The sequence below is a fragment of the Pseudomonas sp. RIT-To-2 genome, assembly GCF_029623465.1.
In the GTDB taxonomy this organism is placed as follows: Bacteria; Pseudomonadota; Gammaproteobacteria; order Pseudomonadales; family Pseudomonadaceae; genus Aquipseudomonas; species Aquipseudomonas silvicola.
The window spans coordinates 1-55,608 of the sequence record NZ_JAPYKM010000010.1; the positions used below are offsets into that span (position 1 = coordinate 1).

Genomic DNA, 55,608 nt, shown 5'->3' on the forward strand with positions numbered 1-55,608 from the left:
GAGGATGGCGGCGGTGGTGGGAATTACCTTGTGGGACCGGGCGAAGCTCGGGAAGGCCGCGCCGCGTTCCACCTGACGTGCCGCAGCGCCCGGTCCTGACGGTACAGCCACTCAGCCGCCAGGCGTGATATCGCGCTCCAGCGGCGCCGGGCTGGGGTCGAAGCCTTGCGGGTACTTTCCCTTCAGGTTCCACGCAAACGCGATGATCTCGGCAATGGTGCGGTATAGCGCCTCGGGAATGCTGTCGCCCAGCTCCAGCCGCGCCAGCAGTTTCACCAGCTCGGCATTCTCATAGATAGGCACTTCGTATTCGCGGGCCATGGCCAGGATGGCTTCGGCCAGTTCGTCGTCGCCCTTGGCACTCAACGTGGGGGCCTGCTGGCCGTCGTAGGTCAGGGCGATGGCTTGGCGGGGGGCTTTGTCGGTCATGCGGTTTCATCCACCCAGCGTTGCTCCAACTGTGTGCGTGGCCCCTGGGGCGGCGTGCCTTGCTTGCATTGCAGGTCGGTCACCTCCAGGCCCTGGGCCAGCAGGCGCTGGCGCAGGCTGTCGAGCTGGCTGTCGATCAGCCGCGCGGTGTGCGGCCATTCGGCCCACAACTGGCCGCTGAGGCTGCCGCGCAGCAGTTGTGCCTGAATTTGCAGCGGCCCCAGCGGATCGAGGTCGAATGCCAGTTCCACCCGCCAGAGTGGGTCTCGTTGCTCCGGGGTTGGCGGGTGCTGTTCCTTGGGTTCGTCTTCGCGCTGTACCCTTACCTGCAATGGCACGATGTCCTGCTGGTTGCGCATGGGAATTTCCAGCTGCCAGGTGGTGAGGAGCTTGCCGTCCTCACTCATGCCGCTCTGCTCCAGGCTCGACAGTTGGTGGCTCTGCAAGCGCGATACCGCCGCCGACGCCAGGCGCAGCAGTTGCTGCAAGTCGTTGTCGCCGTCCAGCCCGCCCAGCAGCCGCGAGGGCAGTGGAAAGTTGCTGGTGGCCGGTTTCTCACCCACCTGGCCCAAGGTGCCCAGGGCGCTGCGCACGTAGCCTGGCAGGGCGCTGGCCAGGGCCTTGGCGGCCTCGGCAGGGTTGAAGGGTGCGCTGCCCGGCAGGTTTGGCAGAATTTGCGCCACCAGGCGCAACAGGCTGCTTTTCAAATCATCGGGCAGCGCGCCGGCCTGGGGCGTCAACAGTTGGGCCTCCATGAACAGGCCGCTGGCATTCAGCGCCTGGGCCACGCCGCGAGCGTCGGTCAGTTGGCGTATGTCCGGCAGGCTGGCCAGCAGGCGGTTGGCACTGGCGCGCAAGTCATCACCCACCTCGCTGCTGTCTCCCAGGTTCTGCAGGGCCGCCAGCAAACCTTCCAGGGAACCCTGGCGGCTTTGCTGGCTCTGCAACTGCTGGTTCACGGCCAACTGTTCCAGGCGGCCGCTCAAGGGTACGAAGTTCAGGCTCTGGGCGCCCTGGACCTGGGCGCTGAGCAGGCTGCCGACCCTTAACGGGCCCGGGCTGTCGATTTCCAGGGTACTGCCGGCCATGGCGGTGTTCAGCAGGGTCACCAGCGAACGGTAGCTGGCGCCCTGGTTCACCAGCTCACTGCTCAGCACCTTGCCTTGTACCAACGTGCCCACGGGCAATTGGCGCATATCCAGTTGGGTGAGGGTGGCCACGGCGTTGGCTTTGCCCTGTTGCACCGCGACACCGACGGTGCCCGAGGGCAGTTGCGTGAGCGTCACCTGGGTGCCCTGGGGCAGGGCCTGCTTGCTGCTGGCCACCACCGTGGCCTGTTCGCCGCTGGCGGTGGTCAGGGCCAGCACCACCTGGAAGGGCTGCCCTGGCCCGCCGGCCTTGCTCGACAGCACTTGCCCCGAGGCGCTGTCCCCCACGTTCAGCAGACCTTCCAGCGAGGTCAGCAGCTTGAGCGTATCCGCACCGCTGGCCGCGGGGCGCAGCGCGGCCGGCGTGGGCTGCAGGGTAGAGACGCTGGTGATGTCAGGGGTCATGAACGGGCCTGTGGAAATTGCCATGATGGCAACGGGAGTCGGTATGTATAATGCCGCACCAACTTTATCAAAACTCGTATACAGAGTGGGCAGGCCTGCAACCGCTGCAAGACGTACGCCATTGCCAGCATAACGGCAAACCGCGCGTCGACTTGAGCCGTCGTCGCTACCCTTCATCCGAATGATTAAGGCCTTCGATTGACTCCTCATCTCCAAGCCCAGGCGCTGGCGTGCGAGCGTGACTGGCGGATGCTGTTCGAGCAGCTCGACGTGAGTGTGCGCCCTGGCGACATGCTGCAGGTCAGTGGCCCCAATGGCAGCGGCAAGACCAGCCTGCTGCGCTTGCTGGCCGGGCTGATGCAGCCTACCGCCGGCCAGGTGCTGCTGGGCGGCCAGCCGCTGGCGGGGCAGGGCACGGCGCTGGCGCGCATGCTCCTGTGGATCGGCCACGCGGCGGGTATCAAGGATGTGCTCACCGCCGAGGAAAACCTCACCTGGCTGTGCGCCTTGCACCAGCCGGCTTCGCGGGAGGCAATCTGGCAGGCACTGGCGGCAGTCGGCCTGCACGGTTTCGAAGACGTCCCTTGCCATACCTTGTCGGCCGGCCAGCAGCGTCGGGTGGCCCTGGCGAGGCTGTACCTGCCGGCGCCCCCCTTGTGGGTTCTCGACGAACCCTTCACCGCGCTGGACAAGCATGGCGTGGCGCAACTGGAAGGCCACCTGGCGGCCCATTGCGAAAACGGCGGCATGGTTGTGCTCACGACCCACCATGCACTGACCACGATGCCTTCCGGCTACCGTGAACTGGACCTGGCGCGGTGGGCGGCATGAGCGGCGTTTTCACCACCCTGATCAAGCGCGAAGCGCGATTGCTGGTACGCCGCCCCGCCGAACTGGCCAATCCACTGGTATTCTTTGCCATCGTCATCGCCCTTTTCCCCCTGGCGGTCGGCCCCGAGGCGCAATTGCTGCGGACCTTGTCGCCGGGGCTGGTGTGGGTGGCGGCGCTGTTGTCGGTGCTGCTGTCCCTGGACGGCCTGTTTCGCAGCGATTTCGAAGACGGCTCCCTGGAACAGTGGGTGCTGTCCCCGCACCCGTTGCCCTTGCTGGTGCTGGCCAAGGTACTGGCGCACTGGTCGTTTTCCGGCCTGTCGCTGGTGGTGCTGTCGCCCTTGCTGGCGCTGATGCTGGGCTTGCCCGTGGCGTGCCTGCCGGTGCTGCTGGCGTCGCTGTTGCTGGGCACGCCGGTGCTCAGCCTGTTGGGCGCGGTGGGCGCGGCCCTTACCGTGGGGCTCAAGCGCGGCGGCCTGTTGCTGGCGCTGGTGATACTGCCGTTGTACATACCGGTGTTGATTCTTGGCAGCGGCGCCCTGCAGGCTGCCCTGCAAGGCATGCCGACCGCCGGTTACCTGTTGTGGCTGGGTAGCCTGACCGCGCTTGCGGTCACCCTGACACCTTTTGCGATAGCCGCTGGCCTGAAGATCAGTGTCGGCGAATAATGAGGCCAGCCCCCATGAGGGCTGGCGATGATTCAGGATGTACCGTGATGAATAGCAGCGTGATCAGTTGGACGTGGTTTCACAAGCTCGGCTCGCCGAAGTGGTTCTATGGCATCAGCGGCCGCCTGCTGCCCTGGCTTGGCATCGCCGCTGCGCTGTTGCTGACCGTGGGCGTGGTCTGGGGCCTGGCGTTCGCACCGCCGGACTACCAGCAGGGCAATAGCTTCCGCATCATCTATATCCATGTACCGGCGGCCATGCTGGCCCAGTCGTGCTACGTCATGATCGCCGTCGCCGGCCTGATAGGCCTGGTGTGGAAAATGAAGATCGCCGACATCGCCTTGCAGTGCGGCGCGCGCATCGGGGCGTGGATGACCGCCCTGGCACTGCTCACCGGCTCCATCTGGGGCAAACCGACCTGGGGCACGTTCTGGGTGTGGGACGCTCGCCTGACCTCGATGCTGATTTTGCTGTTCCTCTACGTGGGCCTGATTGCCCTGGGCCATGCCATCACCAACCGCGACAGCGCCGCCAAGGCCTGTGCGGTGCTGGCGCTGGTGGGCGTGGTGAACATCCCGATCATCAAGTACTCGGTACAGTGGTGGAGCACCCTGCACCAGGGCGCTACCTTCAGCCTCACGGAAAAACCGGCCATGCCTGCCGAAATGTGGCTGCCGCTGGTGTTCACCGCTTTGGGTTTCTACTGTTTCTTCGGCGCCGTGCTGCTGATGCGCATGCGCCTGGAAGTGCTCAAGCGTGAGGCGCGCAGCAGTTGGGCCAAGGCCGAAGTGGCCCAGGCGCTGGGCCGGGAGGCAGGCGCATGAATTTCGCTTCATTCGGTGATTTCATCGCCATGGGCCATCATGGCGCTTACGTCTGGTCGGCCTACGGCATCTGCCTGGTAGTGCTGGTGAACAATATCGCCGCGCCGCTGCTGGCCCGTCGACGCTATCTGCAGGAAGAGGCGCGCCGTCTGCGCCGGGAGAAAGGCAAGTGAATCCGCTGCGCAAGAAACGTCTGTTGATCATCGTCGGCCTGCTGGCCGGCCTGGGCGTGGCCGTCGGCCTGGCGCTGAGCGCGCTGCAGGAAAACATCAACCTGTTCTACACCCCCACCCAGATCGCCAACGGCGAAGCCCCGCCCGGCACCCGCATCCGCGCTGGCGGCATGGTGGAAAAGGGCTCGCTGGTACGCTCGGCCGACTCGCTGGACGTGCGCTTCGTGGTCACCGACTTCAACAAGAACGTGACCATCACTTACCGCGGCATTCTTCCGGACCTGTTCCGCGAGGGCCAGGGCATCGTTGCCCTCGGCAAGCTCAATGCCGATGGCGTGGTGGTGGCTGACCAGATCCTGGCCAAGCACGACGAGAAATACATGCCGCCCGAGGTCACCAAGGCCCTCAAGGATAGCGGCCAGTCCGCTTCCGGTGCCGGGCCCGCGCCCATCAAGGAAGGTTGAAGCAATGATTCCCGAACTCGGCCACCTGGCCATGATCCTGGCCCTGTGCTTTGCCCTGGTACAGGCCACTGTCCCGCTGTTTGGCGCCTGGCGCGGCGACCGGCAGTGGATGGGCCTGGCCCAGCCCGCGGCCTGGGGGCAATTCGCCTTCCTGCTGTTCGCGTTTGGCGGCCTGACCTACAGCTTCATGACTGACGATTTTTCCGTCGGCTACGTGGCGAACAACTCCAACAGTGCCTTGCCCTGGTACTACAAATTCAGCGCGGTATGGGGCGCCCATGAAGGTTCACTGCTGTTGTGGGCACTGATCCTGGGGGGCTGGACCTTCGCGGTGTCGGTGTTTTCCCGGCAACTGCCGCAAGTGATGCTGGCCCGCGTACTGGCGGTGATGGGCATGATCAGCACCGGCTTTTTGCTGTTCCTGATCCTGACGTCCAACCCCTTCGCACGCATACTGCCGCAAGTGCCGGCCAACGGCGCTGACCTCAACCCATTGCTGCAGGACCCGGGCCTGATCATTCACCCGCCCATGCTGTACATGGGCTACGTGGGCTTCTCGGTGGCCTTTGCCTTCGCCATCGCTGCCTTGCTGGGTGGCCGGCTGGACGCGGCCTGGGCGCGCTGGTCGCGGCCCTGGACCATCGTTGCCTGGAGCTTCCTGGGTTTCGGTATCACCCTGGGGTCGTGGTGGGCTTACTACGAACTGGGCTGGGGTGGCTGGTGGTTCTGGGACCCGGTGGAGAACGCCTCCTTCATGCCGTGGCTGGTGGGCACCGCGCTGATTCATTCCCTGGCCGTCACCGAAAAACGTGGCGTGTTCAAGAGCTGGACCGTGTTGCTGGCCATCGCTGCTTTCTCCCTGAGCCTGCTGGGTACCTTCCTGGTGCGCTCCGGCGTGCTGACCTCGGTACACGCCTTCGCCTCCGACCCGGCGCGAGGGGTGTTCATCCTGATCTTCCTGCTGTGCGTGGTGGGCGGCTCGCTGACCCTGTTCGCCGTGCGCGCCCCGGTGGTCAAGAGCCACGTAGGCTTCGGGCTGTGGTCGCGCGAAACCCTGCTGCTGGGCAATAACCTGGTGCTGGTGGTGGCCGCCTCGATGATTCTGCTGGGCACCCTGTACCCACTGGTGCTGGACGCCATCAGCGGCGCCAAGCTATCGGTGGGCCCGCCGTACTTCAACGCGCTGTTCGTGCCACTGATGGGCATCCTCATGGTGGTGATGGCGGTAGGCGTGCTGGTGCGCTGGAAAGACACGCCGCTGCAGTGGTTGCGCGGCATGCTCACCCCGGTGCTGATCGGCGCCGTGGTGCTGGCGCCCATTGGCGGGCTGCTGGTGGCCAATTTCGACTGGGCCATTCTCACCGTGTTCGCCCTCGCGGCCTGGGTGCTGCTGGCCGGCGTGCGCGACCTGTTCGACAAGACCCGCCACAAAGGCCTGGTCAAGGGGGCACGAGGCCTGACCCGCAGCTACTGGGGCATGCACGTGGCCCACCTGGGTATCGCGGTGTGCGCCCTGGGCGTGGTGCTGTCCAGCAGCCACAGTGCCCAGCGCGACCTGCGCATGGCGCCGGGCGAGTCCATGGACCTGGCCGGTTACCACTTCATTTTCGACGGGGCGCAGCACTACCGCGGCCCGAACTTCACCTCCGACCGCGGCACCATGCGTGTCAGCAAGGACGGCCGTGACGTGACCGTGCTGTACCCGGAAAAACGCCTGTATACCGTGCAGCAGTCGATGATGACGGAAGCGGGCATCGACGCCGGTTTCACCCGCGATTTGTATGTCGCGCTGGGTGAGCCGCTGGAAAACGGTGCCTGGGCGGTTCGCGTGCACGTCAAACCGTTCGTGCGCTGGATCTGGTTCGGCGGCCTGTTGACCGCCCTGGGCGGCGCATTGGCGGCGACCGACCGGCGCTATCGGGTCAAGGTGCGCGCCAAGGTGCGTGATGTGTTGGGTCTGGATGGAGCAGCGGCATGAAGCGCTGGATGTTGTTGGTGCCCCTGGCACTGTTTCTGGTAGTGGCGGTGTTCCTCTACCGTGGCTTGTACCTTGACCCGTCCGAGCTGCCCTCGGCGATGATCGGCAAGCCCTTCCCGGCGTTCTCGCTGCCCTCGGTACAGGATGGCAAGCCCCTGACCGAGGCCGACCTCAAGGGCAAGCCGGCGTTGGTCAACGTATGGGGCACCTGGTGCATTTCCTGCCGCGTCGAGCACCCGGTGCTGACCCGGCTGGCCCAGCAGGGCGTGGTGATCTACGGGGTCAACTACAAGGATGACAACGGTGCCGCGCTGAAGTGGCTGCAGGACTTCCACAACCCCTACCAGATCAACATCAATGACGAGCAGGGTGGCCTGGGCCTGAACCTGGGCGTGTACGGCGCGCCGGAAACCTTCCTGATCGATGCCAAGGGTGTGATCCGCTACAAGCATGTGGGCGTGATCGACGACACGGTGTGGCGCGAGCAGTTGGCCAGCCAGTACCAGGGCCTGGTCGACGAGGCCCGGCCATGAGGCGCTGGCTGGCAGCGGTCGGCCTGGCCCTGGGCCTGGCCGGCGTGGCCCAGGCGGCCATCGACACCTACCAGTTCGCCAACGACGCCGAGCGCGACCGTTACCGCGAACTGACCCAGGAACTGCGGTGCCCCAAGTGCCAGAACCAGGACATCGCCGACTCCAATGCGCCGATTGCCGCCGACCTGCGCCGGGAAATTTTCCGCATGCTGGGTGAAGGCAAGACCAACCCGCAGATCGTCGAGTTCATGGTCGACCGTTATGGCGAGTTCGTGCGCTACAAGCCCGCGCTGACCGCCCGTACCTGGTTGCTGTGGTTCGGCCCCGGCGTATTGCTGGTGGGCGGTGTGGGCGTGATCTTGCTGATCGTGCGCCGCCGCAAGCACACCGGCCTTGCCGCTGAACCTGATCTGTCCCCCGAAGAGCGCGCGCGCCTCGCTACCCTGCTGGATAAAGACCACCCATGATTGATTTCTGGCTCGCCGTAGGGCTGCTGTTGCTGGTTGCCCTGGGCTTTTTGCTGATACCCGTGGTGCGCGGCCGTCGTGCCCAACAGGAAGAAGACCGTACCGCCCTGAACGTGGCCCTGTACCAGGAACGCATCGCCGAACTGGCGGCGCAACGGGAAGAGGGCGTGCTCAGCGCCGAACAACTGGAGGCGGGCCGCGCCGAGGCCGGCCGGGAATTGCTGGCCGATACCGAAGGTGCCGACCAGGGCCGGGTGTCACGCCTGGGCCGGCCACTGCCGTTGCTGGCGGCCGTGCTGGTACCCGTGGCGGCCCTGGGCCTGTACCTGCATTTCGGTGCAAGCGACAAGGTCGAGCTGACCCGTGAATTCGCCACGCCGCCCGCTTCCATGGCCGAGATGACCAGCCGCCTGGAACGCGCCGTGGCTGCCCAGCCAGACTCCGCCGAAGGCCTGTTCTTCCTTGGCCGCACCTACATGTCGCAGAACCGCCCGGCCGACGCCGCGCGCATTTTCCAGCGTACCCTGGCCGTGGCCGGGCGTCAGCCGGAACTGCTGGGGCAACTGGCCCAGGCCGAGTATTTCGCCAGCGACAAGCAGTGGTCGCCCGAGATCCAGGCCCTCACCGATGAAGCCCTCAAGGCCGACCCCAAGGAAGTGACCAGCCTGGGCTTGCGCGGCATTGCCGCGTTCGAGGGCCAGCGCTACCAGGAAGCGGTGGACTACTGGCAACGCCTGCTGGCCTTGCTGCCGGCCGACGACCCGTCCCGTGCGGCCCTGCAAGGTGGCATCCAGCGCGCGGCCGAGCGCATCACCGCCAGCGGCGGCAGTCTTGCCGCTGCCCCTGTGGTGAAAAGCGCGGCGCTGCTCAAGGTCAATGTCGACCTGGGTGCTGGCCTCAAGGCCAAGGTGCAGCCGGGTGACAGCGTGTTCGTGTTTGCCCGTGCGTCGTCCGGGCCGCCCATGCCCCTGGCGGTCAAACGCCTGACCGTGGCTGATCTGCCCGCCAGTGTCGAGCTCAGCGACAGCGATGCGATGATGCCGCAGCTGAAACTGTCCAACTTCCCCGAGGTCCAACTGGTGGCGCGCGTGTCCCGTGCCGGCCAGCCGACCAAGGGCGAATGGGTTGGCCGCAGCCAGCCCCTGGCCAGCAGCACCAGCGCGCCGCAAAACCTGACCATCGACAGCCCGGATCTCTGATCATGCACGCCATTGCCCGTGTTTCCCTGTTAAGCCTGGTGCTGGGCCTCAGTGCCTGCGCGGTGCACCACCCGCAGCCGCAGCCCACGGCGCCGACCATCCCGTCGCTGCCCCAGACCGCACCGCCAAGCCCCGGCAAGCCGTTACCGGTGACCCCGGGTACCCCGGCGAGCAAACCCATGCCGCGCACCTCGGCCAGCTTCGCCCCGCCGCCGGGCGGTGCCAGCCACTGGGACCCGAAACTGGGCGTGTATGTCCTGGAAGGGCAGGCGGACACCTACTACCGTCAGCGCACCTACTACCGCTGGGACGGCAACTGGACCTGGGCCACCAGCCTGAGCGGGCCGTGGCAGAGCACCGACACCGGTGGCGTGCCGCCGGGGTTGGGGCGCTTGCATAGCCAGTGACCTTGCGGCGCCCGTGACGCGGCCAGGTCCGCTGCTACACCCTTTGGCAGCGGGCCTGGCCGGGTTCCAGGCGCCCCGGTCTTTCACCCGCGAACGCCAATTTTCCATAAAGAATCAAACACTTCAGCCGATACGCCAGCACGCCCCTGGACATTTCGGCTGGTACCCATGAAGCAATTCTTCAACAAACCCTACCTGTTACCCACGCTGATTTCCCTGGTGCTGCTGGGGGTGGTCAGCGCTTGGCTGAGCCCTGCGTTCGACCTTTTCGCCCTGGCCCATGACCTGCGCTGGTTGGCCGTGGCGGCGCTGTTCCTGTATTGCCTGTTCTGCTGGCTGTGCATTTCCCTGGGCCGCTGGGGCGAGGTGGCGTGGAAGCGCGCCGACTACCTGTGGCTGGGCTGCGTGGCACTGGCGTTGGTGGTGCAGGCGGCGGGGGAGAGTAGCCTGCGCTGGGTGGCCACTGCCTTGTTGCTGGTGTTGGCCTTGTCGCTGCGGGCGGCCAAGGTCAACGCCGAGATCCTGCTCAAGACCCCGCGCCGCCAAGCCCTGTGGCTGATCTTCAACCAGCGCCTGGAAGTGCCCAGCGAGGGCCGGCTGGACATGAAGGCCCAACGCGCCAAAGTGCGGCTCACCCAACTGCTGCGCGACTGGCGCGTAGGGCAGTTGCCTTTGGCCCATGTGCGGGTCGGTAGCGGCCAATCCAGTGCGCAACCGAGCGCGGTGATCGAGGTGAAGCCACGCTTCAGCGAACCGGAATTCACCCACGACTTCCAGGACTCGCTGGAAGCCACCGCCCTGGGCCGCTGGGTGCTGGAGCAGCCGGTGGACACCCTGTACCTGTTCGGCGAGATCAACTCGCTGTTGCTGGCGCAACTGCTGCGCTGGGGTACGGACCACGGCCTGGAAGTGATCGTTGACGGCGGTGTCACCCTGTTGAATGAAGAACGCGAGGCCGCCTGACCCTTCTCGATGAATGAGTGGTACAGTCGGGATAGATCGCTAGCTAACTATCCGCACGCTGGCCCGCTCATCAAAGGAGTGTTCGTGATGCCAATGAAACGCCTGTTCTGCGCTTCCACCTTGGCCCTGGCGGTGTTTGCCAGTGCCGGGCTGCAGGCCGCCGATGCCCCGCCCTCGGGCGTGCGCGGCGCCATCACCGCGGTCAACGGTGACGACCTGCAAGTCAAGACCAACCGTGGCGAAGACGTGGTGGTACACCTCACCGCCGACACCCAGGTGCGTGGTGTGACGTTGGCCAATATCGCTGACATCAAGCCCGGCAGTTACGTAGGTTCCGCGGCCGTGCCCCAGGCCGACGGCACCCTCAAGGCCCTGGAAGTGCATGTGTTCCCGCCGTCCATGGCCGGCACTGGTGATGGCCACCGCGCCTTCGACCTGGCCAGCAACAGCAGCATGACCAACGGCAGCGTCGGCGACCTGGTGGTGGCGAACGGGCGAACCATCACGGTGAAGTACAAGGGCGGCGAGCAGAAGATCCTGGTGCCGGATGACGTACCGGTGGTGAACCTGGTGCCGGCTGATCGCAGCTTGCTGAAGCCTGGGGTGAAGGTCGTGCTGTTTGCGCAGAAAGCGGCGGATGGCAGCTACACGGCCAAGGCTATTTCCGCGGGCGAGAATGGCTTGAAGCCGCCGATGTAGGCCTCGCGTCGCGCCGTTCCCGCAGGGTTCGTTTACCCTGTGGGACCCGGCGAAGCGCGGGAAAAGCGCGACACGACTCTCACGTCAGGTTATTGCTGGCTATAGATCTGATCAAACACCCCACCATCGGCAAAGTGGGTTTTCTGCACGGTGCGCCAGTCGCCAAAGGTCTTTTCCACCGACAGGAAGTCGACCTTGGGGAAGCGGTCCTGGTATTTGGCCAACACCGCCGGGTCACGCGGGCGCAAGTAGTTCTGCGCGGCAATGTCCTGGCCCTCCGGCGACCACAGGTACTTCAGGTAGGCCTCGGCCAGGGCCCGGCTGCCTTTCTTGTCCACCACCTTGTCGACCACGGCCACGGGCGGTTCGGCTTCGGCGGAGACGCTGGGGTAGATCACCTCGAACTTGTCACGGCCAAATTCGCGGGCAATCATTTCCGCTTCGTTCTCGAAGGTCACCAGCACGTCGCCGATCTGGTTGGTCATGAAGGTGGTGGTGGCGCCACGGCCACCGGTGTCCAGCACCGGCACGTGCTTGAACAGCTGGCCGACGAACGCCTTGGCCTTGTTCTCGTCACCGCCGTTCTTCAGCGCGTAGCCCCAGGCCGACAGGTAGGTGTAGCGGCCGTTGCCGCTGGTCTTGGGGTTGGGCACGATCACTTGCACGCCATCCTTGACCAGGTCGTTCCAGTCCTTCAGACCCTTGGGGTTGCCCTTGCGCACGATGAATACCGTGGCAGAGGTAAAGGGCGCGCTGTTATTGGGCAGGCGTGTCACCCAGTTGTCGGGCACCAGCTTGCCATTATCGGCCAGGGCATTGATGTCGGTGGCCATGTTCATGGTGATGACGTCGGCGGGCAGGCCGTCGATCACCGCGCGCGCCTGTTTGCTGGAACCACCGAAGGACATCTGCACGGTGACCTTGTCGTCGGCGTGCTCGGCCTGCCAGTGTTTCTGGAACGCAGCGTTGTAGTCCTTGTAGAAGTCGCGCATCACGTCGTAGGAAACGTTCAGCAGCGGCGGCGCCGCCTGGGCCAGGCCGGCCAGCCCCAGGCCGGCGGCGAGCAACGAAGCGCTCAAGAGTTTATGCATGGCAGATGTCCTGTTGTTGTCGTTGAAAGCATTTGGCCAGCAACTATAGCCGGGCCGTCAGGCGCCCCGAAAGATCTAAAAGTGGGGTGCTTATTCTCTTTTCCGGAACAAGGCGTTACCGCAGCGCGAGCAGAATGCTGCCTCGCTGTCATGGTCGGCCTTGGCGCACACCGGGCAGGGGCGTTGCTGGCGCTCGCCCCGCATGGCATTGGCCAGTTCAGCGGTGAAGATGCCGGTGGGCACGGCGATAATCGAGTAACCGGTGATCATCACCAGCGCGGAAATGATCTGCCCCACCGGGGTCTTGGGCACGATGTCGCCGAAGCCCACGGTGGTCAGGGTAACGATGGCCCAGTAGATGCCCATGGGAATGCTGGTGAACCCGTGTTCCGGGCCTTCGATCACGTACATCAGCGTGCCGAACACCGTTACCAGGGTGGACACGGTGAGCAGGAACACGATGATTTTCTGCCGGCTGCCGCGCAGCGCCGACAACAGGTAATTGGCCTGGCTCAGGTAGGGCCGCAGCTTGAGCACCCGGAAGATGCGCAGCATGCGTATCACCCGCACGATCATCAGGTATTGGGCGTCGCTGTAGTAGATGGCGAGGATGCCCGGCACGATGGCCAGCAGGTCCACCAGGCCATAGAAACTGAACGCGTAGCGCACCGGCTTGGGGGAGCAGTACAGGCGCAGCAGGTACTCCACGGCGAATATCGTGGTCAGGCCCCATTCGATGTAGGCGAACAGGTCGGCGTATTGGCGGTGGACGCTCTCGATGCTGTCGACCACCACCAGCACCAGGCTGGCGAGGATGATCAGCAGCACGGTGGTGTCGAAGCGTCGGCCGGCGCGGGTGTCGCTTTCGAAGATGACGGTGTAGAGCTTTTCGCGCAGGGTACGTGGGTTTTCCATAAGGGCTCGGGTCCAGAAGATGGACAGAGCCTAGGGGGTTTGCCTTTGCCTGTGCAAGGCCGGTTCGCCGTGCAGCAAGCGCGCGCTGGCCTGTACCAGCCAGCAGGCGAGGATGAAGGGGGCGGTCAGGGCGGGTAACGGCAGGCTGGCGAAGCCCGGTTGCAGCAGTAATGCCAGCACCAGGGCGGTGGCGGCGCGCAAGGGCTGGGCGCTGAAAGCCAGGGCAGCGAGGGCGGCGTTGAAGCCGTAAAGGCCCGGCAGGGGTGGTTCGCCTTGCAGCCAGGCAAACGCCAGCCCCGTGGCGGAACCCGCCAGGGCCCACAGGGCCGCGCGGCGGTTCGCCAGCCACAGGCCCAGCAGCACCAGGGCGCCCGCCACGGGACTGGCGAGTAAAAATACCTGGCCTAGCCCCGTGAGCGCATCGCTGAGTGCGAAGGGCTGTGGCGTACTCCCCTCCGGTGCCACGGCCCACCCCAGGGCCCAGCCAGCCCAGCCAGTGAGCACGAACGGTGCGGTATAGGCGGGCAGGCAGGTAGGCCGCGCGCAGACCGCCAGCCAGCGTGCTACCAGCAGGCTGCTCAGGCCGCTGGCGGCGATGATCAGCAAAGGCAGGGTCAGGTTCAATGGCAGCCAGTGGCTGAACAGCAGGCCAATGAGCACACCGTTGTAGCTGAACAAGCCTGCCTGGCGGTGTTCGCGCGGGTAGCCGCGGCGTTGGGCAGTGAGCAGGCCGGTGGCGGCGCCCAGCAGCGCGCCACCGAGTGATTGGGGGGCGCACAGCAGGATGGCCAGCAGGCAACACAGGCCGCAGAGCGGGTGCCGTTGCAGCAGCACCTGGCTGAAGCCGTTGAGCAGGGCGGTGGCCCAGTCGGGGCAGAAGGGCTTGGACACGGTCGTTGTTATCGTTGTTGTTTTATACGCGCCGCCGGCTTGTAGCACGCGGCCCGGGCACGCCGCGTGTACCGAGGACGTGGCCAGGTCCGCTGCAAGGACGGTGGTCAGTTGTCGCGAATGCTGAAGTTGGCCATGTGTTCCAGGCCCTTGATCAGCGCCGAATGGTCCCAGCCGCTGCCGCCCAGGGCCGCGCAGGTGCTGAACACCTGTTGGGCGTTGGCGGTGTTGGGCAGGTTCACGCCCAGTTCGCGGGCGCCCTGCAGGGCCAGGTTGAGGTCCTTCTGGTGCAGGCTGATGCGGAAGCCCGGGTCGAAGGTGCCCTTGATCATGCGCTCGCCGTGTACTTCCAGAATCTTCGACGAAGCAAACCCTCCCATCAGCGCTTCGCGCACCTTGGCCGGGTCGGCGCCGTTTTTCGCCGCGAACAGCAACGCTTCGGCCACTGCCTGAATGTTCAGGGCGACGATGATCTGGTTGGCCACCTTGGCGGTCTGGCCGTCGCCGTTGCCGCCTACCCGGGTGATGTTCTTGCCCATGCTCTGGAACAGCGGCAGGGCGCGGTCGAAGGCGTCCTGGTCGCCGCCGACCATGATGCTCAGCGTCGCTGCCCTGGCGCCCACCTCGCCCCCCGATACCGGTGCGTCCAGATACTGGGCGCCACGCTCGTTCACTTTGGCGGCGAAGGCCTTGGTGGCCGACGGCGAGATGGAGCTCATGTCGATGACCACCTTGCCCTTGCTCAGCCCTTTGGCGATGCCCTGGTCACGGAACAGCACGTCCTCGACCTGGGGGGTGTCGGGCACCATGATGATGATGAACTCGGCTTCCTGCGCCACTTCGCGCGGGTTGGCCAGGGCCAGCGCGCCGGCAGCCACGAGGTCGGCAGGGGGAGCGTCGTGGTGGGCGGACAGGAACAGCTGGTGGCCGGCTTTCTGCAGGTTCTGCGCCATGGGATGGCCCATGATGCCAGTGCCGATGAATCCGATTTTTGCCATGGTGGTGGTCCCTTATTGTTGGATGATGAATGTCCGCAGGGCCTGGGGAGGCGCGGGGACAGCCGCTGCCTGGTGTCCAGGCATGCGCGGCATGGTCTTCCCGAGCGTCTCCCGGTCCTGCGGTGGGTTAGATGGCGTTGTGGGTCTTTAGCCAACCCAGGCCGGCCTCGGTGGTGGTCAGCGGTTTGTATTCACAGCCCACCCAGCCCTGGTAGCCAAGGGTGTCCAGGTGCTCGAACAGGAATCGGTAATTGATCTCGCCCGTGCCCGGCTCGTGGCGCCCGGGGTTGTCGGCCAGTTGCACGTGGTTGATCTTGCCCAGGTGCGCCGACAGCGTGGGGGCCAGGTCACCCTCCATGATCTGCATGTGGTAGATGTCGTACTGCAACGCCAGGTTGTCGCTGCCTACCTTGGCCTGAATGTCCAGTGCCTGGTCGGTGGTGGTCAGGTAGAAACCGGGGATGTCGCGGGTGTTGATCATCTCCATCACCAGGCGGATGCCGGCCGCTTGCAGTCTGTCGGCGGCGTAGCGCAGGTTGCTGACGAAGGTGGTTTCCACCGTGGCGCAGGCCACGCCCTGGGGGCGAATGCCGGCCAGGCAGTTGACCTGGGTGTTGCCCAGCACCTGGGCGTAGGCGATGGCCAGGTCGACCCCGGCGCGGAATTCTTCGACCCGGTCGGGGTGGCAGGCGATACCGCGCTCACCCTTGGCCCAGTCACCGGCCGGCAGGTTGAACAGCACCTGGGTCAGCCCATGGGCCTGTAATTGCGCTTTGAGCTCGGCAGAGGTGAATTCGTACGGGAACAGGTACTCGACACCCTCGAAGCCGGCGTCGGCAGCGGCCTTGAAGCGGGCGAGGAAGTCCTGCTCGGTGAACAGCATCGACAGGTTGGCGGCGAAACGTGGCATACAAGCCTCCTTGAAGGGTCAGTCGAGCAGGGCGATGGCAGTAGGGGCGTCGTTGCCCACCAGGGCCAGGTCTTCGAATTCGTTGATGGCGTTGATCTCGGTGCCCATGGAAATGTTGGTCACCCGCTCCAGAATCACTTCCACCACCACCGGCACCTTGAATTCCTCGATCAGTGCCTGGGCCTTGCGCAAGGCCGGCTGGATCTGCGCGGGTTCGAACACCCGCAGCGCCTTGCAACCCAGGCCTTCGGCCACGGCCACATGGTCCACGCCGTAGCCGTTGAGCTCGGGGGCGTTGAGGTTCTCGAAGGCCAACTGCACGCAGTAGTCCATGTCGAAGCCGCGCTGGGCCTGGCGGATCAGCCCCAGGTAGGAGTTGTTCACCACCACGTGGATGTAGGGCAGGTGGAACTGCGCGCCCACGGCCAGTTCTTCGATCATGAACTGGAAGTCGTAGTCGCCCGACAGGGCCACCACCTTGCGCGACGGGTCGGCCTTGACCACGCCCAGCGCCGCCGGAATGGTCCAGCCCAAGGGGCCCGCCTGGCCGCAGTTGATCCAGTGGCGCGGCTTGTACACGTGCAGAAATTGCGCCCCGGCGATCTGGGACAGGCCGATGGTGCTGACGTAGCAGGTGTCCTGCCCGAACACCTGGTTCATTTCTTCATACACGCGCTGGGGCTTGACCGGCACATTGTCGAAGTGGGTCTTGCGCTGCAGGCTGGCCTTGCGCTGCTGGCAGTCGGCGAGCCAGGCGCTGCGGTCCTTGAGACGGCCGCTGGCTTTCCATTCCCGGGCCACTTCCAGGAAGCGGTCCAGGGCGCTGCCGGCGTCGGAGACGATGCCCAGGTCTGGGGTGAACACGCGGCCGATCTGGGTAGGTTCGATATCCACATGAATAAAGCGCCGGCCCTCGGTGTACACCTCCACCGAACCAGTGTGGCGGTTGGCCCAGCGGTTGCCGATGCCCAGTACCAGGTCGGACTTGAGCAGGGTGGCGTTGCCGTAGCGGTGCGAGGTTTGCAGGCCGACCATGCCGACCATCTGCGGGTGGTCGTCGGGGATGGTGCCCCAGCCCATCAGCGTGGGGATGACCGGGATACCGGTCAATTCGGCGAACTCCACCAGCTTGGCGCTGGCGTCGGCGTTGATTACACCGCCACCGCTCACCAGCAGCGGGCGCTCGGCCTGGTCGAGCATGGCCAGGGCTTTTTCGATCTGGGTGCGGCTGGCGGCCGGGCGGTGTACCGGCAACGGTTCGTAGGCATCGATATCGAATTCGATCTCGGCCATCTGCACGTCGAACGGCAGGTCGATCAGCACGGGGCCGGGGCGCCCGGAGCGCATTTCGAAGAAGGCTTTCTGGAAGGCATAGGGCACCTGGCCCGGCTCCAGCACGGTGGTCGCCCACTTGGTCACCGGCTTGACGATGCTGGTGATGTCCACGGCCTGGAAGTCTTCCTTGTGCAACCGGGCGCGGGGTGCCTGGCCGGTGATGCACAGAATGGGGATGGAGTCGGCCGAGGCGCTGTACAGGCCGGTGACCATGTCGGTGCCCGCCGGGCCCGACGTGCCGATGCACACACCGATGTTACCGGCGCGGGTACGGGTGTAGCCCTCGGCCATGTGCGAAGCGCCTTCCACGTGGCGCGCCAGTACATGGTCAATACCGCCGACTTTCTTGAGGGCCGAATACAGCGGGTTGATGGCAGCGCCGGGAATGCCGAAAGCGGTTTCCACACCTTCGCGGCGCATCACCAGAACGGCTGCATCGATTGCTCTCATTTTGCTCATGGTTTTGTGCCTCTTTGTGTTTTGTAATTGTATACAAGTGGCTTTTCGTTCGAGTGTATTCACGGCAGTGGCGTCTGGTCAAACCCTTTTCGCGTTTGCCGAAGAATGGCGCTTACAGGCTTTATTTTCTAGATTGTATACAATTATATTTTTGTTTGTGTTCTATTTGTCGAGTCGATTTTTCACTGAAGAGGATCTGCCGATGTCTACCCTTACCTTGGCCGCCGCCAACCGCCTCGCCGAACACGCCCTGGCCACGGGCCATGAACTCGATGCTGCACCGCTCACCGTGGCGGTGCTGGACAGTGGTGGGCATTTGATCAGCCTGCAACGCCAGGACGGTGCCAGCCTGCTGCGGCCACACGTGGCCATCGGCAAGGCCTGGGGCGCCATTGCCCTGGGCAAGGGCTCGCGATTGCTGGCCACGGACGCGCAGCAGCGCCCGGCGTTTTTCGCCGCGTTGAACGGGTTGGGGCAGGGGGGGGTAGTGCCAGCGCCGGGTGGCGTGCTGATTCGTGATCAGCAGGGCGTGGTGGTGGGAGCGGTGGGTATCAGCGGCGATGCGTCGGATGTGGATGAGCGGTGTGCGGTGAGTGCCATCGAAGCGTCGGGGTGGGTGGCGGACCCGGGCGTTTGAGCGAGCTTCGTCCGTGTAAGGTCGGACGAAGCTCTGGAAGCAGGCGGCACGGTCTTCAGTCTGGCGCGCACCCTTTGAGCACCATGCGAATGATCGTCTGTGCCGCCGCTTCGTAGTCGCTTTCGTCCAACCGCGCCTTGCCGGTGACCCCGGCGATCTGCCAGTCGAAGTCGGCGTAGGTCTGGGTCGCGGCCCAGATGCTGAACATCAGGTGGTGGGCATCGACATGGGCGATCTGGCCGCGCTCGATCCAGGTCTGGATGCACTCGATGTTGTGCTTGGCCTGGGCATTGAGCTGCTGCACCTGGTCGGGGCTCAGGTGCGGGGCGCCATGCATGATTTCGCTGGCGAAGACTTTCGACGCCGCTGGCACGTCTCGGGAAATGCGGATCTTGGAACGGATGTAACCGCTGAGCACCTCACTGGGGTCGCCGTCAGGGTTGAACGGCGTGGAGGCCGCCAGGATCGGCTCGATGATGCTCTCCAGCACTTCGCGGTAGAGGTTTTCCTTGGACTTGAAGTAGTAGTACACATTGGGCTTGGGCAGCCCGGCCTTGGCCGCGATATCGCTGGTCTTGGTGGCGGCGAAGCCCTTGTCGGCGAACTCTTCGCTGGCCGCGCGCAGGATCAGTTCTTTGTTGCGCTCGCGAATGGTGCTCATAAACCCGATGGTTCCTTGCCTGCTGGGGCGGTGGGGCATGGTAGCACCGTGCTTGCGCGCCGCTCAATGCAAGGCGAGCTGTCCGCTGCCTGAATGAAATCGGGGTTGGCCGGGTGTGTGCAAGGGGCACTGCTAGAATTTTTTGAGCGGAACAGGCTAGTGGCCATTACTCGCGGCCTGTGTTCAACGAGGTGTACTCCGGTGCCCAAGCGCAGACGTGGTCTGGTGATAGCCGTGGTCATTGCCCTGGTGTGGGTGGCCGGTGCCGTGGCCTGGCACCTGCTGGGCCATCGCGCCCCGCCCAAGCCGCCGCCTACGGGGGAGCCGGTGGCGGTGGTGGCGGTGAAACAGCAGGACGTGCCGGTGTACATCGATGCCCTGGGCACCGTGATCCCCACCCGCAGCGTCACGGTAGTGACCCAGGTGGCGGGGCTGCTGACCGACGTACCCTTCAAGGAAGGCCAGCACGTCAGCAAAGGCCAAGTGGTGGCTCGCATCGATGACCGCGCGCTGAGGGCACAACTGGCCCAGGCCCGGGGTGTGCTGTTGCACGACCAGGCGTTGTTGGCCAACGACCAGCGCGACCTGGTGCGTTTCGGCCAGTTGATCAAGGTCGGCTCGGTGAGCCAGCAGACCCTCGACACCCAGCGTTCGCTGGTCCAGCAACAGCAGGGCACCGTGGCGGCTGACCAGGGCAGCGTGCAGAACCTGGAAGTGCAGGTCAGTTACTGCACGATCTTCTCGCCGGTGGATGGCGTGGTTGGCCTGCGCCTGGTGGACCCCGGCAACTACGTGAACCCCCAGACCAGTACCGGCATCGCCGTGATCACCCAATTGCAGCCAGCCACCGTGGTGTTCGCCGTGCCCGAGGACGACCTGGGTGCCATCGACCGGGCCATGGCGAAAGGGCCGGTGGCGGTACTGGCCTATGACCGCAACAAGCATGACTTGCTGGCCACCGGGGCCTTGCTCGCGTTGGACAACCAGGTGGACACCAGCACCGGCACCGTCAAGGTCAAGGCGCAGTTCACGGCCCCCGGCACCCATCTGTTCCCCAACCAGTTCGTCAACGCCCGCCTGCAGGCCGACCTGCTCAGGCAGGTCGCGGTGGTGCCCACCCAGGCCATCCAGCACGGCAGCCAGGGCGACTTCGTCTTCGTGGCCAATGGCACCAAGGTGGCGTTGCGGGTGATCAGGCTCGGCCCCGCCATGGGTGATGTCACCGCAGTGCTCGACCAGGGCGTCAAGCCCGGCGAGCAGGTGGTCACCGAGGGCGCCGACAAACTCGACAATGGTTCGACGGTCAAGGTCGCCACGCCATGAACATTTCGCGGCCGTTCATCGAGCGGCCGGTAGCCACCGCACTGATCATGGTCGCGGTGCTGCTGGTGGGGCTGCTGGGCTACCACCTGTTGTCCGTATCGGCCTTGCCCGAGGTCGACTACCCCACCATCCAGGCTTTCACCCAATACCCCGGCGCCAGCCCCGAGGTCATCAGCTCGTCCATCACCGCGCCCCTGGAACGCCAGTTCGGCGAGATGCCGGGGCTCAAGTCGATGAACTCCACCAGTTCCGACGGGGCTTCGGTGATCACCCTGCAATTCGACCTGGCGCTGTCATTGGACGTGGCCGAGCAGGAAGTGCAGGCCGCCATCAATGCCGCCGGTACCTTCCTGCCGGCGAACCTGCCGTACCCACCGGTGTACAGCAAGGTCAACCCGGCCGATGCGCCGGTGCTGACCCTGTCACTGACTTCCGACGTACTGCCCCTGACCCGCATCCAGGACCTGGCTGACACCCGGCTGGCGCAGAAAATCTCGCAGATCACCGGTGTCGGCCTGGTGACCCTCAGCGGCGGCCAGCGACCGGCCGTGCGGGTACAGGCCAATACCTCGGCGCTGAATGCGCTGGGCCTGTCCCTGGACGACCTGCGCACCGCCCTGGGCAATGCCAACGTCAACCAGGCCAAGGGCAACATCGACGGCACTTTTCAGGCGTACTCGATCGGTGCCAACGACCAGTTGCAATCGGCCGACCAGTACCGCGACCTGGTGATTGCCTACAAGAACGGCGCGCCCATTCGGCTGGCGCAGGTCGCCGCGTCCATCCAGGGCCCGGAGAACCCGCGCCAGGCCGCGTGGACCAACAGCACCCCGTCCATCGTGGTGAACATCCAGCGCCAGCCCGGTGCCAACGTGATCCAGGTGGTGGACCGCGTGCAGCGCCTGTTGCCTTCCTTGCGTGCCAGCCTGCCGGCGACCCTCAAGGTGGACGTGCTCACCGACCGCACCCAGACCATCCGGGCCTCGGTCACGGATGTGCAGTTGGAACTGGGCGTGGCCATTGTCCTGGTGGTGATCGTCATCTACGTGTTCCTGCGGGACCTGGCCGCCACCCTGATCCCGGCGCTCACTGTACCGCTGACCCTGATCGGCACCCTGGCGGTGGCCTATGCCCTGGGCTTTTCCCTGAATAACCTGACCCTCATGGCCTTGACCATCGCCATCGGGTTCGTGGTGGACGACGCCATCGTCATGATCGAGAACATCACTCGCTACATCGAGGACGGCGAGGCGCCCTTGCAGGCGGCGTTGAAGGGGGCGGCGCAAATCGGCTTCACCATCATCTCGCTGTCGGTGGCGCTGATCGCGGTAATGATCCCGTTGCTGTTCATGGGCGACGTGGTGGGGCGGCTGTTCCGCGAATTTGCCACCACGGTGGCGGTGACCATCGTCATCTCGGCGCTGATTACCCTGACCCTCACCCCCATGCTCTGCGCGCGTTTGCTGAAGAGCCGGCACCAGGCCCGTCGCGAGGACTTTTTCGATCGCATCAATCACTGGTACGTGCGTGGCCTGGACTGGGTGCTGCTGCATCAGGCGCTGACGCTGATCTCGGTGGTCATCACCGCGCTGCTGACGCTGTGGCTGATCCTGGGCATCCCCAAGGGGTTTTTCCCCGACCAGGACACCGGGTTGATCCAGGGTATTTCCCAGGCCGCGCCCAGCGTTTCCTTCGACCGCATGCAGGCCGAGCAGCAACGCCTGGCCGCGCGCATTCTCAAGGATCCGGCGGTGGCCAGCCTGTCGTCCTTCGTGGGGATAGACCAGACCAACCCAACCCTCAACCAGGGCAACCTGCTGATCAACCTCAAACCCCGTGGCGAGCGCGACAGCAGCATGGCGGTGATCCGCCGCCTGGCCGACGCCAACAGCGACGACGCCGGCATGCGCCTGTACCTGCATGGTGTGCAGGACCTGACCCTGGATTCCACCGTGTCCACCACCCGCTACCGCCTGGGTCTGCAGGCCATCGACACCGGCGTGCTGGAGCAGTGGACCACTACCTTGATCGCCGCCATGCGCAAGGACCCGCTGTTTGCCGACGTGCAAAGCCAGGCCTTGCAGTTCGGCAACCAGGTACAGCTGACCTTCGACCGCGCCACGGCTTCGCGCCTGGGTGTCACGCCCCAGGCCATCGATGATGTGCTGTACGATGCCTTCGGCCAGCGCCAGGTGTCGACCATCTATACCCAGCTCAACCAGTACCACGTGGTGCTGGCCAGTGACCGCCAGCCCGGCAACCTCGCCGACCTGCTCACGGGCCTGTACGTGGACACCGCCAGCGGCGGGGTGGCGCCGCTGTCGAGCATGGCCACGCAACAGGTGGTGCGCGTGCCCGTCACCCTCAACCGCCAGGGCCAGTTCCCCTACGCCGATGTGTCATTCAACCTGGCGCCGGGGCAGACCCTGGGCGCGGCGGTCACGCGCCTGGCGCAGATCGAACGGCAGGTCGGCCTGCCCGCTACGGTGCAGGCACAACTGGAAGGCGCGGCGGCGACCTTTCAGTCGTCCCTGGGCAACCAGCTGTTCCTGGTGCTGGCCGCCATCGTCGTGGTGTACCTGATGCTGGGTATCCTGTACGAAAGCTTCGTGCACCCGGTGACCATTCTGTCCACCCTGCTGTCGGCGGCACTGGGGGCCTTGCTGGCGTTGTGGCTGACCGGCACCCAGTTCGACATCATCGGTTTGATCGGCATCGTGCTGCTGATCGGTATCGTCATGAAGAACGGCATCATGATGGTCGACTTCGCGCTGGAACTGCAGCGCAATGAAGGGCTGGACGCCACCGCCGCCATTCGCCAGGCGGCGCAGTTGCGCTTCCGGCCTATTCTGATGACCAGCATGGCCTCGCTGTTTGGCGCGGTGCCACTGGCCCTGGGTACGGGCATTGGTTCGGAGCTGCGCCACCCGCTGGGCATCGCCATCATCGGCGGGCTGCTGCTGAGCCAATTACTGACGCTGTTTTCCACCCCGGTGATCTTCCTGGCCATGAACAGCCTGGAGCGGCGCCTGGGCGGTGGTCGGGCGAGCCCTGAAGCGCCAGCGCCATGAATCTCTCGGCGCCGTTCATCCAGCGCCCCATCGCCACCGTCCTGTTGGCCATGGGCCTGGCGCTGTTCGGTCTGCTGGCGTTCAACCTGCTGCCGGTGGCGCCGTTGCCCGAGGTGGATTTTCCCACCATCAGCGTGCGCGCCAGCCTGCCGGGCGCCGACCCCAGCACCGTCGCCACTTCGGTGGCCACTCCGTTGGAACGCCAGTTCGGGCAGATTTCCGGCATCACCCAGATGACCTCGTCCAGCACCCTGGGGGCCACTCGCATCAACCTGCAGTTCGACCTGAACCGTGACATCGATGGCGCCGCCCGCGACGTGCAGGCGGCCATCAATGCGGCGCGGACCAACCTGCCCAGCGACCTGTCCGGCAACCCCACCTACCGCAAGGTCAACCCGGCCGATTCGCCCATTCTGATCATAAGCATGACCTCGGCCACCGCCACGCCCGGGCAAATGTACGACGTGGCCTCTACCGTGCTGCAACAGCGCCTGTTGCAGACCGCTGGCGTGGGCGACGTGATCGTCGGTGGCGGTGCCTTGCCGGCGGTGCGTGTCGAGCTCAACCCCGACCGCCTCAGCCATTACGGGGTGGGCCTGGAGCAAGTGCGCGGGGTGATCGCCGACGCCAACACCAACCTGCCCAAGGGCACCGTCGCCAGTGGCGGCAACCACTACACCCTGGGTGCCAATGACATGCTCTACCAGGCGGCGGACTACGCCACCCTGGTGGTCAAGCAGAGCAACGGCGACGTGGTGCACGTGGCGGACCTTGGCTATGTACGTGAGGACGTCGAGGACCTGCGCAATTTCGGCCTGTCCAACGGCAAGCCGGCGGTGTTGCTGGTGGTGTTCAAGCAACCGGGTGCCAACGTGCTCGACACGGTGGACGGGGTGAAGGCTTCGCTGCCGTTTCTGCAAGGCTCGTTGACCAACGGCATCAAGCTCAACCTGTTCATGGACCGCACTACCACCATCCGCTCCTCGCTGCACGATGTGGAAGTGAGCCTGGTGATCTCGGTGCTGCTGGTCACCCTGGTGACCTTCTGCTTTTTCCGCGACTGGCGCAGCACCCTGGTGCCGGCCATCGCCGTGCCGCTGTCACTGCTGGGCACCTTTGGTGCCATGTACTTTCTGGGCTACAGCCTGAACAACCTGTCGCTGATGGCGCTGACCATTTCCACCGGTTTCGTGGTGGACGACGCCATCGTGGTGGTGGAAAACATCATGCGCCACCTGGAACAGGGCGCCAGCCGCCTGCAAGCGGCGCTGGAGGGCGCCAGTGAAGTGGGCTTCACCGTGCTGACCATCAGCGTGTCGCTGGTGGCGGTGTTCATTCCGTTGCTGTTGATGGGCGGCATCGTCGGCCGGCTGTTTCGCGAGTTCTCCATCACCCTGTCGGTGGCCATCGTCATTTCCATGGTGGTGTCGCTCACCGTCACTCCCAGCCTGTGCGCGGTGCTGCTGCGTGCGCCCAAGGAGCCGGGGCAGGCAGGCGACCACCCGGACTCGCGTTTCCACCGCTTCTATGGGCGCACACTGGGGTGGGTCATCGACCATTCGCTGCTGGCCGGGCTGGTGACCTTGCTGGTGGTAGCGCTGGCAGCCGTGCTTTATGTGCTGATTCCCAAGGGCTTCTTTCCCCAGGAAGACACCGGGCGCCTGCAAGGCTCGATCCTCGCCGCCCAGAGCGTGTCCTACAGTGCCATGAAGCAGAGTTTCGACCGCATCAACGGCACGGTGATGCGCAACCCCAACATCGAGAACGTCGGCGGTTTCGTGGGCGGCAGTGGCGGTGGCAGTGGGGCGATCAACAGCGCGCAACTGTTCATCACCCTCAAGCCGCTGAACCAGCGCACCGCGGGCGCCGACGAGGTGATCGGGCAGATCCGCCGAGCCCTGGGCACCATGCCCGGCACGCGCCTGTATTTGCAGTCGGCCCAGGACATCACCGTGGGCGGCCGCCAGAGCGGTGCCCAGTACCAGTACACCCTGACCGCCGATGACCAGGCCGACCTGGACACCTGGGTGCCAAAGGTCATGGCGGTATTGAAACCTTTGGGGCAGTTGACGGACCTCAACACCGACCAGCAGGACAACAGCCTGCTCGCCAACCTCCACGTGGACCGCGACAGCGCCGCACGGCTGGGGGTGAGCGTGGCGGCCGTGGACCAGACGTTGTACGACGCTTTCGGCCAACGCCAGGTCTCCACCATTTACCGCGCGGCCAACCAGTACCATGTGGTGATGGAGTTGGCCCCGCCTTATTGGCGCGACCCGCTGGCGCTGAAATCCATCTACGTGCCCGTGGGCGCGGTGAGCGCCACCGCGCGTGGAACGGCGCCGAGCATCGCCAGTTCGGCACTGGTGCCCTTGTCGGCGATGGCCAACTACAGCATCGAGCGCACGGCCATCTCCATCAGCCACCAGGGTACTTTTCCGGCGGTGACGCTGTCGTTCAACCTGGCGCCTGGGGTGTCCATCGGCCAGGCCACGGTGCTGGTGGACAACGCCGTGGCGCAATTGCGCATGCCGGCCAGCGTCACCGGCCAGTTCGCCGGTACTGCCCAGGTGTTCCAGGCCTCGGTGGCCAGCGAGCCGCTGCTGATCGTCGCCGCACTGGTGTCGGTGTACATCGTGCTGGGTATTCTGTACGAGAACCTGGTGCACCCGCTGACCATCCTTTCGACCCTGCCGTCAGCCGGGGTAGGGGCATTGATCGCGCTGCTGGTGACCGGCACCGAGCTGTCGATCATCGCCCTGGTAGGGGTGATTCTGCTGATCGGCATCGTCAAGAAGAACGCCATCATCATGATCGACTTCGCCATCACCGAGCGCCGTGACCAGGGGCTGGCGGCCGACGAGGCCATTCGCCGCGCGTGCCTGATCCGCTTCCGGCCGATCATGATGACCACCCTGGCAGCCATTCTCGGCGCCTTGCCGCTGGTGCTCGGCCATGGCTATGGCTCGGAACTGCGCCGGCCGCTGGGCATTTCGATCATCGGCGGCCTGGTGTTCAGCCAAGTGCTGACGCTGTACACCACGCCGGTCATCTACCTGTGGCTCGACCGGGCCTCGGCGCGCCTGCGCCGGCCCGGCAAGGAGGCTTGAATGCGTACCCTGACCGCCATGGCGTTGCTGCTGGCACTGGCCGGCTGCGCGGTGGGGCCCGATTACCACCGGCCCGAACAGCCCTTGCCTCAGAGCTTCAAGGAGGGCGCGGCGTTCGAGCGGGCCGCGGCCAACCCCCAGGGGGCCCTGGGCAGCCAGTGGTGGCGCGATTACCACGACGCCACCCTCGACCGCTTGGTTGCGCAGGCGACCACGGCGAACCAGTCGATCATCGCCGCCGAGGCGGCCTATCGTCTGGCCAGGGCGCAGGTGGCCGCCAGCCGCGCCAGCCTGTGGCCGACCCTTGGCGTCGGCGTGTCCGGCACGCGCGGGGAGGGCGATACCGGTTCCTCCGGCGGCCAGGCGGCGGTGGCGGGCGGCGTCAACCAATCGGTCAGCGCCACCCTCACGGCCAGTTGGGAGCCGGACCTGTGGGGCCAGGTGCGCCGCGGCATCGAGTCCAGCAATGCCCTGGCGCAATCGTCCGATGCCTTGCTGGCCGGGGTACGGCTGTCCATCGCCGCCAACGTGGCCACCGACTATTTCGCGGTGCGCCAGCTGGACCTGGATATTCGCCTGTTGCAGCAACAGCAGGCCATCGACCAGCAGTTGCAGACCATGATCCAGGCCGAGTTTACCCAGGGCACCGCCACCAATGACCAATTGCTGGTGGCCCAGGACCAGTTGACCACGGTGGTCGCCGACCTGCAGGGCTCCCAGCGTTCGCGTGAACAATACGAGCACGCCCTGGCGGTATTGGTGGGGCAGGCGCCGGCACAGTTCACCCTGGCACCTCAGGCCGACTATACCTTCGCCGTGTTGCGCCCACCGCTGACGCTACCGTCGGGCCTGCTGCAACGGCGCCCCGATGTGGTGTCCGCCGAACGGACCGCGGCGGCGGCCAACGCGCGTATCGGCGTGGCCGAGGCGGCGTTTTACCCCAACCTGACCTTGAGCGCCGAGGGCGGCTACCGGGGCAGCGCACTGGGTGGCCTGTTTTCGCTGCCCAACCGTGTGTGGCTGCTAGGCCCGGCGTTGGCCGAGACCATTTTCGATGGCGGCGCCCGGCGCGCGGCGGTCACTGAAGCCCAGGCCACGTACGATCAGGATGCGGCCAATTATCGCAGCGCGGTGCTCACGGCGCTGCAGAACGTGGAGGACAACCTTTCGGCCCTCAACCACCTGCAAAGCCAGGCCCAGGCCTATGAGCAGATCTTTCTGCGCAACCAGCAACTGTTCGGCAGCCAGCAGGCCCAGCAGCAGGCGGGTACGGTGAGCACTCAGAACGTACTGACCCAGCAATTGGTGCTGTTGCAGGCCGAGCAGAACCTGCGCGACACCCAGGGCCAGCTCAGCCAGGGCAGCGTGGCGTTGATCCAGAGCCTGGGTGGTGGCTGGCAGGGCGGTGGGCAGTAACACGCTGACACGGTATGCTCCCACCCATTGAACATGAACGATGGGAACGATTCTTATGGCAGGAAGCAGTCTGCTGGTGTTGCTGGACGACATCGCCGCGGTGCTCGACGACGTCTCGGTAATGACCAAGGTCGCGGCCAAACAGACCACCGGGGTGCTGGGCGACGACCTGGCGCTCAACGCCCAGCAGGTTTCCGGTGTGCGCGCCGAGCGGGAACTGCCGGTGGTATGGGCGGTGGCCAAGGGCTCGTTGCGCAACAAGGTGATCCTGGTGCCAGCCGCCCTCGCCATCAGCGCCTTCGCCCCGTGGGCGGTGACACCCTTGCTGATGGTAGGCGGTGCGTACCTGTGCTTTGAAGGCTTCGAGAAGCTGGCGCATTCCTTTTTGCACCGCAAGCAGGAAGGTGATGCCGAGCACGCGGCCCTGAGCGCGGCGGCGGCCGACCCCGCCGTGGACCTGGTGGCCTACGAGAAGGACAAGATCAAGGGCGCGGTGCGCACTGACTTCATCCTCTCGGCGGAAATCATTGCCATCACCCTGGGTATCGTCGCTGATTCGCCGCTGATGCAGCAGGTGGTGGTGATGAGCATCATTGCCTTGGTGATGACCGTGGGTGTTTACGGGCTGGTGGGCGGCATCGTCAAGCTCGACGACCTGGGCCTGTGGATGACTCAGCGTAAAGGTGGCCTGACCCGCGCCGTGGGTGGCGGCATCCTGCGGGCGGCGCCGTACATGATGAAGACCCTGTCGGTGGTTGGCACGGCGGCGATGTTCCTGGTGGGTGGCGGCATTCTAGTGCACGGCATCGCACCGCTTCATCACTGGGTAGAAAGCGTCGGCGGCAGCGTGACCATGGCCCTGCTCAACGGCGTGCTGGGCGTCGCGGCGGGTGCCGTGGTGCTGGCGGTAGTGTCGGTGGCCGGCAAACTCTGGAGCCGCATGCGCGGCTGATCAGTGCCGCCAAGGCCTTTTGGCCGCAACTGACCTGTGTGGGCGCTCATCCTGCGGTGTGCCCTGTACTGCGCGGCGGCTGTGACGCGCGCGATCAGGCACACCTGCGTTCAAAGGGTCAATTCCGACCCCAGTACCATCCCCAATGCATTGCGTGCATCGTCCAGCTGCACCAGCGTGGCCTGGCGCGCCGCCAGGGCGTCGCGGTTTTCGATGGCCGTGAGGATGGCCTTGTGCCGGGGCATCGCCAGCTCATGGAGGTTCGGCCGCTGGTTGGAATGCTTCAGTGCCTCGCGCAGGGCCAGCGCCAGCATGTTGCACAGGTGGGCCAGCAGGTCGTTGTGGGTGGCCTCGGCAATGCGGCTGTGGAAGTCCAGGTCAGGCTGCAGCAGTGCTTCGGGTGTCGGCGCGGCCTCCATGCGTTCATAGGCTTCACCGATGGCCTGGAGGTCCTCGACCGTCGCATGCTGCGCCGCCAGCGCCGCGGCTGCGGGCTCGATGATCGCCCTGACACTGGTCAGCAGCGCGAAAAACTCGTTCTGCGGGCTGCTCTGCATCAGCCAGTGCAGCACGTCCGGGTCCAGCAGGTGCCAGTCGCGGCGGCCCTTGACCACCGTGCCCACCCGCGGCTTGGAATACACCAGCCCCTTGGCCACCAGCACCCGTGTCGCTTCGCGCAGCACTGGCCGGCTCACCGCGTACTCCTCGCACAGCAACGCCTCGGCGGGCAGCTTGTCATCGGGCTTCAGACGCCCGGAAACGATCTGCATGCCGATTTCCTGGACGATGCGCGCATGCATGCTTTTGCGGTCGGAGGGTTTGCGATAGTCCATGGGGCGGGAGCGAGTCCTGAACGATAATGACGGCGATCATAGCATTGCTTGGCAATGTCTCCCCACACGGGTGTGGCTTGCTTCAACCCGAAAGGCCCGGGCCAACGGCAACGGCCATCAGGGCGTGGCGGCCTGGGTGTAGCGGCGCACCAGGTCATCGATCTCGCCGGACATCTTCATGCGCAGCAGGGTGCGCAAGATGCGTTGTACCGGTACCGCCGGGTCGTTGCGCACATAGCACCCCAACCCTTGTTCTTCGACAAAGGCCACCGGGCGCAGTCGCTGGTCCGCGGGCAGCAGGTGGTTGAACCAGTCCAGCGACAGTTTGTTGGCCACGGCATAGCGATAGCGCCCCGCTTGCAGTTTATGCAGTACCTGGTCCTGGCCGCGGGCATCGTCGCGGCTCAGTTGGCCGCTGGCGAACCGCGCCTGCAGGGCGTCATAGGTGTAGCCCAGCACGGTGCCTATGGGTTGCGGGGCCAGGCCGGCAAGGTTCACGCTGGCGTCGTCCCCAGGCCGGGCCACCAGGTAGTCGCGCTGGGTGATCAGCGGCAGGCTCCAGATATAGTCACCGCTGAGGCCTGGCAGCCACGACTGGGCGGCGTAGCAGCGCACGTCGACGTCGCCGCGTTCCATGGCGGCCTGCAGGCGCAGGCGGGCGATGACATGAAACTCGGCGGGTGAGCCCACCTGGCGGGCAAGGCTGCGCATCAGGTCGTAGAGAATGCCCTGGACGGGTTGGTTGTCCTCCACCTTGACCAGTGGCATGGCCCAGCTCTCGGCGATGGAAAACCGCAAGGGGGCTTGGGCCCCCAGGCATTGGCCGGCCACCAGGACCAGCGCGGTCAGGGTCAGGCGCATCGGCTGCTCCGTGCCATGAATGGACATGCAAGCCAAAGCGTAGCCACTATCTGCCGGCCCAAGATGAAAATGCCAGCATTACCGGACACTTCCTGCCCTCTGGTGGGAATAGTCTGATGGTTTGGGTTGCCTGTGCTCTTTATAGTCGTTGGTCTCACTGCCTGGACGCGGACGGTTCCCATGTTTGACTTGAGCGAATACCTGCACGATTTCACCCTGCCAGCCTGGCAACCCTGGGCGGGCATGAGCCCCTGGGCGCTGGTGGCCGACGCCCCTGGCCTGGTGGCCGCATGGCTGGCCGGGGTTTCACCCGACCAATACCGCATCGCCGATGGCCAGGCCATTCACCGCTCGGCCACGGTCGAGCCCGGCGCGTTGCTGAAGGGGCCGCTGGTGGTCGGGCCGGGGTGTTTCATTGCCGCCGGCGCCTTGTTGCGCGGTGGCTGCTGGTTGGGCGAGGGTTGCATCATCGGGCCCGGGGCGGAACTGAAGACGTCCTTCCTCTTCGCCGGCAGCAAGCTGGCGCATTTCAATTTCGTCGGTGACTCGGTGCTGGGCCGCGACGTGAACCTGGAGGCGGGCAGTATCGTCTGCAACTACCGCAACGAGCGGGCCGACAAGCAGGTGCGGGTGAGGTTGGGCGGGGTGCTGACCGCCACCGGCAGTGACAAGTTCGGCGCGCTGATCGGCGACGGTTCGCGCCTGGGCGCCAACGCGGTACTGGCCCCGGGGGCCCTGCTGGCGGCTGGAACCGTGATCGGCCGGGCGGCGCTGTATGATGCCGAGGCGCTGTAACACAAGTTAGGCAAGCCATTGGATGCTTTTTTGCCCCTGCTCCGCTACGATTAGCGGTCTTTGGCATTCTAGTTGCGACGGTTTTCGATGAGTTATCAGGTTCTTGCACGTAAATGGCGTCCGCGCTCCTTCCGCGAAATGGTTGGCCAGACCCATGTGCTCAAGGCTCTGATCAACGCGCTGGACAACCAGCGGTTGCACCATGCCTACCTGTTTACCGGTACCCGCGGGGTAGGCAAGACCACCATCGCCCGTATCATCGCCAAGTGCGTGAACTGCGAGACCGGCATTACCTCCACCCCCTGCGGCGAGTGCTCGGTGTGCCGGGAGATCGACGAGGGGCGCTTCGTCGACCTGATCGAGATCGACGCCGCCAGCCGCACCAAGGTCGAAGACACCCGCGAACTGCTCGACAACGTGCAGTACGCACCAAGCCGCGGGCGCTTCAAGGTCTACCTGATCGACGAAGTGCACATGCTCTCCAGCCACTCGTTCAACGCCCTGCTCAAGACGCTGGAAGAGCCGCCGCCCTACGTCAAGTTCATCCTGGCGACCACCGACCCGCAGAAGCTGCCGGCAACCATTCTGTCGCGTTGCCTGCAGTTCTCGTTGAAGAACATGACCCCCGAGCGCGTGGTGGAGCACCTGAGCCATGTGCTGGGTGCCGAGAACGTGCCGTACGAAGACGACGCCCTGTGGCTGCTGGGGCGCGCCGCCGATGGCTCCATGCGCGACGCCATGAGCCTCACCGACCAGGCCATCGCCTTCGGTGAAGGCAAGGTCCTGGCCGCTGACGTGCGTGCCATGCTTGGCACCCTGGACCACGGCCAGGTGTACGGCGTGCTGCAGGCGTTGCTCGAAGGTGACGCTCGTGCCCTCCTGGAAGCCGTGCGCCACTTGGCCGAACAGGGCCCGGACTGGAACGGCGTGCTGTCGGAAATGCTCAATGTGCTGCACCGCGTGGCGGTGGCCCAGGCCCTGCCGGACGCCGTCGACAACGGCCATGGCGACCGCGACCGCGTGCTGGCGGTGGCCCAGGCGCTGCCCGCCGAAGACGTGCAATTCTATTACCAGATGGGCCTGATCGGCCGCCGCGACCTGCCACTGGCACCGGACCCGCGCAGCGGTTTCGAGATGGTGCTGCTGCGCATGCTGGCGTTCCGCCCAGCGGATACCGGCGATGCACCAAGGCCGGTGTTAAAGCCGGTGGGGACCAGCCAAGCCACGGCTGAGTCCCCGCAAGCCCCGGCTACCGCTACTGCCCCGGTGGCCATTGCCGCACCTGCGCCGGTACCGGTCGTTGCGCCAGCACCTGCCCCTGCCCCTGCACCTGCGCCGAAGCCGCCCGAGGCGGTGCCTGCGCCAGCCCCCGAGCCAACGCCGGTGGTCGAAGAGGTCGACCTGCCCTGGAACGAGCCCAAGGCGATCGAGCCGTCGCCGGCGCCGGCCGTCGAGCCCGATCCGCTGCCCGTGCCGACGGAAGAGCCGGTGCTGGACGTGGTGGCTGAACAGCCGGCCCTGACGCCGATGCCGACACCGGTGCCGGCCAGCGTGGTACCGGCGGCGCCGGAGGTCGATTTGCCGCCTGTGGAGTATGTGCCTGCCGGCATGGACCGGGACGACGAGCCGCCGCTGGATGAAGATTATTACGAGCCGGACATCGACAGCGCCTCCTACAGCTACCTGGACGACCTTGCCAGCGAAAGCGTGCCGGAGCCGACGCCGGAACCGGAGCCGCTGCCGGCCTCGATGCCGGCCACGGGCCTGGCCCTGCAATGGCTGGAACTGTTCTCGAAACTGCCGATTTCCGGCATGACCGGCAGCATTGCCGCCAACTGCAGCCTGATCGCCGTGGACGGCGACCACTGGTTGCTGCACCTGGACCCGGCGCACAGCGCGCTGTTCAACAGCACCCAGCAGCGGCGCCTGAATGACGCGCTGAACCAGTACCACGGGCGCACCCTGACGCTGACCATCGAGCTGATCCGCCCGGAACAGGAAACCCCGGCCCAGGCCGCCGCCCGTCGGCGTGCCGAGCGCCAGGGTGAGGCGGAGGCGTCGATCCACAGCGATCCGTTCATCCAGCAGATGATTCGGCAGTTCGGCGCGGTGGTGCGTGAGGATACTATTGAACCTGTCGAGGCGTTGGTCAGCCAAAGCCAGTAACCCGTTAACCACGTGCGGTACGTTGCCTCGGCGCGTACGGCACGGCAAACCAAACAACCGATGAGGTGATCCCCATGATGAAAGGTGGCATGGCCGGCCTGATGAAGCAGGCCCAGCAGATGCAGGAAAAAATGGCCAAGATGCAGGAAGAACTGGCCAACGCCGAAGTGACCGGCCAATCCGGTGCTGGCCTGGTGAGCGTGGTGATGACCGGTCGCCACGACGTCAAGCGCATCAGCCTGGATGACAGCCTGATGCAGGAAGACAAGGAAGTGCTGGAAGACCTGATCGCCGCCGCCGTCAACGACGCCGTGCGCAAGATCGAAGCTGCCAGCCAGGACAAGATGGGCGGCATGACCGCCGGCATGCAACTGCCGCCGGGCTTCAAGATGCCGTTCTAAGGCGCGTTGCGCTGCACCCCGATGCCAGGCTCATGCCTGGCATCGTCGTTTCTGCCCTTGCTGTTGACCAGGCATGCCCATGTGGCTCGGCCGCAAAAGGTTGAACGCCTTCAACCCCGTCACGGTCTGGTCTAGAGTGTTGTCCTAACCAAGGAGCCCCCCATGTCCCAGGACCTGATCCTCAACCAGCGCTTCGTGCTGGCCTCGCGCCCCAAGGGCGCGCCTACCCCCGAGAACTTCCGCCTGGAGCGCCAGGCCCTGCCTGAGCTGGAAGACGGCCAGGTGCTGCTGCGCACGCTGTACCTGTCCCTGGACCCCTACATGCGTGGGCGCATGAGCGATGCACCGTCCTACGCCGCCCCCGTGCAGATTGGCGAAGTGATGACCGGCGGCGCGGTCAGCGTGGTCGAGCAGTCGCGCCATCCCAGATTCCAACCCGGCGACCAGGTGGTCGGCAGCACTGGCTGGCAGACCCACAGCATCGCCAAGGGCGATGACCTGGTGGTACTGCCTGCCGGCATTCCTTCGCCGTCACTGGCGTTGGGCGTGTTGGGCATGCCCGGCATGACCGCCTACATGGGCCTGATGCACATTGGCCAACCACAGGCTGGCGAAACCCTGGTGGTGGCGGCGGCGTCCGGCGCCGTGGGCTCGGTGGTCGGCCAGGTGGCCAAGCTCAAGGGCCTGAAAGTGGTGGGCGTGGCCGGCGGTGCCGACAAGTGCCGCTATGTTGTGGACGAGTTGGGCTTCGATGCCTGCGTTGACCACAAGTCGCCGACCTTTGCCCAGGACCTGGCTGCGGTCTGTGACCAGGGCATCGACGTGTATTTCGAAAACGTCGGCGGTGCGGTGTTCGAAGCGGTGATGCCACTGCTCAACCCCCGCGCGCGCATTCCGGTGTGTGGCCTGATCGCTGCCTACAACGCCACCGAATTGCCCAAGGGGCCGGACCGCCTGTCGCTGTTGCCACGCTTGTTGCTGACCAAGCGTATCCGCATGCAAGGCTTCATCGTGTTCGACGATTTCGGCGACCGGCATGCCGAATTCCTGGCCGCCATGGTGCCATGGGTACGCGACGGCAAGGTGCGCTACCGCGAGCACGTGGTGGATGGGCTGGAGGCGGCGCCCGAAGCGTTCATCGGCCTGCTGCAGGGGCACAATTTCGGCAAGCTGGTGGTCAAGGTTTCAGACGCGTGAGCATTTGACGCCACCCTGGGGCGCGGGTATAAACCGCGTCTCGTTGTTTTTTGCCAGGCATTGACCCCATGAGTTTCAGCCCTTTGATCCGCCAACTGATCGACGCCCTGCGCATTTTGCCAGGCGTGGGTCAGAAAACCGCCCAGCGCATGGCGCTGCAATTGCTGGAGCGCGATCGCAGTGGCGGCACCCGGCTGGCCCAGGCCCTGAGCCAGGCCATGGAGGGGGTGGGCCACTGTCGCCAGTGCCGCACCTTGACCGAAGAAGAGCTGTGCCCGCAATGTGCCGACCATCGCCGTGACGACAGCCTGCTGTGCGTGGTGGAAGGGCCGATGGACGTTTACGCGGTGGAGCAGACCGGTTATCGCGGCCGTTACTTCGTGCTCAAGGGCCACCTGTCGCCTTTGGACGGGCTGGGGCCAGAGGCCATCGGCATTCCGCAATTGATGGCGCGTATCGAAGAGCAGGGCAGCTTCACTGAAGTGATCCTGGCCACCAACCCCACCGTGGAAGGCGAGGCAACGGCTCATTACATCGCGCAGTTGCTGACCAGCAAGGGCTTGACCGCCTCGCGCATTGCCCACGGCGTGCCGTTGGGCGGCGAACTGGAAATGGTCGATGGCGGCACCCTGGCGCATTCCTTCGCAGGCCGCAAGCCCATCTCCCTTTAATCGCGCAAACGTGACCTTGCAGCTGCGGCCTTGCGGCCGCCGCTGCGGGCACATCGCCCTTCAGGGCTACATGTCGGTCAGGGCGAAGTTGGTCAGGCAGAAGGTCGGGATGCCCATGTCTTCCAGGCGCTGGGAACCCAGCAACTCCGGCAGGTCGATGATGGCGCTGGCTTCGTGCACCCGCGCGCCCATGCGGCGCACCAGGTTGGCGGCGGCGATCAGGGTGCCGCCGGTGGCGATCAGGTCGTCGAACAGAATCACCGAGTCGCCTTCGCACAGGCTGTCGGCGTGCACTTCCAGGAACGCTTCGCCGTACTCGGTCTTGTAACCTTCGGCCAACACGTCGGCCGGCAGCTTGCCTTGCTTGCGGAACAGAATGAGCGGCTTGTTCAGTTCATGGGCCACGATGGAGCCGATCAGGAAGCCGCGCGCGTCCATGGCGCCGATGTGGCTGAAGTCGGCGTCGATGTAACGGTGCACGAAGCTGTCGATCACCATGCGCAGGGCCTTGGGCGACTGGAACAGCGGGGTGATGTCACGGAAGATGACACCCGGTTTGGGGAAGTCCACGACGGGGCGGATCAGGGATTTGAAGCTGAAGGTGTCGATAACCATCGTGGCGAGGTCCTGGCAGGCAAAATATGCCCGCCAGTATACCTGTTCGATCGGTCAGGTCGTAGTCAGGCTTCCAGCGTGCCGCCGGCCAGGGCGCACAGTTGGATAGGGTCCAGGATATGGATTTCCTTGCCTTCGGCGGCCAGCAGTTCGCTTTGCTGGAAGCGGGTGAACACCCGCGACACCGTCTCCACCGCCAGCCCCAGGTAGTTGCCGATCTCGTTGCGCGACATGCTCAGGCGGAACTGGTTGGCCGAGAAACCCCGGGCACGGAAACGCGCCGACAGGTTGACCAGGAAGGTGGCGATCCGTTCGTCGGCTGACTTCTTCGACAGCAACAGCATCATCTGCTGGTCATCACGAATTTCCCGGCTCATCACGCGCATGAGCTGGCGGCGCAGCTGCGGCAATTGCACGCTCAACTCGTCCAGGCGCTCGAACGGAATCTCGCACACCGAGGTGGTTTCCTGGGCCTGGGCCGAGACCGGGTAGGCCTCGGCGTCCATGCCCGACAGGCCCACCAGTTCGCTGGGCAGGTGGAAGCCGGTGATCTGTTCTTCACCACCGTCGCTGAGGCTGAAGGTTTTCAGCGCACCAGAGCGCACGGCGTAGACGGAGCCGAAGCGGTCCCCCTGGCGGAACAGGAACTCGCCTTTCTTCAGCGGGCGGCCGCGCTTGACGATTTCGTCCAACGCGTCCATGTCTTCGAGGTTCAACGACAGGGGCAGGCACAGGGGTGCCAGGCTGCAATCCTTGCAGTGGGCCTGAGTGACAGTGCGCAGTTTGACTGGCTCGGACATCGGTACAAATCCTTTGGTGAAACACACAATGACTGTAAGGGTACCCCTTTGATACGGATCAAACCAGCCGCGCTTTAGTCGCACCCAAAGGCTCAAGTAATTTATTTCAATGTCGATACAAAGTGAACCAGGCCCTCTGCACGGAGCACCGCGATGCTGACTTTCGACCCCCTTGGCACCCGCACGAGTGCTCAATGGCAGATTCATGACAATACGACGGAGCCCGCGTCCAGCAATGATGGCACGGGGCCTGTAGCCAGTGCAGCCGTTCACGTGACCCTGTCTGGGGCCGGGCTGACCAGGGCGGCGGCGGAAAGTAACAATCAGGACATAGAAGACAGCGGCCTGCCGGACGGTGTTCAGCAGGCGCTGAAGATGATCCGCGCGCTGAAGAAGCAACTGGAAGAGAAGCGTGCCGAGTTGCAGGCGGTGATGAACGACCAGCACCTGGACCCCCAGCAACGCCAGGCCCGCGTGGCTGCGTTGCAGAACGCCATTGCCGGCTTGAATGCCGCGCTGGTCAGTGCCAACGTCAGCCTGGCCAAGGCCATGAAAGACCTCGACCTGTCACCTGAACAGGTGCTCAAGGCCGGTACGCTGGCGGCCAGGTAATACTCAGATCACGCGGGAGAAGCGCTGGCGGTGCTGCTCGCCCAGGTGCACATCAAACAGCATGCAAACCCCGCGTACCAGCAGCCTGCCCACCGGCAGCACGCGCAGGCCGTGGGCGTCCAGGCTGATCAGGCCGTCATCGGCCATGGTCTGCAACGGCGGCCAGACCTGCGCGAAGTAACCGGCAAAATCGATATTGAAGCGCTGCTCGATAGTGGCGAAGTCCAACTCGAAATGGCAGATCAGCTGCTGGATCACTGCCCGCCGCACACGGTCATCGGCGTCGCACACCAGGCCTCGCGCCGTGGCCAGTTGCGCGTCCGCCAAGGCGTTCTGGTACTCGTTGAGGTCGCTGCTGTTCTGGCAGTACAGGTCGCCCACCTGGCTGATCGCGGACACCCCCAGGCCAATCAGGTCGCAATGCCCGTGGGTGGTATACCCCTGGAAGTTGCGCTGCAGTTCACCCTCTTCCTGGGCGATGGCCAGTTCGTCATCGGGCAGGGCGAAGTGGTCCATGCCGATGTAGCGGTAACCGGCGCGGGTCAGTTGCTCGATCGTGGTCTTGAGCATCTGCAGCTTCACCCCTGGCGGCGGCAGTTGCACGTGGTCGATGCGCCGCTGGGGCAAGAAACGTTCGGGCAGGTGGGCGTAGTTGAACACGGACAGGCGGTCGGGCTGCAACTGGATAACCTCGTCCACCGTGCGCGCGAAGCTGTCGACGCTCTGGCGAGGCAGCCCGTAGATCAGGTCCAGGTTCACTGAGCGAAATTGCAGCGTGCGTGCGGCCTCGATGATGGCGCGGGTTTCTTCCAGGCTTTGCAGGCGGTTGATGGCCCGCTGCACCTGGGGGTCGAAATCCTGCACGCCGATGCTCACCCGGTTGAAGCCCAGCTCGCGCAACAGCCCCATGGTCGACCAGTCGGCCTCGCGTGGGTCGATCTCGATACCGTAGTCACCACTGTCGTCCAGGCGCAGGTTGAAATGGCTGCGCAGGCTGGCCATCAATTGGCGCAGCTCGTCATGGCTGAGGAAGGTGGGCGTGCCGCCCCCCAGGTGCAGTTGCTCGACGCTCTGGCGTGGGTCCAGATGGCAGGCGAGCAACTGGATTTCCTGCTCCAGGCGCTGCAGGTACACCTGGCTGCGGCCGCGGTCCTTGGTGATGACCTTGTTGCAGGCGCAGTAGTAACAGATGTTGGCGCAGAACGGCACGTGCACGTACAGCGACAGGGGGCGCATGGCTTTGCGGCTGTCGCGCAGGGCGTGCAGCAGGTCGAAGGAACCTACCTGGTTGTTGAACTGGACAGCGGTTGGGTAGGAGGTATAGCGCGGGCCGGACTGATCGTGGCGGCGGATCAGGTCATCGTCCCAGGCAAGGGTATCGAGCATGCGGGTTTCCCCCGGTTGGCGTGCGTGTTTGCCAGTCTAGGGACGCGCGTGCCAAGGGGTATTGATGTGCATCAACGGTGCTTTCAGTGGCCCATCAGCCAGTGCTGGTGGGGGCCGGGCAGGGTCCACAGGCCGAACAGCACCACCAGCATGCCGCCCGCCGCGCGCACGCCACGGCGCCGTAACAACTGCCGCGTGCGCTCCGCTGCCAGGCCCGTGGCCAGCAGTATCGGCCAGGTGCCCAGGCCGAAAGCCAGCATCAGCAGTGCGCTATGGGCCGCGTTGCCCTGGCTGGCGGCCCACAGCAAGGTGCTGTAGACCAGGCCGCAGGGCAGCCAGCCCCAGAGCGCGCCCAGCAGTATCGCGCGAGGCACGCTGCGCACCGGCAACAGGCGGTTGGCCAGCGGTTGCACCCGGCGCCACAGGCCGCGGCCGGCGCGTTCAATGTAGGTGAGGCCGCTCCACCAGCCGCCCAGGTAAAGGCCCATGGCGATCAGCAGCAACGCCGCCGCCACGCGCAAGGCGGTGACCGCCGGGCTGTTGGCCAGTGCCCAGCCGGCCACGCCCAGCAGCAGGCCGGCGACGGCGTAGCTGAGGATGCGGCCCAGGTTGTAACCCAGCAGCAGGCGCAGGCGGCGGCCCCGCTGCTCGGCGGGAATGGCCAGGGTCAAGGCCCCCATCAGGCCGCCGCACATGCCCAGGCAGTGGCCGCCACCCAGCAGGCCCAGCACCAGCGCCGAGGCCAGTTGCGGGAGCAGTTCAGGCATCGGGCGGGGCCTTGTCTGCGGTGGGGGGCTGTTTCACGGCGGCCTGGTGCATAGGGTCCTGATCATCGAACAGGATGCTGTGGGCCGGGCTGTCGAGGTCATCGTACTGGCCGCTGTCCACGGCCCAGAAGAACACGTAGAGGGCGATGGCGACGATGACCAGGGCGGCGGGGATCATGATATAGAGCGCGGGCATGCTGGCTCCGGTTCGACGGCGGCAAGGGGGAGGGGCGCCAGGCGCTGCCTGGGGGTTGCCCGGGCCAGGCGCAGGGCATTGAGCACCACGGTCAGGGAGCTGACCGACATGCCCACCGCAGCCCACACCGGGGTCACCCAGCCAGCGGCGGCAAAGGGCAGCATCAGGCCATTGTACAACGCCGCCCAGGCCAGGTTCTGCATGATCACGCGGCGAGTGCGGCGGGCCAGCGCCATGGCCTGAACCAGGGTGCCCAGGCGGTTGTTCAACAGCACCGCGTCGGCACTGGTCTTGGCAAGGTCGGTGGCGCTGCCCATGGCCACGCTGATGTCGGCGGCGGCGAGCAAAGGCACGTCGTTGACGCCATCGCCCACAACAAGCACCGTGCGGCCTTCATGGCGCAGGCGTTGCAGTTCAGCCAGCTTGGCCTCGGGTGCCAGGCTGCCGCGGGCGTGGTCGATGCCCAACTCGTCAGCCACTTGCTGAACCATGGGCGAGCTGTCGCCGGACAGCAGCACGGTCTGCCAGCCCTGCACCCGGCAGGTATCCAGCAAAGCCCGGGCGTCGTCGCGCAGGCGGTCGTCCAGGCCGAACCAGGCCAGCGCCTGGTGTGGGTCGGCGAGCAGCAGCCATTGGCCGCGCGGGTCGGGTACCGGTGGCAGCGGTATACCTGCCAGCGCGCACGCCCACGCCGGGTTACCGATGCGCAGGCGCTGGCCGTCGACCACGCCTTCCAGGCCTTGGCCTGGATGGCTGATGACCTGTTCGGCCGTGTACTGGGCAATACCGAAGGCGCGTGCGATAGGGTGCTCAGAGTGGCTTTCCAGCGCGGCCGCCAGGGCCAGGCAGTGATCACTGTCGCGATGGGCCAAGGGATTAATGCTGTGCAGCTGCAGGCGGCCTTCGGTCAGCGTGCCGGTCTTGTCGAAGATTACCGTGTTGACCTGGTTCAGTCCTTCCAGCACATGGCCGCGGGTCAGCAGCAGGCCCAGGCGGTGCAGGCTCCCGGTGGCCGTGGCCAGTGCGGTGGGCGTGGCCAGCGACAGGGCGCAGGGGCAGTTGGCGACCAGCATGGCCAGCACCACCCAAAAGGCTCGGTCCGGGTCCAGGTGCCACCACCACAGGCCGACCAGCACCGCGCAGGCCAGGGAAAACAGCAGGAACCACTGGGCGGCACGGTCGGCCAATTGCGCCAGGCGCGGTTTTTCGGCCTGGGCCCGTTCCAGCAGGCGCACGATGGTGGACAGGCGCGTGTCCTGGCCCAGGGCGCTGACCCGCACGGTCAGGCTACTGTCGACGTTGAGGGTGCCGGCGGTGACGTGCTGGCCCGCCTGGCGTGGCTGGGGCAAGTATTCGCCTGTCAGCAGTGACTCGTCGACACTGGATTGCCCCTGCACGATCAGGCCGTCGGCAGGCACCACGGCGCCGGGCAATACCTGTACCTGGTCGCCCAATGCCAGCTCGCTGAGCAGGATGCGCTCGCCGATACCCCGGGCGTTCAGCCGCAGGCAGGAGGGGGGCAGCAGGTTGACCAACTGCGCGGTGGCGGCGGCGGTGCGTTCACGGGCGCGGCGTTCCAGGTAGCGGCCGCTCAGCAGGAACAGGGCGAACATGCCCACGGCGTCGAAATACAGGTCGCCGTTGCCGCTGATGGCGGTCCAGATACCGGCGGTGTAGGCGCCACCGATCGCCAGTGAGACCGAGACGTCCATGGTCAGGTGGCGGGTACGCAGGTCGCGGGCCGCGCCACGAAAGAACGGCGCGCAGCTGTAGAAGACGATGGGTGTGGTCAGGAACATCGCCACCCAGCGTAGAATGACGTGCAGTTCCGGGCTGAGGTCGAGGTTGAAGGTAGGCCAGGTGGCCATGGTCGCCATCATTGCCTGGAACCATAGCAGCCCGGCCACGCCTAGCTGACGTAGTGCCCGCCGGTTGTCGGCGGCCAGCTGTTCGGCGGCGCGGTCGGCCTGCCAGGGGTGCGCGGCATAACCAATGTGGCGCAGTTCGCCGAGCAGCGCGCTGAGGGCACGCTGGCCGGGGTGCCATTGCACGAACAGGCGGTGGTTGGACAGGTTCAGGCGGGCCTCGACTACCCCGGGCAGGGCGCGCAGGTGCTTTTCGATCAACCAGCCGCAGGCGGCACAGGTGATGCCTTCGACCATCAGGGTCGCGTCGCGCAGTTCGCCCTGGCCATGCACGAAGCGTTGCTGGACATCGTCGCGGTCGTACAGCGCCAGTTCGTCGGGCAGTTGCCGGGGCAGGGCCTGGGGGTTGGCCGACGCCTGGTCACGGTGCTGGTAATAACCTTGCAGGCCGCCAGCGACAATGGCTTCGGCCACGGCCTGGCAGCCCGGGCAGCAGAACGCGCGGGGCTGGCCGAGCACCGTGGCGGTAAAGCGCTGGCTCGCGGGAACGGGCAGGGCGCAGTGGTAACAGGTGGCAGGTGTGTTCATAGGGTTCACAGCGGGTCGCCGCTTGGCTTGCATCTCAGCGACGCAGGTCTTCGGCGCCTTGCAGCGGTTCATCGCCGAGCACCAGGGGTTTGTCGGGCGCCACCTGTTCTTCCTCGAACAAGCGCCAGGTCTGGCCATCCTGCACGCCCAGCAGCTCCACGAAACGTCGGCCCTGGACGTTGTCTACCACATGGCCTACATAGCGGCCGCCACCGGCGGTGTTGAGGTCGATGCGCCGGTCTTTCTCGGGCTGGGTGGGGGAGATCAGGTTCAGGGTCAGTTGCGCCGGCTGGCTGCGCCCGCTCAGGCGCACGTCGACCTCGCCGGTGAGGCTGTCCAGGCTGACTTCAGCGCGCTGTTGCAGGTCCTGGGCCAGGCGTTCGCGGTCAAGGGAACGGTTGATGCCCTTGCCGGCCTCGTAGTAGTTGTCATTCACCAGGTTGTCGGGGTGGCGCACGGCGATGGTCACCATCGACAGGGTCAGGGCCACCGAGCACAGCAGCATGCCGATCAGAATCCAGGGCCAGAGGTGTTTGTACCAAGGGGTAGCGGCGTTGGCCGTGGCGTTGAACATGGGGTTCCTTAGCGTACTTGGGGGCCGATGAAACGGCTTTTGGCTTGCACGTGCACATCCCCATCGTCGGCATCCCTGAGGCTGAACTGCACCTCGTTGGTGCTCGAGGGCAGATGTTCCGGCGCCACTGACAACTCGGCCGGCAAGCTGACGATATCGCCAGCCGCCACCCGCACCTCGTTCTTGCCCTGCAGGCGCAGGTCAGGCAGGCCGCTGGCCTCGATCAGGTAGGTGTGCGCGCGCTGGTCCTTGTTCATGATCTTCAGGCTATAGACGTTCTCGACGCGGCCCTCGGCATTCTCCCGGTACAGCACGCGGTCCTTGCTGACGTCGAAACCCACCAGGGTGCGGGTCATGAACGCTGCGGCCAGCACGCCGATCATCACCAGCAGCACCACGGCGTAGGCGATCAGGCGCGGGCGCAGGGGGTGAGTCTGCTGGCCGTTGAGGTTGTGCTCGGTGGTGTAGCTGATCAGCCCGCGGGGGTAATCCATCTTGTCCATGATGCTGTCGCAGGCATCGATGCACGCCGCACAGCCGATGCACTCGATCTGCAGGCCGTCGCGGATGTCGATGCCCGTAGGGCACACTTGCACGCACATCGTGCAATCGATGCAGTCGCCCAGGCCCATTGCCTGGTAGTCAGCGTCTTTCTTGCGTGGCCCGCGTTTTTCGCCCCGGCGCGGGTCGTAGGACACGATGAGGGTGTCCTTGTCGAACATCACGCTCTGGAAGCGTGCGTAAGGGCACATGTAGATACACACCTGCTCGCGCAGCCAGCCGGCGTTGCCGTAGGTGGCCAGGGTGAAAAAACCGACCCAGAAATACGCCCAGCCGTCGGCATGGCCGGTGAAGAACTGGGTAGCCAGTTCGCGAATGGGCGAGAAGTAGCCGACGAACGTCATGCCCGTGACGAAGCCAATCAGCAGCCACAGGCTGTGCTTGGCCAGCTTGCGCAGGAATTTGCTGGCGCCCAGGGGCGCCTTGTCCAGTTTGATGCGCTGGTTGCGGTCGCCTTCGGTGACCTTTTCACACCACATGAAAATCCATGTCCACACGCTTTGCGGGCAGGTGTAGCCGCACCACACCCTGCCTGCGAACACGGTGATGAAGAACAGCCCGAAGGCGCTGACGATGAGAATGCCCGACAGCAGGATGAAATCCTGGGGCCAGAACGTGGCCCCGAAAATGTAGAACTTGCGCTCTGGCAGGTTCCACCACACCGCCTGGTGGCCACCCCAGTTCAGCCACACCACGCCGAAGTACAACGCAAACAGAAACGCCCCGCCCGCCCGCCGCAGGTTGCGGAACACGCCGGTGAAGGCCCGGGTGTAGATCTTCTCCCGCGAAGCGTACAGGTCGACGCCCTCGCCCTTGGGGGGCGGTGGGGTGACGTCGTGCAGCGGAATCTGCTTGCTCATCAGTGAGCCTCACGGTGGGACGGTGTGCCGCTTCGGTACCTGCCGGAGCGGTCATTGTCGATCGGGTGCTGCGACTCGGTTGTGCTAGTCCGCTGTTTTCGCTTCCCCATGCGACAGGCTATACACATACGCCGCCAGCAAGTGCACCTTGTCCTTGCCCTGCAACAGTTCCTGCGCCGGCATCTGGCCCTGACGGCCGTAGCGGATGGTCTGTTGCAACTGGGCGAAGCTTGAGCCGTAGATGAACGCCTGCGGGTGGGTGAGGTTGGGCGCGCCCATGGCCGGGGTGCCTTTGCCTTCGGGGCCGTGGCACGCCACGCAATTGGCGGCGAAGATTTTCTGGCCGTTGGCGGCGTCGGCCTTGGCGCCTTCGGGCAGCGTGCGGCCGTCCAATTGGGCAATGACGAAGGCCGCCACGTCGGCCACACCCTGTTCACCGATCACCTCGGCCCAGGCCGGCATCACCGCATGGCGACCGCCCAGGATGGTGGTTTCGATGGTCTGCGGGTCGCCGCCCCAGCGCCAGTCTTCGTCGGTGAGGTTGGGGAAGCCGTAGGCGCCCTTGGCGTCAGAGCCGTGGCACACCGAGCAGTTGCTGGCAAACAACCGGCCCCCCATTTTCAGGGCCTGGGGATCCTTGGCCACGTCTTCGATGGGCATGGCCGCGAACTTGGCGTAGATGGGGCCGAAGCGCGCATCGGCCCGGGCCATTTCCTTTTCCCATTCGTGCACGCCGGTCCACCCGGTCTTGCCGTCGGAAAACTGCTTCCGGGTGTCGTTATCCAGATACTGGTAGCCCGGCAGCAGCCCGGTCCAGCTGCCCAGGCCGGGGTACAGGCTCAGGTAGCCGAGGGCGAAGACGATAGTGCCCACGAACAGCAGGAACCACCATTTGGGCAGCGGGTTGTCGTATTCCTCGATGCCATCGAAGGAGTGGCCCACCGTTTCCTCGGTGGCCTCGCTGCGCTGGCCGCGGCGGGTCGAGAACAGCAGCCAGGTCAGGGCCACGATAGTGCCCAGGGTCAGGAGGGTTACGTACAGGCTCCAAAACGTTGTCATTGCTTGTCACTCCTGGACGCGCGCGCTTGCGCCTGGGCTTGTTCTACCTTGGCGATGGCGTCGGGGTCGTCGGCGAACGGCAGCAAGGTGGCTTCGTCGAAGTCCTTCTTGCGCCGGCTGCTGAACACCCACAACGCCAGGCCGATGAAGGCCACCATCACCACGACGGTGCCCAGGCCTCGGATGGTTCCGATATCCATGTGCGTCACCGTTTGCTTTTGATGAGGGTGCCAAGGCCTTGCAGGTAGGCCACCAGTGCGTCCATTTCGGTCTTGCCCTTGACGGCCGCTTCGGCGCCGGCGATATCGGCGTCGGTATAGGGCACGCCCAGCTCGCGCATCACTTGCATCTTGCGCGCTGTCAGCTTGCCGTCCAGGCGGTTTTCCACCAGGAACGGGTAGGCCGGCATCACCGACTCGGGCACCACGTTGCGCGGGTTGTACAGGTGCGCGCGGTGCCAGTCATCGGAGTAGCGGCCACCCACCCGGGCCAGGTCCGGGCCAGTGCGTTTGGAGCCCCACAGGAAGGGGTGGTCCCACACGCTTTCACCGGCCACCGAGTAGTGGCCGTAACGCTCGGTCTCGGCGCGGAACGGGCGGATCATCTGCGAATGGCAGCCCACGCAGCCGTTGGCGATGAACACGTCGCGGCCTTCCAGCTCCAGGGCCGGGCGCGGCTTCATGCCTTCGATGGGCTTGTTGGTCACGTCCTGGAAAAACAGCGGGACGATCTGGGTCAGGCCGCCGATGCTCACGGCAATGACCATGAAGAAGGCCAGCAGGCCGATGTTCTTCTCCAGCGTTTCATGTTTCATCAGTGCGCCCCCACGACAGCGATGCGGGTGGCCGCCTCGGCTTCTTCAGGGGTGGCGGCACGCACGGTGCGCCACACGTTCCAGGCCATCAGCAGCATGCCGCTGGCGAAGAACGAACCGCCCAGCGCGCGTACGATGTAGCCCGGTTTGCTGGCCTGCAGGGCCTCGACGAAGGAATAGGTGAGGGTGCCGTCATCATTGATGGCACGCCACATCAGGCCCTGGGTGATGCCGTTCACCCACATGGAAGCGATGTAGAGCACGGTGCCGATGGTGGCCAGCCAGAAATGCGCGTTGATCAGGCCGATGCTGTGCATCTGCGGGCGGCCGAACAGTTTCGGGATCATGTGGTACACGGCGCCGATGGAAATCATCGCCACCCAGCCCAGCGCCCCGGCGTGCACGTGGCCGATGGTCCAGTCGGTGTAGTGCGACAGCGAGTTCACCGTCTTGATGGCCATCATCGGGCCTTCGAACGTGGACATGCCATAGAAGGCCAGCGACACCACCAGAAAGCGCAGGATCGGGTCGGTGCGCAACTTATGCCAAGCCCCCGACAGGGTCATCATGCCGTTGATCATGCCGCCCCAGCTGGGCGCCAGCAGGATGATCGACATCACCATGCCCAGCGATTGTGCCCAGTCGGGCAGGGCGGTGTAGTGCAGGTGGTGCGGGCCGGCCCAGATGTACAGGGTGATCAATGCCCAGAAGTGCACGATGGACAGTCGGTAGGAGTAGATCGGCCGCTCCGCCTGCTTGGGCACGAAGTAATACATCATGCCCAGGAAACCGGTGGTGAGGAAAAAGCCCACGGCGTTGTGGCCGTACCACCACTGGATCATCGCGTCCGTGGCGCCGGCGTACGCCGAGTAGGATTTGAACAGGCTCACAGGCAGCGAGATGTGGTTGACGATGTGCAGCATCGCGGTCACCAGGATGAACGCGCCGTAGAACCAGTTGCCCACGTAGATATGCTTGGTCTTGCGCTTGACGATGGTGCCGAAGAACGTGATGGCGTAGCACACCCAGACAATCGCCAGCAGGATGGCGATCGGCCATTCAAGCTCCGCGTATTCCTTGGTGGTGGTGTAACCCAGCGGCAGGGTGATGATGGCGCTGACGATGACAGCCTGCCAGCCCCAGAAGGTGAACGCCGCCAGGCCGTCCGAGATCAGCCGCGTCTGACAGGTTCGCTGTACCACGTAGTAGGACGTGCCGAACAGTGCGCAACCGCCGAAGGCGAAGATCACCAGGTTGGTGTGCAAGGGTCGGAGGCGACCGAAGGTGGTCCAGGGCAGGTCGAAGTTCAGTTGCGGCCAGATGAGCTGCGAGGCGATGAACACCCCCACGCCCATGCCGACAATTCCCCAGACCACCGTCATGATGGCGAACTGGCGCACCACCTTGTAGTTGTACGCAGTCGGAGCGAGTGCTGTGCTCATTGCTGGTTGTCCACGGTTCAGGTGTTGTTATTAGGGTTGTAAACCGGCGGCAGTATGGAGAATGCGTGGGGGCGATGCAAGAGTTGCTAGCAATCATGGCTAGCAATTATTGCGAGCGCTCCGAGGTCCATCTGGCGGGCCCTCCAGCGAACCGGGAGCCTTGCCGGAGTCGACGGCGCCGGTGTTTCCAACATGCGGAAACACATTCGCCGAGCCCACTTTTTCATCCGTTTGAGCTTAGTCGCTGGCGGGCGAGTTGTCCCTTGGCCCACAAGGCGCTGGCCACTCGTTATGATGGCGGATGATTCTTTTTGAGTGGGCAAAGCATGAAACACGCACAACGTTGCGACATTGACGCAGATCAGCTGGCCGCACTGGCGCAGGACCAGGGCTGGCTATGGACGCCGCCGCAGGGCCAGGCGGTGGCCTGCCTGATTCTGGCCCATGGTGCCGGGGCACCCATGGACAGCGGCTTCATGAACCTGATGGCCGGTAAGCTGTCCGCCCGTGGGGTAGGGGTGGTGCGTTTCGAATTCCCCTACATGGCCCAGCGCCGAATCGACGGCAGCAAGCGGCCGCCCAACCCCAAACCCAAGCTGCTGGAGTGCTGGCGCCAGGTGTATGAGCAGGTCGAACCCCTGGTGCAGGGCACCTTGGCGATTGGCGGCAAGTCCATGGGCGGGCGCATGGCCAGCCTGTTGGCCGATGAACTGGGCGCCAGCGCGTTGGTGTGCCTGGGGTACCCGTTCTATGCCGCCGGCAAGCCGGAGAAGCCACGTACCGAGCACTTGGCGGACTTGCGCACGCCGACGCTGATTGTTCAGGGCGAGCGGGACGCCCTGGGCAATCGGTTGGCGGTCGAGGGGTATGCATTATCCCGGCACATCGAATTGTGCTGGCTGGTGGCGGGAGACCATGACCTGAAGCCGTTGAAGGCCTCAGGGTTCAGCCATGAGCAGCACCTGGAGGCGGCGGCGGAGGCGGTGGCAGGGTTTCTGCAGTCCGACGTCAGCAGCGGCCCTGGCGGCGCACGCGGTGTATCGGATGCTTCGCGGCGCCTGTGACGCGGCCGGGTCCGCTGCTACGCGGCGGCTGTGACCCGGCAGCGTCGGTCAGCGGTTGAACCGCTCTACCAGCGAATACTGGCTATGGGCAGTGCGCGTCAGCTCCTCGCTCAGCAGCGCCGAGCTCTGCGCTTGCTCGCTGGTCTGGTCGGCCAGGTTGGCGATGGTGCTGATGTTGCGGCTGATCTCTTCGGCCACGGCAGTCTGCTCTTCGGTGGCGGCGGCGATCTGGGTGGTCATGTCGGTAATGTTGGCCACTGCCTCGCTGATGCCCACCAGCGCCTGGTCCGCTTCCAGTACCCGCGCCACGCCTTCCTCGGCCTGGCGGTGGCCGGCGTCCATGGTTTGCACGGCGTTGCTGGCGGTCTGTTGCAGCTTGGCGATCAGGGCGTGGATCTGCCCGGTGGATTCGCTGGTGCGCTGGGCCAGTTGCCGCACTTCATCGGCTACCACGGCGAAACCACGGCCCATTTCGCCGGCGCGAGCGGCCTCGATGGCAGCGTTCAGCGCCAGCAGGTTGGTCTGGTCGGCAATGCCTTTGATCACGTCGACCACACCGCCGATTTCGTCGCTGTCCTTGGCCAGTTGGGTCACCGTCTGGCCGGTTTCGCCCACCACCACCGACAGGCGCTGGATGGCTTCGCGGGTTTCCCCGGCGATGCTGCGGCCCTGGCTGGTCAACAGGTTGGCCTGCTGGGTGGCGTCGGCGGTACGTTGAACGTGGCTGGCCACTTCCTGGGTAGTCGCGGCCATCTGGTTGACAGCGGTGGCCACCTGTTCGGTTTCCACACGCTGACGCTCCAGGCCTTCGGAGCTCTTGTGGGCCAGGCTGTCGGACTGGGTAGCCTGGTCGTTGAGGTGCTCGGCAGTGTCCTGCAGGCGGGTCAGGCAGGTTTTCAGGCGCGCGTCCTGGCTCAGAATGGACATTTCCAGGCGGGCCTGGGCGCCGCGGCTGTCGGTGTACATCTGCGCGATCAATGGGTCGGACGTGGTCTGTTCTGCCAGGCGCAGCAGCCGCTTGATGCCACGTTGTTGCCAGCTCAGGCCCACCAGGCCCAGCGGTACCGAGAGCACTGCGGCCACGGCGAAGCCCCAGGAGGTGCCCAGCCAGCTACCAATGCCGAAGCCGACCTGGCTGACCAGGATGAACGGCAGCCAGTCCTGGACCACGGGCAGCCACTGGTCACGACGCGGCACGGCGGGTTTGCCCTGGTTCAGGCGCTCGTACAGGCTTTGGGCCCGGCGGATCATTTCGGCGGTGGGCTTGACCCGCACCGACTCGTAGCCCACGACCTGGTTGTTCTCGAAAATAGGCGTGACGTAAGCGTTCACCCAGTAGAAGTCGCCATTCTTGCAACGGTTCTTGACGATACCCATCCACGGTTGACCTTGGCGCAGGGTAGCCCACATGTGCTCGAACACCGCCTGCGGCACATCGGGGTGGCGCACCGTGTTGTGTGGCGCACGAATCAACTCCTCACGGGAAAACCCACTGATATCGACGAAAGCATCGTTGCAATAGGTGATCACGCCTTTGGCGTCGGTGGTGGAGATCAGGCGCTGTTGGGCTGGGAAGGTCCGTTCGCGCTGGGTGACTGGCTGGTTGTTACGCATGGCAAGTGGGTTCCGCAAGGCTTTCACAGGTTGTCGGCCGTTCGGAGGTGAAATTGAATCTATATTTTTTAGCGGGTGGCAATGAGCGAGAGGGGAAGTGCCTGGCTTGAGGGATCGCTGGGCCTGGTAGGGTATGGCGCTGGGTGTTCGGCGGTCTTGAGCCCCGCCATGCACTTGCAAGCCACACCCCTGACCAGGGCTGTTACCCAGCGATCAACTGCCGCAACACATAATGCAAGATCCCTCCGGCCTTGAAGTACTCCACCTCATTGAGCGTGTCGATGCGGCATAGCACCGTGACTTTCTCGGTTTCACCACTTTCACGGGTGATACGCAATTCAAGGTCCATGTGCGGTTTCAATGGCACCCCTTCGAGCCCGGTGATATCCAGCGTTTCGCGTCCCGTCAGGCCCAGGGACTTGCGGCTCTGGCCATTCTTGAACTGCAAGGGCAATACGCCCATGCCCACCAGATTGGAGCGGTGAATACGTTCGAAGCTTTCAGCGATGACCGCTTTCACCCCCAGCAGGTTAGTGCCTTTGGCCGCCCAGTCGCGGCTGGAGCCGGTGCCGTATTCCTGGCCAGCGATCACCACCAGCGGCGTACCGTCAGCCTGGTATTTCATGGCAGCGTCGTAGATGGCCAGCTTTTCATCGGTGGGAATGTACAGGGTGTTGCCGCCTTCTTCGCCGCCGAGCATTTCGTTGCGGATGCGGATGTTGGCAAAGGTGCCGCGCATCATCACTTCATGGTTGCCCCGGCGTGAGCCATAGGAGTTGAAGTCCCTCGGTTGCACGCCTTTTTCCTGCAGGTAGCGGCCGGCAGGGCTGTTGGCCTTGATGTTGCCGGCGGGGGAGATGTGGTCGGTGGTCACCGAATCGCCCAGCAGCGCCAGGATGCGCGCGCCGTGCACGTCGGTGATGTCCTTCAGCGGCGCGGTGATGTCGTCGAAGAAAGGTGGATGCTGGATGTAGGTGGAGTCGTCTTGCCACACATAGGTCGCGGCCTGGGGCACTTCGATGGCTTGCCATTGGGCGTCACCCGCGAAGACCTCGGCGTATTCCTTGTGGAACATGGCGGTATCGACGCTGCGCACGGCCTCGGCGATTTCCTGCTGGCTGGGCCAGATATGCCGCAGGTACACCGGTTGCCCGTCGCTGCCGGTGCCCAGGGGCTCGCGGCTGAGGTCAATGGTCACGCTGCCGGCCAGGGCATAGGCCACGACCAGGGGCGGGGACGCCAACCAGTTGGTTTTCACCAGCGGGTGCACGCGGCCTTCGAAGTTGCGGTTGCCCGACAATACCGAGGCCACGGTCAGGTCCGCCTGCTGGATGGCCTTTTCGATGGGTTCATCCAGCGGGCCAGAGTTGCCGATGCAGGTGGTACAGCCATAGCCCACCAGGTCGAAGCCCAGTTTGTCCAGGTACGGGGTCAGGCCGGCGGCCTTGTAGTAGTCGGTCACCACCTTCGAGCCAGGCGCCAATGACGTCTTGACCCAGGGCTTGCAGCTGAGGCCCTTTTCGACTGCCTTTTTCGCTACCAGCCCGGCGGCCATCATCACGCTGGGGTTGGAGGTATTGGTGCAGGAAGTAATCGCCGCGATCACCACGGCGCCGTCCTTGAGCCGGTGGTTCTGGCCTTGCCAGCTGTACTGCGCTTCACCCGCCTGGGCCGCATTGCCCACGGCCACGCCACCGCCACCTTCACTTTCCAGGCGGCCTTCCTCCTTGTTGGAGGGTTTCATCTGCAGGCCGACGAAATCCTGGAAGGCTTGCGGTACCTTGGCCAGGGGCACCCGGTCCTGTGGGCGTTTGGGGCCGGCGAGGCTGGCTTCCACTTCACCCATGTCCAGCGCCAGGCTGTCGGTGAATTGCGGTTCCTGCCCGGGCAGGCGCCACAGGCCCTGGGCCTTGCAGTACGCTTCCACCAGTTTCACCGTGGCGGCCGGGCGCCCGGACAGGCGCAGGTAGTCCAGGGTCACGTCGTCTACCGGGAAAAAACCGCAGGTGGCGCCGTATTCGGGGGCCATGTTGGCGATGGTGGCGCGGTCGGCCAACGGCAGGTCAGCCAGCCCGTCGCCATGGAATTCGACGAACTTGCCCACCACGCCTTTCTTGCGCAGCATCTGGGTGACGGTCAGCACCAGGTCGGTGGCGGTGATGCCTTCGCGCAGCTTGCCGGTGAGCTTGAAGCCGATGACCTCGGGAATCAGCATCGACACCGGCTGGCCGAGCATGGCCGCCTCCGCCTCGATGCCCCCCACGCCCCAGCCCAGCACGCCCAGGCCGTTGATCATGGTGGTATGCGAATCGGTGCCTACCAGGGTGTCGGGGAAGGCATAAGTGCGGCCGTCTTCTTCCTTGGTCCACACGGTACGGCCCAGGTACTCCAGGTTCACCTGGTGGCAGATGCCGGTGCCGGGTGGCACCACGCTGAAGTTGTCGAACGCGTTCTGGCCCCAGCGCAGGAAGGCATAGCGCTCGCCGTTGCGCTGCATTTCGATATCGACGTTTTCGCCGAAGGCCTGGTCGGTGCCGTATTTGTCGACCATCACCGAGTGGTCGATCACCAGGTCCACGGGTGACAGTGGGTTGATGCGCTGTGGGTCGCTGCCGGCCTTGGCCACGGCAGCACGCATGGCTGCCAGGTCGACCACGGCGGGTACCCCGGTGAAGTCCTGCATCAACACGCGGGCAGGGCGGTACTGGATCTCGCGGTCGCTGCGTTTTTCGCGCAGCCAGCCAGCCAGTGCCTTGAGGTCGTCACCAGTGACGGTGGTGCCGTCTTCCCAGCGCAGCAGGTTTTCCAGCAACACTTTCAACGACATGGGCAAGGCATGCAGGTCACCCAGGCTCTTGGCGGCTTCGGGCAGGCTGAAATAGTGGTACTCAAGGTCATCGATCTGCAGCGCCTTGAGGGTCTTCAGGCTATCAAGCGAGGGCATGAAATCACTCCTTGGCAGGTGCCGCGCAAGCCGCTTGGCGCAGCTCACGCCGCCTCTGTGAATGTCCGCACGGTCACGGACCTGGGCAAAAAGCATAGCTAACTATCAATACACTGGACTGCCGCATCGTGTCGCTGGTTCCGAACTTCCTTTATCATGCGCTGTTTTGCGCGGCACGCCAGTGGCATGCCCGCCATGGCGGTGGCCCAGTGTCGGGCGGCCGTTCCAGGAGTGCTGAATGAATACCCTGTTTATGCATTGTCGCCCGGGCTTCGAAAACGAAGTCTGTGCTGAAATTTCCGAGCTCGCCGCCTACCTCGACGTGCCCGGTTACGCCAAGGCCAAGCCTGCCAGCGCCTGCGCCGAGTTCATCTGCCATGAACCCGACGCCCTGGCGCGGCTGATGGACGAGGTGAACTTCAGTGACCTGATCTTCCTGCGCCAGTGGGCGCGGGGCTCCTTCGTGGAGTTGCCCGAAACCGACCGTATCAGCGTGCTGCTGGACGCCCTGGGTGCTTATCCGACCTGCGGCAGCCTGTGGCTGGAAGTGCTGGACACCAATGACGGCAAGGAACTGTCGACCTTCTGTCGCAAATTCGAAGTCCCGCTGCGCAAGGCCTTGCTCAAGGCCGGCAAGCTGGTGGATGACGCGGCGCTGCCACGGCTGTTGCTGACCTTCAAGAGTGGCCGGGAAGTATTCCTGGGCCTGGCCGACGCCGACAACTCGGCAATGTGGCCCATGGGCATCCCGCGCCTGAAATTTCCCCGCGAAGCCCCCAGCCGCTCGACCTTGAAGCTGGAAGAGGCCTGGCACCACTTCATTCCGCGGGATGAGTGGGACGAGCGCCTGAACGGCGACATGACCGGTGTCGACCTGGGCGCCGCGCCGGGCGGCTGGACCTACCAGCTGGTGCGCCGCGGCATGCTGGTGACCGCCATCGACAACGGCCCCATGGCCCAGAGCCTGATGGACACGGGGTTGGTCACCCACCTGATGGCCGATGGTTTCACCTACAAGCCGCGCCCGCCCGTGGATTGGATGGTCTGCGACATCGTCGAAAAGCCTGCGCGCAGCGCATTCCTGCTGGAAACCTGGTTGGGCGAGGGCCTGTGCCGTGAAGCGGTGGTGAACCTGAAACTGCCGATGAAACAGCGCTATGCCGAGGTGCGGCGCCTGCTGGAACGCATCGCTGACGGTTTCAAGGCCCGTGGCATCGAGGTGGAGATCGGCTGCAAGCAGTTGTACCACGACCGCGAGGAAGTGACCTGCCACCTGCGCCGCCTGGCCACGCCCGCCAAGAAGCCTGCGCGCAAGGGGTGACCCGCGCCGGGGCTTTGGGCGACAATGCCCGTCAGATTCTGGAGCCTTTTATGTCTGAAACCACTGAAATGGCCGTGGACGGCGTGCTCGACGCCACCGGCCTGAATTGCCCTGAACCGGTGATGATGCTGCATCAGCACGTGCGCGACCTGCCGGCGGGGGGGCTTTTGAAAGTGATCGCCACCGACCCCTCGACCAAGCGCGATATCCCCAAGTTCTGCGTGTTTTTGGGTCATGAGCTGGTAGAGCAGCAGGAAAGCGCAGGGCACTACCTGTACTGGATTCGCAAGAAAGCCTGAAGATCGACCGGTGGGGCTGTGAGCATCACAGGCGGTAGAAATCCCGCGCATTGCCCCACAGCACCATCTGCGCGCCATCTTCTCCCAGCTCATCTTCGATCATCGTCAGGTCATCGGCCCGAAACGGCCGCGGCGCGCGGGTGGACGGCAGGTCGGTACCAAACATCAGCGCATGGGGGTTGGCCGCGTAGAGCGCCTGCAACGCTGGCCCTACCGGAAAATCCACACGCCCGAACCCGCACGCCTTCACCCGCACCCCACGCTCGGCCAGGCGCAGTACCGTGGGCAAGCCTTCGCGGCTCAGGCCCAGATGATCGATGCTGACTTCCGGCAGGCGCAGCAAGCG

53 protein-coding genes (1 of these 53 only partly in view) are annotated in these 55,608 nt (G+C 65.0%); 27 read left to right on the forward strand and 26 right to left on the reverse strand.

The window, feature by feature from the left end:
• Positions 1–111: 111 nt before the first annotated feature.
• Positions 112–429 (reverse strand): EscU/YscU/HrcU family type III secretion system export apparatus switch protein, encoded by a 318-nt coding sequence (locus tag QBK88_RS11295; protein WP_277962099.1) that lies wholly within the window; start codon positions 427–429, stop codon positions 112–114.
• Positions 426–1,982 (reverse strand): flagellar hook-length control protein FliK, encoded by a 1,557-nt coding sequence (fliK, locus tag QBK88_RS11300; RefSeq protein WP_277962100.1) that lies wholly within the window; start codon positions 1,980–1,982, stop codon positions 426–428. The genes QBK88_RS11295 and fliK overlap by 4 nt, the downstream gene beginning before the upstream one ends.
• Before the next feature lie 198 nt (positions 1,983–2,180).
• Here fliK and ccmA point away from each other — a divergent pair, with 198 nt between their 5' ends.
• From ccmA to QBK88_RS11360, 12 genes are all read left to right on the forward strand, one after another.
• Positions 2,181–2,813, forward strand: a complete 633-nt coding sequence (ccmA, locus tag QBK88_RS11305; RefSeq protein WP_277962101.1) for a cytochrome c biogenesis heme-transporting ATPase CcmA — start codon at positions 2,181–2,183, stop codon at positions 2,811–2,813.
• Positions 2,810–3,481 (forward strand): heme exporter protein CcmB, encoded by a 672-nt coding sequence (ccmB, locus tag QBK88_RS11310; RefSeq protein ID WP_277962102.1) that lies wholly within the window; start codon positions 2,810–2,812, stop codon positions 3,479–3,481. The genes ccmA and ccmB overlap by 4 nt, the downstream gene beginning before the upstream one ends.
• Positions 3,482–3,540: 59 nt before the next feature.
• On the forward strand, positions 3,541–4,305 hold the full coding sequence (locus tag QBK88_RS11315) for a heme ABC transporter permease (protein ID WP_277962211.1): 765 nt from the start codon (positions 3,541–3,543) through the stop codon (positions 4,303–4,305).
• Positions 4,302–4,478 (forward strand): heme exporter protein CcmD, encoded by a 177-nt coding sequence (ccmD, locus tag QBK88_RS11320; protein WP_268149706.1) that lies wholly within the window; start codon positions 4,302–4,304, stop codon positions 4,476–4,478. Before QBK88_RS11315 ends, ccmD begins: the two co-directional genes overlap by 4 nt.
• The gene (gene ccmE, locus QBK88_RS11325; protein ID WP_277962103.1) at positions 4,475–4,942 is read left to right on the forward strand and encodes a cytochrome c maturation protein CcmE; all 468 of its coding nucleotides are present in this window, start codon (positions 4,475–4,477) and stop codon (positions 4,940–4,942) included. The genes ccmD and ccmE overlap by 4 nt, the downstream gene beginning before the upstream one ends.
• A 4-nt stretch (positions 4,943–4,946) precedes the next feature.
• Positions 4,947–6,920 (forward strand): heme lyase CcmF/NrfE family subunit, encoded by a 1,974-nt coding sequence (locus tag QBK88_RS11330; protein ID WP_277962104.1) that lies wholly within the window; start codon positions 4,947–4,949, stop codon positions 6,918–6,920.
• Positions 6,917–7,453 carry a DsbE family thiol:disulfide interchange protein gene (locus tag QBK88_RS11335; protein WP_277962105.1) on the forward strand — a complete coding sequence of 179 codons (537 nt, stop codon included), beginning with the start codon at positions 6,917–6,919 and terminating at the stop codon, positions 7,451–7,453. Before QBK88_RS11330 ends, QBK88_RS11335 begins: the two co-directional genes overlap by 4 nt.
• Positions 7,450–7,920 (forward strand): cytochrome c-type biogenesis protein, encoded by a 471-nt coding sequence (locus QBK88_RS11340; protein WP_277962106.1) that lies wholly within the window; start codon positions 7,450–7,452, stop codon positions 7,918–7,920. Before QBK88_RS11335 ends, QBK88_RS11340 begins: the two co-directional genes overlap by 4 nt.
• On the forward strand, positions 7,917–9,119 hold the full coding sequence (gene ccmI / locus QBK88_RS11345; RefSeq protein WP_277962107.1) for a c-type cytochrome biogenesis protein CcmI: 1,203 nt from the start codon (positions 7,917–7,919) through the stop codon (positions 9,117–9,119). Before QBK88_RS11340 ends, ccmI begins: the two co-directional genes overlap by 4 nt.
• Positions 9,120–9,121: 2 nt before the next feature.
• Positions 9,122–9,526 carry a hypothetical protein gene (locus QBK88_RS11350; RefSeq protein WP_277962108.1) on the forward strand — a complete coding sequence of 135 codons (405 nt, stop codon included), beginning with the start codon at positions 9,122–9,124 and terminating at the stop codon, positions 9,524–9,526.
• Between the two features lie 168 nt (positions 9,527–9,694).
• Positions 9,695–10,489: a hypothetical protein gene (locus QBK88_RS11355; protein ID WP_277962109.1), complete on the forward strand. Its 795-nt coding sequence runs from the start codon at positions 9,695–9,697 to the stop codon at positions 10,487–10,489.
• A 93-nt stretch (positions 10,490–10,582) separates the two neighbouring features.
• Complete coding sequence (locus QBK88_RS11360; protein WP_445764925.1) at positions 10,583–11,188, forward strand: DUF5666 domain-containing protein; 606 nt, start codon at positions 10,583–10,585, stop codon at positions 11,186–11,188.
• 89 nt (positions 11,189–11,277) lie between these two features.
• Here the strand turns inward: QBK88_RS11360 and QBK88_RS11365 are convergent, their stop codons facing one another.
• From QBK88_RS11365 to gcl, 6 genes are all read right to left on the reverse strand, one after another.
• Positions 11,278–12,279, reverse strand: coding sequence for a sulfate ABC transporter substrate-binding protein (locus QBK88_RS11365; protein WP_277962110.1), 1,002 nt, complete (start codon positions 12,277–12,279; stop codon positions 11,278–11,280).
• A 90-nt stretch (positions 12,280–12,369) separates the two neighbouring features.
• Positions 12,370–13,194 (reverse strand): ion transporter, encoded by an 825-nt coding sequence (locus tag QBK88_RS11370; RefSeq protein WP_277962111.1) that lies wholly within the window; start codon positions 13,192–13,194, stop codon positions 12,370–12,372.
• Positions 13,195–13,224: 30 nt separating this feature from the next.
• Positions 13,225–14,085, reverse strand: coding sequence for an urea transporter (locus QBK88_RS11375; protein ID WP_277962112.1), 861 nt, complete (start codon positions 14,083–14,085; stop codon positions 13,225–13,227).
• Between the two features lie 107 nt (positions 14,086–14,192).
• Positions 14,193–15,083 carry a 2-hydroxy-3-oxopropionate reductase gene (locus QBK88_RS11380; RefSeq protein WP_277962113.1) on the reverse strand — a complete coding sequence of 297 codons (891 nt, stop codon included), beginning with the start codon at positions 15,081–15,083 and terminating at the stop codon, positions 14,193–14,195.
• Between the two features lie 127 nt (positions 15,084–15,210).
• Complete coding sequence (hyi, locus tag QBK88_RS11385; protein WP_268149728.1) at positions 15,211–15,993, reverse strand: hydroxypyruvate isomerase; 783 nt, start codon at positions 15,991–15,993, stop codon at positions 15,211–15,213.
• An 18-nt stretch (positions 15,994–16,011) separates the two neighbouring features.
• Complete coding sequence (gene gcl / locus QBK88_RS11390; protein WP_268149729.1) at positions 16,012–17,787, reverse strand: glyoxylate carboligase; 1,776 nt, start codon at positions 17,785–17,787, stop codon at positions 16,012–16,014.
• Between the two features lie 202 nt (positions 17,788–17,989).
• Between gcl and QBK88_RS11395 the strand changes: the two genes are divergently transcribed.
• Entirely contained in the window at positions 17,990–18,424 is a 435-nt protein-coding gene (locus QBK88_RS11395) for a GlcG/HbpS family heme-binding protein (protein ID WP_268149730.1), read from the forward strand.
• 55 nt (positions 18,425–18,479) lie between these two features.
• Here QBK88_RS11395 and QBK88_RS11400 read toward each other — a convergent pair whose 3' ends face one another.
• Positions 18,480–19,085, reverse strand: a complete 606-nt coding sequence (locus QBK88_RS11400) for a TetR/AcrR family transcriptional regulator (RefSeq protein WP_277962114.1) — start codon at positions 19,083–19,085, stop codon at positions 18,480–18,482.
• Positions 19,086–19,340: 255 nt separating this feature from the next.
• On the opposite strand from QBK88_RS11400, the gene QBK88_RS11405 reads away from it, so the two are divergent.
• The 5 genes from QBK88_RS11405 to QBK88_RS11425 are packed head-to-tail and all read left to right on the forward strand — an operon-like array spanning position 19,341 to position 28,957.
• Positions 19,341–20,408 (forward strand): efflux RND transporter periplasmic adaptor subunit, encoded by a 1,068-nt coding sequence (locus QBK88_RS11405; protein WP_445764926.1) that lies wholly within the window; start codon positions 19,341–19,343, stop codon positions 20,406–20,408.
• Positions 20,405–23,479, forward strand: a complete 3,075-nt coding sequence (locus QBK88_RS11410) for an efflux RND transporter permease subunit (RefSeq protein ID WP_277962116.1) — start codon at positions 20,405–20,407, stop codon at positions 23,477–23,479. Before QBK88_RS11405 ends, QBK88_RS11410 begins: the two co-directional genes overlap by 4 nt.
• Positions 23,476–26,589 (forward strand): efflux RND transporter permease subunit, encoded by a 3,114-nt coding sequence (locus QBK88_RS11415; protein WP_277962117.1) that lies wholly within the window; start codon positions 23,476–23,478, stop codon positions 26,587–26,589. Before QBK88_RS11410 ends, QBK88_RS11415 begins: the two co-directional genes overlap by 4 nt.
• Positions 26,590–28,005 carry an efflux transporter outer membrane subunit gene (locus QBK88_RS11420; RefSeq protein ID WP_277962118.1) on the forward strand — a complete coding sequence of 472 codons (1,416 nt, stop codon included), beginning with the start codon at positions 26,590–26,592 and terminating at the stop codon, positions 28,003–28,005.
• Positions 28,006–28,060: 55 nt separating this feature from the next.
• On the forward strand, positions 28,061–28,957 hold the full coding sequence (locus QBK88_RS11425; protein ID WP_277962119.1) for a DUF808 domain-containing protein: 897 nt from the start codon (positions 28,061–28,063) through the stop codon (positions 28,955–28,957).
• 110 nt (positions 28,958–29,067) lie between these two features.
• Here the strand turns inward: QBK88_RS11425 and QBK88_RS11430 are convergent, their stop codons facing one another.
• Both QBK88_RS11430 and QBK88_RS11435 read right to left on the reverse strand, forming a co-directional pair.
• The gene (locus tag QBK88_RS11430; RefSeq protein WP_268149745.1) at positions 29,068–29,790 is read right to left on the reverse strand and encodes a FadR/GntR family transcriptional regulator; all 723 of its coding nucleotides are present in this window, start codon (positions 29,788–29,790) and stop codon (positions 29,068–29,070) included.
• A gap of 117 nt (positions 29,791–29,907) precedes the next feature.
• Entirely contained in the window at positions 29,908–30,651 is a 744-nt protein-coding gene (locus QBK88_RS11435; RefSeq protein WP_277962120.1) for a transporter substrate-binding domain-containing protein, read from the reverse strand.
• A gap of 180 nt (positions 30,652–30,831) precedes the next feature.
• On the opposite strand from QBK88_RS11435, the gene QBK88_RS11440 reads away from it, so the two are divergent.
• The 5 genes from QBK88_RS11440 to recR all read left to right on the forward strand — a co-directional run bounded on the left by QBK88_RS11440 (position 30,832) and on the right by recR (position 35,881).
• The gene (locus QBK88_RS11440; RefSeq protein WP_277962121.1) at positions 30,832–31,446 is read left to right on the forward strand and encodes an LpxA family transferase; all 615 of its coding nucleotides are present in this window, start codon (positions 30,832–30,834) and stop codon (positions 31,444–31,446) included.
• A gap of 87 nt (positions 31,447–31,533) precedes the next feature.
• Positions 31,534–33,612: a DNA polymerase III subunit gamma/tau gene (gene dnaX, locus QBK88_RS11445; RefSeq protein WP_277962122.1), complete on the forward strand. Its 2,079-nt coding sequence runs from the start codon at positions 31,534–31,536 to the stop codon at positions 33,610–33,612.
• A gap of 74 nt (positions 33,613–33,686) precedes the next feature.
• Entirely contained in the window at positions 33,687–34,013 is a 327-nt protein-coding gene (locus QBK88_RS11450; RefSeq protein WP_268149753.1) for a YbaB/EbfC family nucleoid-associated protein, read from the forward strand.
• 162 nt (positions 34,014–34,175) lie between these two features.
• Positions 34,176–35,210, forward strand: coding sequence for an MDR family NADP-dependent oxidoreductase (locus QBK88_RS11455; protein WP_277962123.1), 1,035 nt, complete (start codon positions 34,176–34,178; stop codon positions 35,208–35,210).
• A gap of 68 nt (positions 35,211–35,278) precedes the next feature.
• Positions 35,279–35,881, forward strand: a complete 603-nt coding sequence (recR, locus tag QBK88_RS11460) for a recombination mediator RecR (RefSeq protein ID WP_268149757.1) — start codon at positions 35,279–35,281, stop codon at positions 35,879–35,881.
• Positions 35,882–35,947: 66 nt separating this feature from the next.
• Here recR and QBK88_RS11465 read toward each other — a convergent pair whose 3' ends face one another.
• Together QBK88_RS11465 and fnrA are read right to left on the reverse strand one after the other, a co-directional pair.
• The gene (locus tag QBK88_RS11465; protein WP_158152648.1) at positions 35,948–36,496 is read right to left on the reverse strand and encodes an adenine phosphoribosyltransferase; all 549 of its coding nucleotides are present in this window, start codon (positions 36,494–36,496) and stop codon (positions 35,948–35,950) included.
• Positions 36,497–36,561: 65 nt separating this feature from the next.
• A complete protein-coding gene (gene fnrA / locus QBK88_RS11470; protein WP_268149761.1) occupies positions 36,562–37,296 on the reverse strand; it encodes a Crp/Fnr family transcriptional regulator FnrA in 735 nt (244 codons plus the stop codon).
• Positions 37,297–37,449: 153 nt separating this feature from the next.
• Between fnrA and QBK88_RS11475 the strand changes: the two genes are divergently transcribed.
• The gene (locus QBK88_RS11475; protein ID WP_277962124.1) at positions 37,450–37,908 is read left to right on the forward strand and encodes a hypothetical protein; all 459 of its coding nucleotides are present in this window, start codon (positions 37,450–37,452) and stop codon (positions 37,906–37,908) included.
• Between the two features lie 3 nt (positions 37,909–37,911).
• Here the strand turns inward: QBK88_RS11475 and hemN are convergent, their stop codons facing one another.
• The 10 genes from hemN to ccoN all read right to left on the reverse strand — a co-directional run bounded on the left by hemN (position 37,912) and on the right by ccoN (position 48,020).
• The gene (hemN, locus tag QBK88_RS11480) at positions 37,912–39,294 is read right to left on the reverse strand and encodes an oxygen-independent coproporphyrinogen III oxidase (RefSeq protein ID WP_277962125.1); all 1,383 of its coding nucleotides are present in this window, start codon (positions 39,292–39,294) and stop codon (positions 37,912–37,914) included.
• Between the two features lie 83 nt (positions 39,295–39,377).
• Positions 39,378–40,061, reverse strand: a complete 684-nt coding sequence (locus tag QBK88_RS11485; protein ID WP_277962126.1) for an urease accessory protein UreH domain-containing protein — start codon at positions 40,059–40,061, stop codon at positions 39,378–39,380.
• On the reverse strand, positions 40,054–40,257 hold the full coding sequence (gene ccoS / locus QBK88_RS11490) for a cbb3-type cytochrome oxidase assembly protein CcoS (RefSeq protein ID WP_277962127.1): 204 nt from the start codon (positions 40,255–40,257) through the stop codon (positions 40,054–40,056). Before ccoS ends, QBK88_RS11485 begins: the two co-directional genes overlap by 8 nt.
• Positions 40,236–42,710 (reverse strand): heavy metal translocating P-type ATPase, encoded by a 2,475-nt coding sequence (locus QBK88_RS11495; protein ID WP_277962128.1) that lies wholly within the window; start codon positions 42,708–42,710, stop codon positions 40,236–40,238. Before QBK88_RS11495 ends, ccoS begins: the two co-directional genes overlap by 22 nt.
• Positions 42,711–42,744: 34 nt before the next feature.
• A complete protein-coding gene (locus QBK88_RS11500) occupies positions 42,745–43,284 on the reverse strand; it encodes a FixH family protein (RefSeq protein ID WP_268149773.1) in 540 nt (179 codons plus the stop codon).
• 8 nt (positions 43,285–43,292) lie between these two features.
• The gene (ccoG, locus tag QBK88_RS11505; protein ID WP_277962129.1) at positions 43,293–44,705 is read right to left on the reverse strand and encodes a cytochrome c oxidase accessory protein CcoG; all 1,413 of its coding nucleotides are present in this window, start codon (positions 44,703–44,705) and stop codon (positions 43,293–43,295) included.
• Between the two features lie 84 nt (positions 44,706–44,789).
• Positions 44,790–45,764: a cytochrome-c oxidase, cbb3-type subunit III gene (gene ccoP / locus QBK88_RS11510; RefSeq protein ID WP_277962130.1), complete on the reverse strand. Its 975-nt coding sequence runs from the start codon at positions 45,762–45,764 to the stop codon at positions 44,790–44,792.
• A complete protein-coding gene (locus QBK88_RS11515; RefSeq protein WP_268149779.1) occupies positions 45,761–45,964 on the reverse strand; it encodes a cbb3-type cytochrome oxidase subunit 3 in 204 nt (67 codons plus the stop codon). Before QBK88_RS11515 ends, ccoP begins: the two co-directional genes overlap by 4 nt.
• 5 nt (positions 45,965–45,969) lie before the next feature.
• Positions 45,970–46,578 (reverse strand): cytochrome-c oxidase, cbb3-type subunit II, encoded by a 609-nt coding sequence (gene ccoO, locus QBK88_RS11520; RefSeq protein WP_158152638.1) that lies wholly within the window; start codon positions 46,576–46,578, stop codon positions 45,970–45,972.
• Positions 46,578–48,020, reverse strand: a complete 1,443-nt coding sequence (gene ccoN / locus QBK88_RS11525) for a cytochrome-c oxidase, cbb3-type subunit I (protein ID WP_158152637.1) — start codon at positions 48,018–48,020, stop codon at positions 46,578–46,580. The genes ccoO and ccoN overlap by 1 nt, the downstream gene beginning before the upstream one ends.
• Positions 48,021–48,346: 326 nt before the next feature.
• Here ccoN and QBK88_RS11530 point away from each other — a divergent pair, with 326 nt between their 5' ends.
• The gene (locus QBK88_RS11530) at positions 48,347–49,084 is read left to right on the forward strand and encodes an alpha/beta family hydrolase (protein ID WP_277962131.1); all 738 of its coding nucleotides are present in this window, start codon (positions 48,347–48,349) and stop codon (positions 49,082–49,084) included.
• A gap of 48 nt (positions 49,085–49,132) precedes the next feature.
• Here QBK88_RS11530 and QBK88_RS11535 read toward each other — a convergent pair whose 3' ends face one another.
• Positions 49,133–50,698 (reverse strand): methyl-accepting chemotaxis protein, encoded by a 1,566-nt coding sequence (locus tag QBK88_RS11535; RefSeq protein WP_268149784.1) that lies wholly within the window; start codon positions 50,696–50,698, stop codon positions 49,133–49,135.
• A 202-nt stretch (positions 50,699–50,900) separates the two neighbouring features.
• Entirely contained in the window at positions 50,901–53,642 is a 2,742-nt protein-coding gene (acnA, locus tag QBK88_RS11540) for an aconitate hydratase AcnA (RefSeq protein ID WP_277962132.1), read from the reverse strand.
• Between the two features lie 238 nt (positions 53,643–53,880).
• Here acnA and rlmM point away from each other — a divergent pair, with 238 nt between their 5' ends.
• Both rlmM and tusA read left to right on the forward strand, forming a co-directional pair.
• Positions 53,881–54,963: a 23S rRNA (cytidine(2498)-2'-O)-methyltransferase RlmM gene (gene rlmM, locus QBK88_RS11545; protein WP_277962133.1), complete on the forward strand. Its 1,083-nt coding sequence runs from the start codon at positions 53,881–53,883 to the stop codon at positions 54,961–54,963.
• A 68-nt stretch (positions 54,964–55,031) separates the two neighbouring features.
• Positions 55,032–55,262: a sulfurtransferase TusA gene (gene tusA, locus QBK88_RS11550; protein ID WP_277962212.1), complete on the forward strand. Its 231-nt coding sequence runs from the start codon at positions 55,032–55,034 to the stop codon at positions 55,260–55,262.
• 25 nt (positions 55,263–55,287) lie between these two features.
• Here the strand turns inward: tusA and QBK88_RS11555 are convergent, their stop codons facing one another.
• Positions 55,288–55,608 carry the final stretch of an amidohydrolase family protein gene (locus QBK88_RS11555; RefSeq protein ID WP_277962134.1) on the reverse strand. Its footprint extends 429 nt past the window's final position, so the window shows 321 of its 750 coding nt (coding positions 430–750); the start codon falls outside the window, past its right edge; it ends in the stop codon at positions 55,288–55,290.

Bases quoted from the DNA above. Each gene is read 5' to 3' on its own strand.
- QBK88_RS11435 (WP_277962120.1), bottom strand. From the start codon at position 30,651: ATGCGCCTGACCCTGACCGCGCTGGTCCTGGTGGCCGGCCAATGCCTG.
- ccoO (WP_158152638.1), bottom strand. From the start codon at position 46,578: ATGAAACATGAAACGCTGGAGAAGAACATCGGCCTGCTGGCCTTCTTC.
- ccmD (WP_268149706.1), top strand. From the start codon at position 4,302: ATGAATTTCGCTTCATTCGGTGATTTCATCGCCATGGGCCATCATGGC.
- ccoS (WP_277962127.1), bottom strand. From the start codon at position 40,257: ATGCCCGCGCTCTATATCATGATCCCCGCCGCCCTGGTCATCGTCGCC.
- QBK88_RS11440 (WP_277962121.1), top strand. From the start codon at position 30,832: ATGTTTGACTTGAGCGAATACCTGCACGATTTCACCCTGCCAGCCTGG.
- QBK88_RS11495 (WP_277962128.1), bottom strand. From the start codon at position 42,710: ATGAACACACCTGCCACCTGTTACCACTGCGCCCTGCCCGTTCCCGCG.
- QBK88_RS11455 (WP_277962123.1), top strand. From the start codon at position 34,176: ATGTCCCAGGACCTGATCCTCAACCAGCGCTTCGTGCTGGCCTCGCGC.
- ccmB (WP_277962102.1), top strand. From the start codon at position 2,810: ATGAGCGGCGTTTTCACCACCCTGATCAAGCGCGAAGCGCGATTGCTG.
- QBK88_RS11350 (WP_277962108.1), top strand. From the start codon at position 9,122: ATGCACGCCATTGCCCGTGTTTCCCTGTTAAGCCTGGTGCTGGGCCTC.
- hemN (WP_277962125.1), bottom strand. From the start codon at position 39,294: ATGCTCGATACCCTTGCCTGGGACGATGACCTGATCCGCCGCCACGAT.
- QBK88_RS11410 (WP_277962116.1), top strand. From the start codon at position 20,405: ATGAACATTTCGCGGCCGTTCATCGAGCGGCCGGTAGCCACCGCACTG.
- QBK88_RS11485 (WP_277962126.1), bottom strand. From the start codon at position 40,061: ATGCCTGAACTGCTCCCGCAACTGGCCTCGGCGCTGGTGCTGGGCCTG.
- QBK88_RS11500 (WP_268149773.1), bottom strand. From the start codon at position 43,284: ATGTTCAACGCCACGGCCAACGCCGCTACCCCTTGGTACAAACACCTC.
- QBK88_RS11535 (WP_268149784.1), bottom strand. From the start codon at position 50,698: ATGCGTAACAACCAGCCAGTCACCCAGCGCGAACGGACCTTCCCAGCC.
- tusA (WP_277962212.1), top strand. From the start codon at position 55,032: ATGGCCGTGGACGGCGTGCTCGACGCCACCGGCCTGAATTGCCCTGAA.
- QBK88_RS11380 (WP_277962113.1), bottom strand. From the start codon at position 15,083: ATGGCAAAAATCGGATTCATCGGCACTGGCATCATGGGCCATCCCATG.
- QBK88_RS11330 (WP_277962104.1), top strand. From the start codon at position 4,947: ATGATTCCCGAACTCGGCCACCTGGCCATGATCCTGGCCCTGTGCTTT.
- QBK88_RS11475 (WP_277962124.1), top strand. From the start codon at position 37,450: ATGCTGACTTTCGACCCCCTTGGCACCCGCACGAGTGCTCAATGGCAG.
- QBK88_RS11395 (WP_268149730.1), top strand. From the start codon at position 17,990: ATGTCTACCCTTACCTTGGCCGCCGCCAACCGCCTCGCCGAACACGCC.
- ccoP (WP_277962130.1), bottom strand. From the start codon at position 45,764: ATGACAACGTTTTGGAGCCTGTACGTAACCCTCCTGACCCTGGGCACT.
- QBK88_RS11335 (WP_277962105.1), top strand. From the start codon at position 6,917: ATGAAGCGCTGGATGTTGTTGGTGCCCCTGGCACTGTTTCTGGTAGTG.
- QBK88_RS11530 (WP_277962131.1), top strand. From the start codon at position 48,347: ATGAAACACGCACAACGTTGCGACATTGACGCAGATCAGCTGGCCGCA.
- gcl (WP_268149729.1), bottom strand. From the start codon at position 17,787: ATGAGCAAAATGAGAGCAATCGATGCAGCCGTTCTGGTGATGCGCCGC.
- QBK88_RS11415 (WP_277962117.1), top strand. From the start codon at position 23,476: ATGAATCTCTCGGCGCCGTTCATCCAGCGCCCCATCGCCACCGTCCTG.
- QBK88_RS11515 (WP_268149779.1), bottom strand. From the start codon at position 45,964: ATGGATATCGGAACCATCCGAGGCCTGGGCACCGTCGTGGTGATGGTG.
- QBK88_RS11340 (WP_277962106.1), top strand. From the start codon at position 7,450: ATGAGGCGCTGGCTGGCAGCGGTCGGCCTGGCCCTGGGCCTGGCCGGC.
- QBK88_RS11370 (WP_277962111.1), bottom strand. From the start codon at position 13,194: ATGGAAAACCCACGTACCCTGCGCGAAAAGCTCTACACCGTCATCTTC.
- acnA (WP_277962132.1), bottom strand. From the start codon at position 53,642: ATGCCCTCGCTTGATAGCCTGAAGACCCTCAAGGCGCTGCAGATCGAT.
- QBK88_RS11425 (WP_277962119.1), top strand. From the start codon at position 28,061: ATGGCAGGAAGCAGTCTGCTGGTGTTGCTGGACGACATCGCCGCGGTG.
- ccoG (WP_277962129.1), bottom strand. From the start codon at position 44,705: ATGAGCAAGCAGATTCCGCTGCACGACGTCACCCCACCGCCCCCCAAG.
- fnrA (WP_268149761.1), bottom strand. From the start codon at position 37,296: ATGTCCGAGCCAGTCAAACTGCGCACTGTCACTCAGGCCCACTGCAAG.
- QBK88_RS11430 (WP_268149745.1), bottom strand. From the start codon at position 29,790: ATGGACTATCGCAAACCCTCCGACCGCAAAAGCATGCATGCGCGCATC.
- ccmI (WP_277962107.1), top strand. From the start codon at position 7,917: ATGATTGATTTCTGGCTCGCCGTAGGGCTGCTGTTGCTGGTTGCCCTG.
- ccoN (WP_158152637.1), bottom strand. From the start codon at position 48,020: ATGAGCACAGCACTCGCTCCGACTGCGTACAACTACAAGGTGGTGCGC.
- dnaX (WP_277962122.1), top strand. From the start codon at position 31,534: ATGAGTTATCAGGTTCTTGCACGTAAATGGCGTCCGCGCTCCTTCCGC.
- QBK88_RS11365 (WP_277962110.1), bottom strand. From the start codon at position 12,279: ATGCATAAACTCTTGAGCGCTTCGTTGCTCGCCGCCGGCCTGGGGCTG.
- recR (WP_268149757.1), top strand. From the start codon at position 35,279: ATGAGTTTCAGCCCTTTGATCCGCCAACTGATCGACGCCCTGCGCATT.
- QBK88_RS11420 (WP_277962118.1), top strand. From the start codon at position 26,590: ATGCGTACCCTGACCGCCATGGCGTTGCTGCTGGCACTGGCCGGCTGC.
- QBK88_RS11465 (WP_158152648.1), bottom strand. From the start codon at position 36,496: ATGGTTATCGACACCTTCAGCTTCAAATCCCTGATCCGCCCCGTCGTG.
- QBK88_RS11360 (WP_445764925.1), top strand. From the start codon at position 10,583: ATGAAACGCCTGTTCTGCGCTTCCACCTTGGCCCTGGCGGTGTTTGCC.
- hyi (WP_268149728.1), bottom strand. From the start codon at position 15,993: ATGCCACGTTTCGCCGCCAACCTGTCGATGCTGTTCACCGAGCAGGAC.
- QBK88_RS11450 (WP_268149753.1), top strand. From the start codon at position 33,687: ATGATGAAAGGTGGCATGGCCGGCCTGATGAAGCAGGCCCAGCAGATG.
- QBK88_RS11355 (WP_277962109.1), top strand. From the start codon at position 9,695: ATGAAGCAATTCTTCAACAAACCCTACCTGTTACCCACGCTGATTTCC.
- fliK (WP_277962100.1), bottom strand. From the start codon at position 1,982: ATGACCCCTGACATCACCAGCGTCTCTACCCTGCAGCCCACGCCGGCC.
- QBK88_RS11295 (WP_277962099.1), bottom strand. From the start codon at position 429: ATGACCGACAAAGCCCCCCGCCAAGCCATCGCCCTGACCTACGACGGC.
- QBK88_RS11400 (WP_277962114.1), bottom strand. From the start codon at position 19,085: ATGAGCACCATTCGCGAGCGCAACAAAGAACTGATCCTGCGCGCGGCC.
- rlmM (WP_277962133.1), top strand. From the start codon at position 53,881: ATGAATACCCTGTTTATGCATTGTCGCCCGGGCTTCGAAAACGAAGTC.